Below are 54775 nucleotides of genomic sequence, written 5' to 3'. Positions count from 1 at the left end.
GGGGCAACCTGACCTTCCGGCTCAGTGGCCGGAACTTCAACCCGGTGATGGCGACGGCGGCGGACCTGACCATCGTGCAGGCCAACCGGATCGTCGATCTTGGTGGCATCCCGCCGGAGACCGTCGTGACCCCCGGCATCTTCGTCAACCGCGTCATCGAAGTCCCGGTCGATGGCGCCAGCGTGCAGGAGAAGGCGGCATGAACGACCTGTCCTTCCAGACCATGTCCCGCAAGCAGATGGCCGAGCGGCTGGCGCGCGACATCCCCGAGGGGTGGTACGTCAATTTGGGCATCGGCCTGCCAACTTTGGTGGCTGACTTCGTGCCGCAGGAGCGGGAGGTGATCTTCCATTCCGAGAACGGCCTGCTGGGCATGGGCCCTGCCCCGACGCCGGAACAGGCCGACCCCTGGCTGATCAATGCCGGCAAGCAGCAGGTGACGCTGCGCCCCGGCGGCAGCTTCTTCCACCACGCGGACAGCTTCTCCATCATCCGCGGCGGCCATCTGGACCTCTGCGTCCTGGGCGCCTTCGAGGTGGCACAAAACGGCGACATCGCGAACTGGGCGACCTCGGCCGCTGACAATGCCCCGGCTGTTGGCGGCGCCATGGACCTTTCCGCCGGCGCCAAGCGCCTCTGGGTGCTGATGGAGCACACCACCAAGGACGGCCAGCCCAAGCTGGTCGAGACCTGCTCCTACCCGCTGACGGCGCTGGGGGCGGTATCCCGCATCTATACCAACCTGGCGGTGATCGAGGTGACGGACCGCGGCTTCATCGTGCTGGAAATGGTGCCCGGCCTGACGCTGGAGGCCCTGCAGGCCCAGACCGGCGCCAAGCTGCACCTGCCGGGTTGAGCTGAACCGGCACCTCCGGGTGCAGACCCGCTACGCATGGACAGACGGTAGGCGTGGGATACAGCCAAGTGCAAAGGCCCCGCTGCCGGACGAGGAAACGACATGACCGAAGCTTTCATCTGCGATGCCATCCGTACCCCGATCGGCCGCTATGCCGGCAGCCTGGCGCCGGTCCGCGCCGATGATCTGGGCGCCATCCCCATGAAGGCGCTGATGGCGCGCAACCCCGGCCTGGACTGGGCCGCGCTGGACGACGTCATCTATGGCTGCGCCAACCAGGCGGGCGAGGACAACCGCAACGTGGCGCGGATGTCCGCCCTGCTGGCCGGCATTCCGGAGAGCGTCGGCGGCACCACCATCAACCGCCTCTGCGGTTCCGGCCTCGATGCCACCGGCACCGCCGCCCGCGCCATCAAGTCCGGCGAGGCCGAGCTGATGCTGGCCGGCGGGGTCGAGAGCATGACCCGCGCGCCCTTCGTGCAGGGCAAGAGCGCCGAGGCTTTCGGCCGTGCCGCGGAAATCTACGATACCACCATCGGCTGGCGTTTTATCAATCCGCTGATGAAGGCGCAGTACGGCGTCGACTCCATGCCGGAGACTGGCGAGAACGTGGCGCAGGATTTCCAGATCTCCCGCCAGGATCAGGACCTGTTCGCCTTCCGCAGCCAGCAGCGGGCCAAGGCGGCACAGGAATCCGGCCGCTTTGCCGAAGAGATCGTCCCCGTCGAGATCAAGCGCCGCAAGGGCGACCCGATCGTCTTTTCGCAGGACGAGCACCCGCGCCCGGAGACGACGCTGGAAGCCCTGGCGAAGCTGGGCACGCCGTTCCGCAAGGAAGGCGGCAGCGTCACCGCCGGCAACGCCTCCGGCGTCAATGATGGTGCCTGCGCCCTGATCGTCGCCAGCGAGGCCGCGGCCGGCCGCTACGGCCTGACCCCACGCGCCCGCGTCGTGGCGATGGCGACCGCCGGCGTGCCACCCCGCATCATGGGCTTCGGCCCCTCCCCGGCCTCCAAGAAAGTGCTGGAGAAGGCGGGGCTGACGCTCAGCGACATCGACGTCATCGAGCTGAACGAGGCGTTCGCCTCCCAGGCCCTAGCGGTGATGCGCGACCTCGGCCTGCCGGACGACGCCGAGCATGTGAACCCCAACGGCGGCGCCATCGCCCTGGGCCACCCGCTCGGCATGTCTGGCGCCCGCATCGCCATGACGGCGGTGGCCGAGCTGCACCGGCGCAAGGCGCGCTACGCCCTGGTGACGATGTGCATTGGCGTGGGCCAGGGCATCGCGATGGTGCTGGAGCGGGTCTGATCCTTCACGCCGAAGGCTAAGAAAGAAGGCCGGGGAAGGAATTTCCCGGGCCCCTTCTTTTTTCGACAAGTTTCTGGCGCAACGACTGCCCGGGGACGCCTGAGTGGGATTATTCGAAAGCGCGTTCGAGAGAAACCACCTCAAGCGCCGAATTTGGCCCGCAACGCCTACTCTCGGCGCTTATCCATCGGCCTGCAGCGCAACACCAAACTCGCAAACAAAAGATGGGGTTCGGGGAATTCCTTCCCCGACCTTCCTTCTCCTGCTGCTGCCTGTGACCTTCGCCAGATGGCCCGCTCAATGCACCCAATGCGGCGCGGCGGCGATGATCCGGCCGGCGGGCAGCACCAGAGCATGCCGACGCACCGCGGCCTCGGCCTCCGGCAGGTACTGGCCGGCCTCGTTGAGCGCGGCCATGAGGCGGGAGACGCTGCTGCGGGCGGCCAGGGCGGCCCCGGGTGTCACCATGCCACCCAGCAGGTTCAGTGCTTCGTCCGCCTGCCCTTCCTGCTGCAAGGCAAAGACATCCAGCAAGGCGCGCTCATCGGCGCTGACGGTGCCGCAGCAGACGCAATTGACTTCCAGCATCCGGCTGGCGCCCTGGCTGAGCGCCCACATGAAGCCATCCAGATACCCCGTGGCCGTCGGCGCACCGAGATCGGCGTAAAGGGCGCCGATCCGGCCGGCGACATCGGCGCCTTTGCACAGCCCTACCACCCAGGCCTGCATCGACCACAGCAGGGCATTGTCCAGCACCGGCAAGGCCGCGCGCGGGGTGTCGTCATTGGCGGCGAAGATCATCGTGCTCCTCTTCAGGCCGGCGCGGGTGCGCCGGTCCATTCGCTGAGATGCTCGTCGAGGGCAGGACGACGCGGGGTTGGGCGGGGCTCGGCCGGGGTGCCGATGTAGAGAAAGCCAGCGAGCTGGTCGTCAGGCGAAAGGCCCAACGCGGCGACCAGCGCGGGGTCGTAGCTGTTAGCGCCGCTGACCCAGATACCGCCGAAGCCCAGCGCGTGCAGGGCGTTCAGCATGTTCATGGCAGCGGCACCCACCGTGAGGATCTGCTCGATCTCCGGGATCTTGTGGCCCTTCTTCACCTTCACGCCGAGCGCGACGATGAGCGGGATACTGTTGATGCGGGCGCGTCGGCGCTCCACCAGGCCCGACGGTGTCTCCGGGTCCCGCGCCAGAGTGGCGGCGGCAACCTTGTCCGCCCAGGCGGCACGGGCGGCGCCGCGGATCAGCACGAAATGCCAGGGGCGCAGATGCCCATGGTCCGGCGCGCGCAGGCCGGTTTCCAGCACCTGCCGCAGGACGTCACCTTCCGGGGCAGGCTCCTGCAGCACGGAAGCGGAGGCGCGGGAGAGCAGGGCGTCGATCGTATCCATCAGTTCGCTCCAGCGGCCCTTGGTCACCGGGATGACCTAGGCGCAAGTAAGTGCAATTGCAAGTCATTTGCATCTAAGCGGAGAAGCAAGGCGGGCAGAAGCCGAGGCCCCTGCCCGCCTGTGCAGCCTAATGCCTACCTGCCCAAGGGCGAAATCCGCAGCGGCGGAAGGTAGGTGCCGGCCAGACCGACCCTTCAGGGCACGATCTGGCCGATGGCGCTACTTGAAGGTCACTGGCGCGTCATTATCCGGGATGTCGGACATCGGGATCTCGATACGCACGGTGCTGGGGTCCACTCCGGTACCGCCGTCGAGCCAGTAGGTAACGCTCTGCGGCCAGAGAATGACGATAGCCACCAGAATGAGCTGTATGCACACCCAGGGGATCGCGCCCAGGTAGATGTCCTTGGTCAGCACGGTCTTTGGCGCCACGCCGCGCAGGTAGAACAGCGCGAACCCAAATGGCGGATGCATGAAGCTGGTCTGCAGGTTCACGCAAAGCAGCACGCCAAACCAAACGAGGTTGATGTCCAGCTTCGCCGCTGCCGGCGCCAGCAGCGGAACGACGATGAAGACGATCTCGAAGAAATCGAGAAAGAAGGCCAGGAAGAAGACGAAGATATTGACGAAAATCAGGAAGCCCGTTTGGCCGCCAGGCAAGTGGGAAAGCAGATGCTCGATCCAGAGGCTGCCATCGACGCCCTGAAATACCAGGGAGAAGACGGTGGAACCGACGAGGATAAAGATCACCATCGCCGTCAGCCGCATGGTGTTCTGCGTGGCCTGCTTCAGCAGCGACCAAGTGAGCCGGCGATTGATCAGCGCCAGCACCAGCGCACCAACCGCGCCCATGGCTCCCGCTTCAGTCGGCGTCGCGAGGCCGAGGAAGATCGTCCCCAGCACCAGGAAGATCAGCACGATCGAAGGCACCATGCCCTTGGCGACGCGCCAGTAGAGCGGCCAGCCGCGTGGTCCCAGCGCCTCGGGCGGCAGCGGCGGCACACGGTGCGGTTGCAGGATGGCCACGCCGGCAATGAACATGATGAACAGGGCCAGCTGCATCAGCGACGGGCCGATGGCGCCGGCATACATGTCGCCCACGCTCTTCCCAAGCTGATCGCCCAGCAGGATCAGCACCAGCGACGGCGGGATCAGCTGGGCGATGGTGCCTGATGCCGCGATGACGCCGGTCGCGATCCGCATGTCATAGCCATAGCGCAGCATGACCGGCAGGCTGATCATGCCCATGGCGATGACCGAGGCGGCAACGGTTCCGGTGATGGCGCCAAGAACCGCGCCCACAAGGATCACCGCGATGGCCAGGCCACCTGGAACCTTGCCGAAGAGCTGACCGGTTCCCTCCAACAGGTCCTCGGCCAGCCCGCAACGTTCCAGGATGGCGCCCATCAAGGTGAAGAACGGAATGGAGAGCAACAGCTCGTTCGACATGATGCCGAACACGCGTAGCGGCAGGTTGCCCAGATACGCCGCGGTGAAGAAGCCGAGTTCGATCGACAGGAAGCCGAAGAACAGCCCGACAGCGGCAAGAGAGAAAGCGACCGGAAACCCGATCAGCAGGAATACGACGAGGCCGCCGAACATCAGCGGCGGCATCACCTCAAGGGAGAGCATGGACAGAACGCTTCCTGATCTGCGGGTTCACTGTTCGTGGCGGACGTATTCGACCACCACCTCGCCGGATGGCTGAATGCCACGCAGCAGGGCAATGCGCTTGATGAGTTCCGCCAACCCTTGCAGGGTCAGCAGGAGAAAACCGACCGGCAGCAGCAGCTTGATCGGCCAGCGGAGCAGCCCGCCAGCATTGGAAGACTGCTCATTGCGCAGGAAAGCGTCGAGGAAGAAGGGCCAGGTCATCCACGTCAACAGGACCATGGCCGGCATCAGGAAGCAGATGATGCCGAAGACATCGACCCAGAGCTTTCCGCGCGTCCCCAGGTTGCCATAGACCAGATCCACGCGGACATGCTCGTTGCGAACAAGGGTATAGGACGCGCCCAACATGACGATGCCGGCGAACAGGTACCACTGCACTTCCAGCCAGGCGTTGGAGCTGTAGTTGAAGGTATAGCGTATCGTGGCATTGCCTGCGCTGATCAGGCAGGCCAGCAACACACAGGCATCGGCCACCCAGCCGAAAGTACCGCTCACCTTATCCATGACGCGGCTGAAGGCCAGAAACGGACCCATCTCCTGGGTTCCTCCCTCTATCGTCTCATTCCAGTATGGGCCTCGCGCCCAGCAACCCTCCCAGCTGGGCCGCAGGCGCGCGCCGCTTTAGCGCCTTGGGGGCTGCTGCTGCAATTCCTGCCCATACATGAAATAAACGAACTGGTCGAAGCTGTATTCCGTCACCCGGAACCAGCCATACTGGGTCTCCCGGAAGGCCCTCCAGTGCTCGTAGACCTTCTTGAAGTTGGGATTCTGGTCCGCGATCTGGTCGTACAGTTCGAAGGCGGCCTTGTAGCAAGCCTGCATCACCTCGCGCGGAAACGGCCGCAGCTGGGTGCCGGCAGCCACCAGCCGGCGCAGCGCCGCTGGATTCTGCACGTCGTACTTGGCGATCGTCTCGATCGTGGAGTCGCGGCAGGCGCTCTCCAGCACCTCCCGGTACAGGGGCGGCAGCTCCTCCATCTTCGCCTTGTTGACGTAGAAGGAGAGGTTGAGCGAGCCTTCCCAGAACCCTGGGTAATAATAGAAGGGCGCGACACGGTTGAAGCCCAGCTTCTCGTCGTCATACGGCCCGACCCACTCGGCCGCGTCGATCGTGCCCTTCTCCAGCGAGGGATAGATGTCGCCGCCGGCGATCTGCTGCGGAATGACGCCCAGCTTCTGCATGACGCTGCCGGCGATGCCGGCGATGCGGAACTTCAGCCCCTCCAGGTCCTTGACGGTCTTGATCTCCTTGCGAAACCAGCCGCCCATCTGGGCGCCGGTATTGCCGGCGGGGATGGAGACGATGTTATAGCCGGCGAAGAACTCCTTCATCACGTCGCGGCCGCCACCCTGCGTCAGCCAGGCGTTGTTCTGCCGCATGTTCAGGCCGAACGGCACGGCGCCGTCGAAGGCGAAGGTCGGGTCCTTGCCGGTGAAGTAGTAGGAGGCGGTGTGGGCGCATTCCACGGTCCCCGCCTGCACCGCATCCGCCACCTGCAGCCCCGGCACGAGCTCACCGGCCGGGAAGGCTCGGATCTGGAACTTGCCGTCGGTGAGGACGCCTACGCGCTTCGCGACGTACTCGCCGGCACCGTAGATGGTGTCCAGCGAGCGCGGGAAGCTGCTGGCCATGCGCCAGCGGATTTCGGGGGCGGTCTGGGCGATCGCGGGGGCAGCCAGCGCGGCGGTGGTACCCGCCACGGCTGTCCCCGCCAGGAAACGGCGACTGATCATTCCTGTACTGTTCCTCTTGGAGTCCCGGCGGCTTGGATGCCGTCTCGGCGCCAATTCTGACGGGGAACAGGGCGGCTTGTCACCGTTTCTTACATCGGGTGGTTAACGAAGTGCGGCCGCGAAGCCAGGTTTGTCGAGGATGCGATCGATCGCCTGGCTCATCGTGGAGAGCGCGATGGCCCTCAGCTCATCGAGCGAGCCGAACACGCCGGCCGAGAGGGTCAGGACGCTGCCGGCGATCTGGTTGGCCAGCTCCCGGTCCTGCAGCACCGGGGCGCCGCCGGCTGCCGGGGTCAGCGTCACCTGGAACTCCACGGTGGCCTCCCGCCGGCCAACCTGGTCCGACTTGAACTGGATGATGTCGATCGAAAGCAGGTAGCGCGGGGCCCCGGTGGCCAGCATGCCGCGGGCCGCCAGCGCATCGCTGAAGGCCTGGCGCACCACCTCGGATACCGGCACCGGCGCCTCCAGCCGCTTCAGCGGATTGCCGAAGCCGCCGCGTACCGTGCCGATCCAGTTGGGGTCTTCCCGCCCCTCCTCCCGCCGGTCCGTCACCGTGCCGAGTGCCACGACCGGACGGCCGACGGACACCGGCTGGGCCGCCGGTGAATAGGGCATGGACATCTGCGTGGTACCACAGGCGGCCAGGGCGAGGCCCAGCATCGAAAGCAGCAGGAAGCGGCGCATCGGTCTCTCCGTGAAGATCTGGCGGAAGCGATTCGAACGGAATCGGAATGTTCCGCTTTCTCGCTACGCCGACTCCTTCACGAAGCCGGAATCACATCCTTGCGGGTCCCGGCGTCAGGCGAGCCCGCCATTGATGGAGATGGTCTGGCCGGTGATGTACCCGGCCCGCTCCGACGCCAGGAACCCGACCAGATCGGCCACTTCCTCCGGCCGCCCGGCACGCCGCGCCGGTACCATCTTGGCGATCTGCTCCTTCGTCATGACCGCTGACACGGCCGGCGTATCGATCACCCCGGGCGCCACGACATTCGCCGTCACGCCCCGCGGCGCGCATTCCAGGCTGAGCGAGCGGATGGCGCCGGACAGACCCGCCTTCGCCGCCGCGTAATTGGCCTGCCCCCGATTGCCCATGATGGCGGAGACGGAGGAGATGGCGATGATTCGCCCCCACCGCGTGCCGATCATCGGCAGTAGCAGCGGCTGCGTGACGTGGAAGAAGCCGTTCAAGGAGATGTCGACCACGTCATGCCATTGCGGCACCGTCATCGCTGCCATCGGTGCATCGGCATGCGTGCCGGCATTGTGCACCAGCACCTGCAAGGGGCCGGACTCCAGCAGGGCATTGACCGCCGCCATGCTGATCTCCGGGTCCGCCAGGTCGAAGCCGGCGGCCTCGGCGCTATGGCCGGCCTCGCGCAACTCATGGGCCAGCGCCCGCGCCCGCTCGATACCAGCATGGGCATGCAGGATCACGTGCAATCCGTCCTCAGCCAGCCGGCGGCCAATGGCGGCGCCGATCGGGCTGGCGCCGCCAGTGATGAGGGCGCGCTTCACGCGCCCGGCTCCGGCGGCAGGATAATGGCCGCCTGGCCCGACAACAGCGCTGCGCCATCCGCCGTCACCCGGAACGCATAGACGAAGGAACGCGCCTCCCGCGCCAGGGCCGTGGCCTCCACAAGCAGGTCCGCCGTCACGTCGTCCAGCCGCTCCGCACCCAGGTCCAGGTTGCGCAGGCTGGCCAGGTAGCCAGCCGCTTGTGGGCCGTCCTGTGCGGTCAGCGCACCGTGCAGCGCCATGGCCTGCAGCGCGTATTCCACGCCGCACACCGCCGGCAGCACGCCGCCCCGCCGCAGCGGGTTCGCCACATCGCGGTGGGAAACGGCGCCGCAGGTGATGCTGTCCGCATTCCAGGCGAGAGTATGGTCGAGCAGGCACATGCTGCCGGCATGCGGCACCAGCGCGGCGATGCCGGCGTGGTCCAGTTGGTGCGTCACGGCGTCACCTCGATCTCCAGCCGCGCGCCATCCAGCAGCGGCAAGGTCAACTGGGCCGGCCGGCCGGCGGCCAGGGCCGCCAGCAGCGGCAAGGCGCGCGCCGCCGGATTGCCTCGTTCCAGCACCTGCCAGGGAGAAGCCGCAGGGGCTGCCTCGCCCACGCAATAGCGCAGCGTCAGCCGGGCACGCGTTGCGGCGGTCGGTTCGGGCGTCACCACGCAGGCCATGGCGAAGGGAAACTCGGTCGGCTGCAGCTCGGCCAACGGGTTTGGCAGTGGTGCGTCATAGGCACAGAACAGCACCGGCACCTGCCGGGCCGCCGCATGCAGCAGGCCCAGCGGGAAACTGTCCAGATGGCAGCCGATACTGATCGAGGGCTGCGTCGAATGCGCGCCGATGCCCCAGTAGCCCGCCGCGGCGTTGTGCACCGAGTTGTGGAACTGCGTCGGCGAGACCTCGCCCCCCGGCGTCGCCAGCGTTTCCAGGATGGCGCCGACGACCGCGCCATCGCCATTGGAGCTGGCGAACACCGTCTCCAGCGTATCCGGCGCCAGGCCCGACGCCTCCGCCGCCTCGGTGGACGCGGCCAGGGCCAGGCGGACCACCAGGCTGGTGCGGCGGCGTTCCGTCGGTGCCAGCATGGCGGGTGGCGGGACGACGATGGGTGCATCCTGCCAGGGCTGTTCCCCCAGCAGCACGGCCTGGCTGGCGGCCCAGCCCGGTAGCCCCGGGCCCAGCAGCGCCAGGCCGCCGATATGGCATGTCACGCCGCTCATGCGCCGGCCTCCTGCCGCCCCAGCACAAGACTGCAATTGCTGCCGCCGAAGCCGAAGGAGTTGCTGAGCACACGCTGCAACGGCATCCGCCGGTTCTCTGTCACCACATCCGAGCGGAAATCGGGGTCCACCTGCTCCACGCCGAGGCAGCCGGGTACCAAGCCGTCCTGGATGCACAACGCGGCGATGATGGCTTCCAGCGCGCCGGAAGCCCCAAGCGTGTGGCCCGTCCAGCCCTTGGTCGAGGAACAAGGCGTGCCGGCGCCGAAGACATGCGTGACCGCCCTGTCCTCCATCGCGTCATTGGCGCGCGTGCCGGTGCCGTGCAGGTTGATGTAGCCGATCTCCTCCGGCCGCAGCCCGGCCGAATCCAGCGCCGCCCGCATGGCGGTGACCGCCCCCAACCCTTCCGGGTGGGGCGACGACATGTGGTGGCCGTCGCTGCTGGCGCCGGCGCCCAGCACCAGCACCGTGCCCGGCGCCGCATCCTCCGCCCGCACCAGCAGCGCGAGGCCGGCGGCCTCCCCCACCGTGATGCCGTCGCGGTCCGCCGCGCAAGGGCGAGTCGGGCCTTGGGAAAGCAGCGCCAGCGAGCCGAATCCCTGCAACGTCATCCGGCACAGCGTATCGACGCCGCCGACGACGGCGGCATCGCACAGCCCGGCACGGATCAGCACCTCAGCCTCCATGAAGGAGCGCGCGCCGGAGGTGCAGGCAGTGGAGATGGTCAGCGCCGGCCCCGACAGGCCGAGCCGTGCCCGCAGATAGCGCGACAGGGAGAACAGGTCGTGCGTGGCGGCGAAGTCGAAATCGACCGGCAGGGTCGTCTGGCCTTCGGCCCGGCGCCGGTAGGCCGCCTCCGTCTCCGCGATGCCGGAAGTGCTGGTGCCGAGGATGACGGCAATCCGCTCCGCCCCATAGCGCGTCTTGGCCGCCGCGACGCCATCAGCGAACCCGTCCTGCCGCAGCGCCAGCTCCGCCAGCCGGTTGTTGCGGCAATCGTAGCGCGCGAGCTCGGGCGGCAGGTTGACCGACGTGGCTTCCGGCACGCGGCCAACCCAGTGGGCGGGATGATCCTCCGCATCTGCTGGTCGCAGGCCCCCGGTGCGGTCCTGCAAGGATTGGCGGGTGGCAGCGAGGCCGGTGCCCATTGCACTGACGGCCGAGACAGCCGCCAGCGCCAGTGGAGAGAAAGCTGATTGCATGTTCGGTTTCAGTTGGGGGCCTTTTCGCCGGCTGCCAGGGGTGAAGCCGGCCTGGGCGACAACGCCAGTGCCAGCAGGAAGGCCGACAGCACGCCGACCGCGACGGTAAGACCGATGCCGCGCAGCACCGGCGTGGCGCAGAATGCCAGCAGACCGAAGGTCAGCAGTGTGGTGACGGTGCAGTTGAGGATGGCGCCCATCGTCCGCTCCGCTTCCACTTCGCCCTGCCGGGCCGTGGTGCCGAAGAACAGGGCGTAGTCCATCCCCACCCCCGCCGCCAGCAGCAGCGCCACCATATGGAAGGGCGTCAGGCGCTGCCCCATGGCCATCAGGGCCGCCAGCGTCACCAGCATCGCTCCCAGGATCGGCGCGGCGGTCCAGAGCGCGGCGAGCAACCCGCCATGCCAAGCTTGGCCGGGCCGCCGGCCCAAGCCAATGGCCAGCAGCACCAGCACTCCTAGCCCGCCCAGGCCGCACCACAGCAAAGCCTGGCGCGTGGCCACGCCGACGATGCCCTCCATCTCCGCCTTGATATCGACCCAGAGGAGATCGGGCAGGCCCAGCCCGGCCAGCGCTTGCTGGAATGCCGCCTTGTCGCGCAATTCCTGCGGGATGATCAGTCCCTGCCAGCCGTCACCGTGGGGGGAAAGCAGCGGGCCGAGCCGGGCGGCCAGCGTAGGCAAACGGGGCAGGTCAGCTACGGCCAGGGGTGGCAGGGCGCGGCTGTCCTCCAGGCCTTGCAGGAAGCGCTGGAAGGCATCCGGGCGGAAGGGCAAACCGGCAGCCGCCTGCTCAAGGCGCGGCGGCATCGCATCCGCCGCCGGCAGGCTGGCTTGCCGCGCCTGCTGGACGGCAGCGCTGGGCAGGTAGCGGGCGGGGCTGTCGAAGCCGTTCAGCGCACCGCGTGCCATCAGCGGGGCCAACGCATCGCCGACGCGTTCAGCTTGCTGCAGCACGGTCTCGGTCCGCGGCGCGGCCAGCACCACAACGCCGCCGACATCGGCTGCGCCGAGTTGGTGGCGCAGCTCCTTGTCCAGGTCCCGCTGCGCCTGCGGCACCGGGCTGAGGCGGGCCAGGTCGTCCTCCCACCGTACGCCGCCGCCGAACAGCAGGACCAGCAACGCGACCGGCACCGCCAGCGCCACGGCCCGACGGCCCCGCAGCAGCGTCAGGGCTTGGGAGACGAAGCCCGGTAAAGGCCGGGGCATCAGCACCGCATCGCGCAGCAGCCAGGGCAGCACCCAGGCGGTGACCATCACCCCCACCAGCAGCCCGGCCGCGCCGAACAGGCCCAGTTGCGCCAGCAGCGGGAAGCCGGAGGCCATCATTCCGGTCAGGCCCAGCGCGGCGGCACCGGCCGCCAGCCGCAGCGTCGGCCAGATGCGGCGCGCGGTCTGCCGCAGGGTTTCCTCCGGCCGCCGCTGCGTGATCAGCAGCAGCGGGTAGTCCACCACCACGCCCAGCATGGTCATGCCGAAGCCGAGCGCCGCCGCATGCACCGTGCCAAACACCAGCCCGACCGCCGCGACGCCGCTGAGGGAGGCCGCCAGCAACGGCACCGCCACCACCAGCAACATCAGCAGCGAACGGTACCGCAGCCACAGGAAGCCCAGGATCAGCACACCGGACAGCACCGAGATCATCTCGACATCCGCGCGCACGGCGGCGGCCGCCTCGGCACCGAACACGCCAGGCCCGCTGAGCAGCAACCGGGCCGGGCCGGAATCGGCAGCGGCGAAGGCCTGCTGGAAAATCCGCATGGCGGCGGCCTGGGCATCGGTATCCAGCCCGGACGCCTTGCTGCGCGCCACGATCAGCGCACGCGGCGTGGCACTCTCCCCAGCGAACCAGACGCCGGAGCGCAACTGCACTTGGCTCTGCCCCAGCCAGCCACGCAACAGGTCGAAGAACGCACCGGTCGGGTCGGCGAAGCCATAGCGGGCCAGCAGCGGCGAGGCCGAGGAGCGCAGACCCTCGATCAGCCCAGCGAGCCTGGTCTTCAGCGGCTCAGCTTCAAACAGTGCCGGTGCGGTGGAGGGAGACAGGAGGTATCGGTAGCGAAAAATCAGCTCGCGTTCTTCGTCAGACATATCGAGCGACCCGTTGCCTATAAAGGAAAACTGCCCGGACGCCCGCAGCCCGTCCCCCACGGCGCGACTGATCCGGGCCAGCTCGGCCTCCGGCGCGCCCTCGATGCCCGCCAGCAGCACCGTCGTCGCGGCGCCGGAGCGCAGTTCGCGCAGCAGAAACTCCGCGGCAGGAGTCTGGCCCGGGGGCAGCAGATCGCTCATCTCCGTGCGGATCGGCACTGCGCGGAACAGCACCAGACCCAGCAGTGCCAGCAATAGCAACGCCATGACGGCCCTGCTCGCGGCCTGGATCGGGAGCGGCAGCCTCACGGGCTCGGGGTAATCCGCAGCCGCGTCGTACCGTCGCTTCCGCGCGTTTCCACCCGCAGGACCTGGGCGCCCTCTCCATGCAGATCAACCAGTTGCAGAGCGGCTCGAATCCGGATGGAGAGCGGCGTCAACCGCATGCGCCAGCCATTGCCTTCCGGCGCGAAGCTGACCTCGAAGTACTTCCGCAGAGTCGGCAGGTCACCGGCCAGAGTTGAGCGGATGGCTTCCACGAACGGGCGGATATCCGGCGATTGGTCGAGGCTGAGCTCCTGCCGGATGTTCTGGCCGGGCCGCTGCAGCAGCAGCCGGTCGCCTTCGATGCGCAGGATCTCTTCGCTCGGCCAGGTCGTGTGCTTTTCCAGCCGATTGGGGGCGACCCAGGTCAGCGTGCCCGTGCTGGGCAGCGGCGCGCTGAGCTCGGGGATCGCCTTGTCCTCGCTGAAGGTGGCGTGGGCTTCCCGGATGGCGGCCAGGGCCTGCATGGTGCCTTCCAACGTCGTCTCGGCCGATACGGGCCGGCAGAGGGCCAGCGCGACCAGCAGGGCAGCCACGAAGCGAAGCATCATCCTGTGCCGAACTCTTCCCAAAAATCGTAGAAATTGAACCAGTTATAGGGGAATTTTCGAGCGATATCCTCAAAGCGCGACGCATAATCCCGGACGATAACGTCCAGCGCTGCCTGTCGGTCTCGCCGGTCGATGGTAATTCGATCGGCGAAAGGCTGGAAATGCACCTCGTAGCTTCGTGGGCCGGTCCATACCCCGAAGGCGATCATCACCGGGGCGTCCAGCACCCCGGCCAGGATATGCGGCCCCAGGGGGAACGCAGCGTCGGTGCCGAGGAATGGCACACGGGTCACCTTGCCGGTGCCCGGCGTCCGGTCCGCCAGGATGCCGACCAGCCCGTTGCGCTCCAGGCATTCCTTGGCGCGGAGCATGGCGTCCGGCCGGCCCAGGGGAATAACCGCGGCGGCCTGGCGTGGCCCCCACTCCGCGAAAAAGCTGGCGACGTTCGCCGCGTTCTCCTGGTGCATCAGCGCGACGACCTCGACCGGGCAGCCGGTATCGGCCACGGCGCGCATCGCTTCGAAGCTGCCCAGATGGGCGCCGAGCAGGATGCACCCCTGCCCCCGCGCGATCCGTTCGTTCAGCAGGTCCAGCCCGACGACCCGCAACTCGTAGCCGTGCCGCTTGCCATCCACCAGAAACAGGCGGTCCAGCAACGTGGCGGAGAAGACGAAGAAGGAACGAAACACCTCGCGCCGCGTCGGCTCCCGCCCCAGGGCTCGCCGCTGGAAGCGCCGCACTGCTTGCCGCTGCAAGGGCGAGGAGAGGAAGAAGTAGGTGGCGATCGGGTAGAGCAGCGCGTAGCCGATGCGGTACCCCAGCCGGGTGACGATCCAGGCCATCAACCGCAGGGCCGCGAGGCTGCCGCGTTCCTTCTGACGGGTCCAGGTCACAGCGAGACGGCCACTTCCACTTCACCGGCCAGGACGAGCGCCCCGCCGCATTCGCACCGGAAGCCGATGCGGTGGGCGGCGAGCGGTTGCAGGATGATGTCCATCGCCACGTCCGGCCCCACTGGCGCGCGGAACTTGGCATGGCGCAGGCGGCTGACAGTGCCATAACCGGCCTCGGCCACCGCCAGGAACACGGCGTCCAGCAGCAGCACGCCCGGCACCAGCGGGCGGCCGGGGAAATGGCCTTCGAAGCAGGGATGCCCGGCCGGTAGGGAAAAGACGCTCATCCGGCGTCCTGTGCGGGCTGGCGCCCCAGCGTGGCCAGGGCCTGCCGCGTGAGTTTGCCGATCTCGTTGCGGGGCAGCGAAGGCACCAGCACCACGCGGCGTGGCAGGAACACCGGCTCCACCTGCCGCCGCAGAGCGGAGAGGATCTCGCCCGCGCTGCGCTGCGGCGCCACGGCGTAGACCATCAGCCGCGCGGCCGGGTTGCTGTCCAGGTCTTCAGGTGCGACGAACACGCCGTCCTCGACGCCTTCCACCTGCATCAGCAGCCGGTTCAGGCTGGAGAGCGAGGCACGCTTGCCGCCCAGCTTGACCATGTCGGTCCGCCGCCCCAGCAGGCGGAAGCCACCATCAGGCAGGAAGGCCACGGCATCCGCCAACGGCACCAGCTCCGGCATGCCGGGCACGCCGACATGCACGTTCTCCTCCGCATCCCGCTCCAGCACGATGCCGTCATACAAGGTCCAGGCATCGCCGGCGGTGGTGCGGCGGCTGGCGATAGAGCCGATTTCCGTGGCGCCGTAGATCTCCAGCACCGGGGTCTTCCAGGCCTGCTCGGCCTCGTTCGCCAGCTCCGGTGCCAGGGGGGCCGTGGCGGAGATGACGCTCATCAACGGCGGCAGCGCCTCGCGCGACCCCAGCAGGGCCCGCATCTGCAACGGCGTCGTCACCAGCACGCGTGGCGCCGGCACCTCGCGCAGCGCCTCGGCGATCTCGACGGGGTAGAAATGCGGGCCGGTATGGCTGGCGGTCGCGGCATGCAACGGCATCGCCATCGTCGTCTCGAACCCATACATGTGCTGCGGCGGCACCGTGGCGACGAGCGTCGTGGTCCCCGGCCCCGTCAGGCCGAACCGCGCGGCGGCCGCGCGGGTGGCGCCCACCAGGGCACCCCAGGGCTTCGGGTGCGCCGCAGGCTCGCCCGTGCTGCCGGAGGTGAAGCCGATGATGGCGACGCGCGCGGCTGGAATCTCGGGGTTGGGCCCGCCTTCGCCCTGGCCCTCGGCCGTGACGAACAGGGCGTCGGCGGGCGGCTGCCAGCCGCTGGCATGTGCCACGGCGTCCGCATCCGTCAGCACGTACAGGTCCGGATAGCCGGCGGCGATCTCATCCACCCGCCGCTCCGTGCGGTCGGCCGACAGCAGCATGACATGGCTACGGCTGACGGCGGCGGCGAGGCCGAGCAAGGCATGGTAGCGGTCCAGGCACAGGTTCAGCGCGTAGGCGCGCTGTGGCAGCCTGGATGCCAGCGCCGCCACATCGGCCAGGAACCGACCGACCGTGATGGCTTCCGCCCCGCGATAGAACATGATGTCGCCGGAGGCACGGTCGGTCAGCGGAAACGTGTCAGGCATGGGCGGCCATGGTGGCGGCAAGGACGGCGCGCAACGTGCGCAGCGGCGTCGCGATGCCGAAATGGGGAAAGCGCAGCGTGCGGACCACATGCTCCCCCAGGAACAGTGCCAGCATCAGCAAGGCACTGAGGGTGAAGAGCAGCCCGCCATCCACATTGCGCAGCGGCGGCAGGCCAAGCAACGCCAGTGCGTAAAGCGGCGCCAGCGCCAGGAAGAGCAGCGTCCACAGCCAGGTCAGCGTGCGGGTATAGCCAGCGGATTCGTCCACGCAGACGCCGGGGTCATGCCGCGTGTAGCGGGTGATCAGCGCTTCCCGGCCCGGCAGCAGCGTAATGCCGAAATGCGAGGCCATCAGCAGCATGCCGAGGGAAGGCAGCAACCGCACCAGCAGCCCCATGGCATCCGGGCTCGACCACAGGACCATCGCGACGCCAGCCAGCGCGACCCCGAGCCCGAGCCGCGCCACACGGCCCAGATGCCTGCCGATATAAAGCGAGATCCCGCCCAACCCGACCACCGCGGCGGCAGCCGGTTGCCCTAGCCAGCGCAGCGCCAACGCACCCGTGGCCAGGCCGACCAGCGGCACCGACCGCACCAGCATCGGCCCGAGCAGCGGGCGCGACAGCGCCCCGGCCTGCCTCACTGAACGCGATTCTTCTCGATATGCGCCGCCAGGTTCCGCAGGGAGGCGAAGATCTGGCCGTTCCGCTCATCGTCCGAACGCAGTTGGAAGCCATAGCGGCGAGACACGGCCAGGGCGATTTCCAACGCATCGATGGAATCCAGGCCCAGGCCTTCCCCGAATAGCGGGGCGTCAGGGGCAATGTCTTCCGGCGCCATTTCCAGATGCAGGGCTTCGACGATCAAGGCAGCCACCTCGGATTCCATGGCTATCGCAGAACTCAAGATCATCCTCCCTGGGCCGGTCCGGCCAACGCTGAGGGTGGTTTAGCCCGTCGCAACCCCTGGAACCATTCAAAAAAAGCCGCTGGCTGGCCCGTTTCGCTCTCGCCAGTGTTCCGTTGCATTGGGCGTCGTCTCCAATGCTGAAGACGTTTCGCTGCCGGTACTCTGCGGCAGCTTGGTCTCGGCACGGGCTGTGCTTGCGCCGCCCCCAGCCCTACTGGACCGGCGGGAGGGCGCAGCCGCATCAGTCGAACGGGCTGGAGGTGGAATTCACCCGGGCCTCGGAGCGATAGAGCGACCAGGAGAAGCCCAAGGCCACGCTGGTGTTCCATTCGTTCCGGAACAGCGGGCTGTCGTCATTGGCGGCGCCATGGAAGGACTCGATGCGGCCTCCCGCGACCACGGAGAGCCGCTCGGTCAACGGCATCCGGTAGGAGAATTGCAGCTTGGTGCCGAGATACCCTGCCTGTGCGTCATAAGCCGGCCGGTCCGGGCGGGCGTATTCGGGGTCGACCCGGTAGAAGTAGTCCATCAGCCGCCCCGTCGCGAAGACCGGCCCCAGCCCTACACGCAAGCGGGAACCCGTGCGGCCGAGGCCAAGCCGCTCGTAGGCCAGCTCGGGCGACGCCGTGAGGCCGCGGTAATGGACCGAGGACAGGTCGGTGGAGAACACCGCCCGCACCGGCAGCTCCAGGTTCAGCCGCTGCGGTATCTCCTGGTCCCGCCACAGCGTCAGCCGGAAGGATGGGCCGACCTCGCCCTGCCAATCCAGGTCCGGCATGCCCTGCCGCGCCCGGTTGTTGTCCGAGGACGAGGGAAATGCGCCGGAGAAGCTGAGATCCAGCCCGATACTATCGGAATTGTAGAAGCGGCCACGCACGCCCTGATCGTCGCTGCGCAGGATCTCGCCGCGATAGATCACGTAGGGCACTACCAGGCCGCGCAGATGGTTCTGCCCGGCAGCGGGATAGTCGGGCAGCCAGCCACCGCCGCCGCCCAGCCCAGCCTCGAATTTCGGCAGGGTCGTTTGCTCCTGCGCCATCGCCGTGACAGGCAACGCGGCGAGGCAAAGGCCGAGGACGTAGGCGGGCGAGCGGTTCATGACGTGCCTCGTTGGCCAGCGGCCTGCTGTGGAAGGGGGCGGTGACGCTTCTGCCGGCGTCAGCCGGGGCGTGGCTGCGAGCGTTGGTATCGGCACGAATCGTCCTGGGCAGCGGTGGCAGGGCTGTCGTTCCATAGCCGTGCCGAAGCCGGTTCGCCAGGGTCCGCGCGAGGCTCGGCGGCGGCTGGGCCGGGACCACTCAAGCCGGGGAATTCTGCCTGCGCGGCGCATCGGCCGGCCAAGGGTCCGGCAATGGCACCGCCCGCAGGCCCTGGGCGCGCAGCCGCTGGAGCAAAGCGGGCAGTACCGTCAGCAGGGGTGGGCGCCCCCCAGGGTCCGGGCGCCAGGTGCCATCGTGCAGCAGCAGCACCTCCCCCGCCGCGACGCCGTCGAGGCGCCGGAGGATGCGCACCGGATCCGCCAGCCAGCCATCGGCGCCCCGGCGGCTCCAGGAGGCATGGTGCAGGCCGAGCCCCGCCAGCACCGGGTCCAGCAGCGGATTGCGCAGCCCCACCGGCGGGCGGAAGTAGCGCGGCTGCCCCCCAGCCGCCTGGATGGCCTGCTGGGCACGCAGGATCTGCCGCCGCTGCGCCGCCATGCCGAAGGTGGAGAAATGCAGCGGGTGGGTATGCGTATGGTTTTCCACCGTGTGGCCGCCGGCCAGGATGGCGCGGACGAGGCCAGGATGCCGCTGCGCCCGCTCGCCGATCAGGAAGAAGGAGGCGCGTGCGCCGTGCTCGGCCAGCAGCGCCAGTGTCTGTGGGGTCAGGTCGGGGTGCGGGCCGTCATCCAGGGTCAGTGCCACCTCGTTTCGTAGCGCGTGGGATGCCGGCAGGCGGGTGAGGTTTGGCCCCAGCAGCCGGCAGGACGGCACCATCCCGGCGGCCGTCAGCGCCAGGTGGTTCAGCCCGACCGCCCCCAGCGCCCATGGCCAGGCACCCGGCAGCAGCAGCGCAGCCGCCGCCCCCGCATGCAGCCCGGCCGACAGCCGCACCATGGCGGAAGGGCGCCAGCGCCGCGGCGAAGGCGCCTCAGCGGTGGGCGATATAGGAGCGGAAGATCCCAAGGGTGGTCTCGCACTCGACCCGGGCAAAGCCGGCCGCGCGCAGGTGCTGCAGGATGGTCTCTGCCGGCACGCAGGCCTCGATCGTGTCCCAGTAATACTGCATCAGCGTGCCGGAACGGGCACGCGGCGCGGCGACGCGGCACAAGGCCGGCACCACCTTGCCCAGATACGCCTTGGCCAAAGCATGAGCGACCCGCCCTTCCGGCCGGCCGATCTCCAGCAGCAGCACCGTGCCGCCGGGCTTCAGCACGCGGTGGAACTCGGCAAAGGGCGCCGCCAGGTCGGCGACGTGCCGCAACGCGTAGCCCATGGTGATGAAGTCCAGGCTGGCATCACCCAGCGGCAGCGTCTCCGCCCTGCCCAGCATGAAGGGGCCGCCCAGTTGCCGCCGCGCCTCGGACAGCATGCCGGCGCTGGGGTCCAGCCCCATCACCCGACCGGCAGGCCCGGCGAGGTAGCGGGCTTCCCGCGTCACCAGCCCGGTACCGCAGGCCACATCCAGCACCTGGGCGCCGGGGCGCAGGCCGGCGCGGCGCATGGCCTGCCGGCGGTACCAGGCCCCGGTGCCGAGCGAGAACACAGCATTGATCCGGTCGTAGTGCACCGCGGTATCGTCGAAGAGGCGCCGCACGAAGCCAGCCCGCGCCGCTGTCTCCCCGTAATAGCTGGGCAGGGTGGGGTGCGGTGCCTGCGCGCTGGCGGAGGATGCGGCGCTATGCTCTTGGGATGGCAGGCCGTTCAAAGGCGAATCCTCGGCATTTCCGACACCGCAGCGATAGACCGCTTCCATGCCTCTCGGCTAGGGTCGGTACTGGCAGAAGAAGCCCAAAACCGCCATTCATGCCGTACCAGCACCGTCCACTCATCACGCATGCGAGCGCCACGCCGACGCCAGACACCCCTGCCCCGGCATCCCAACGGAGCGTGGGCGGAGCATTCCAGGCGTTCTTGTTCTATCTGCTGCTGCTGGCATTTGCGGTTATCTGCCTGGTCTGGAGCCTGCCGGCCGGGCTGCTGGCGTGGCTGTTGCCACCGTCGGTGGGACGTCCGCTTGGCCAACGCGCCATCTCAGCTGGGTTTCGGCTGTATATCGGCATGCTGAAGGGCAGCGGGCTGCTGCGCTGCGATATGTCGGCGCTGGACACGTTGCGGGATGAGCAGGGCATCGTCATCGCCGCCAACCACCCTTCCCTGTTGGACGCGGTGTTGTTGGTCTCCCGCCTTCCCCACGCCGTTTGCATCGCCAAGGCATCCATTGGACGGAACATCCTGCTGGGCGGCGGCATGCGGTTGGCCGGCTACGTACTGAACGACGCGCCCCTGCCGATGATCCGCAATGCGGCGGAGGCGGTGCGCGCCGGCCGGCAACTCGTCATCTTTCCGGAAGGCACGCGCACGCCGAAGGATGCGGTGGACCTGTGCCCAGGGCCGTTCAGCCGCTCCTTCGCCGTCATGGCGTTGCAGGCGCAGGCGCCGATACAGACCATCCTGATCGAGTGCGAATCGGACTACCTGCGCAAGGGCGTCTCGCTGTTTCGCAAGCCCAAGCTGCCGCTACGCTACAAGCTGCGGCTTGGCCGGCGCTTTCCCGCTGCCGGGGACGCCCAGGCGTTGAGCCGGGAGGTCGAGGTGTATCTGCGAAGCCATCTTTCGCGCCCCGCATCGCCGTGATGAAGCTTGGGGAGTACGCAGCCTGCGAGGGTTGCCCTAAAACCGGTCGGGCATGATGACTTTCTCCCGGACGCATTTCGTCCTGATCCCTTCCTATAATAGCGGCCCGCTGGTGCTGGAGACGGTGCGGTCGGCCAGGGCGTGCTGGAACCCGGTCTGGGTCGTGGTGGATGGCAGCACCGATGGCACCGCGGCGCAGCTGCAGGCCATGGCGGCCAGTGATAGTGGCCTGCGCGTGCTGGTCTTGCCCCGCAACCAGGGCAAGGGTGCCGCCGTATTGCACGGCCTGGAAGCCGCCGCTGCCGAAGGCTTCACCCACGCGCTGGCGATGGACGCGGACGGGCAGCATCCGCCGGACAGCATCCAGCATTTCATGGCGCTTTCCGCGGCCGAGCCGGAAGCACTGATCCTCGGCGAGCCCATCTTCGGCCCGGAGGCACCGCTGGTGCGGGTGCGCGGCCGCCGACTCTCCAACGCCTGCGCCAATGTCGAGACGCTATGGCACGGCATCGGTGATTCGCTGTTCGGCTTCCGCGTCTATCCGGTGGAGCCGCTGATCGAGATCATGCGCGCCAGCCGGTGGATGCGCCGCTACGATTTCGATGCCGAGGCCGCGGTCCGGCTGTGCTGGAAGGGCGTACCGGCCCGCAATGTCCGGGTGCCGGTACGATACCTGCGCGCGGATGAGGGCGGCGTCTCCCATTTCCGCTATGGGCGCGACAACGTGGTGCTGAGCTGGATGCACCTGCGCCTCGGTGCTGGTTTCCTGCTGCGGCTGCCCATGCTGCTGCTGCGAAAGGCCCGCCCGGCGCCGGGCGGTCGGGAAGAGCTTACGCCCCGCTGAAGCGCGGCTCCCGCTTCTCATGCCAGGCGGCCCGGCCTTCGGCGAAATCGGCGGAACGGGCGACGGCGGCGGCACGGGTGGCGATCTCGGCATCATCCGCATCGCCGCGCGCGATGTCGTTCAGCGCCTTCTTCATGCCCTGCACCGCCAGCGGGGCACCGGCGGCCAGGCGCTGCGCCAAGGCCTGCACCCGGGTCTCCAGCTGCGCTGCCGGCAGGGCCTCGTCCAGGTAGCCGACCGCCAGCAGGGCGGCGGTGTCCAGTGGCTCGGCGGTCAGGAACAGCTTCTTGGCGACGGCGAGCCCGAGGCGGCTAACGTAACGGCGCATGCCACTGGGGTAGTAGTGCAGCCCCAGCCGGCAGGCCGGCATCACCAGCCGCATCCCCTCGACGCCGATGCGGAAGTCGCAGGCCAGTGCGAGGTCGGTGGCACCACCATAGACGCTGCCATTGAGGGCACAGATGGTCGGGACGGCCAGCCGTTCCAGCACCTCGATCACCGCTTCCAGGCTGGGGTCGGGCTCACCCTGGCCAAAGGCGCCAATGTGGAAGCCAGCGCTGAAGGACTTGCCCGTGGCGGTGAGGATCAGGACCCGGAGATCCGGCTGAGCCTCGACGCTGTGGAAGATGTCCATCAGCGCCGCCAGATCAGTTGGTTCCAGCCGGTTGTGGTGGCGCGGCCGGCGGAGCGTGATGGTGGCGACAGGCCCGTCCACACGCAGCAGGGGTACCTGCCCGGGTTCGTCTGGCTGCTGCATGGATCGGTGCTTCCCCTTCGTCGCTGCGGCCAGGATTGCCGCCGGCTACCGCGCTGGCAAGGCGGGGGCATGCCAGCGACGCCGCCACGTGGCAGGATGGCGGCATGAGCCAAGATCTCAGCGCCATCACTCCCCGCACCGAAGCCCTGCCGCCGCCTGGCCCTGGCGACCACCTGGCGCTGGCGAAGGCCCTGTTGCGGGAGGCCCTGACCGCGTCATTGGCCAGCCTGGACCCGGCGGGCGGCCATCCTTTCGTCTCGCTGATCGCCATGGCGACGGATTTCGACGGTACGCCCGTCCTGCTCGCATCCAGGCTGGCGCTGCATGATCGCAACATGCGCGGCGACGCCCGCGTCTCGTTGCTGGTGCGCCGCGCGGGGAAAGGCGACCCGCTGGCGCATCCGCGCCTCACCCTTTCCGGCACCGCGCGCCCGGCCACGGCGCCGCATCTGCGCGGCCGCTTCCTGGAGCGGCATCCGAAGGCGGCGCTGTATATCGATTTCCCGGATTTCGGCTTCTGGACGATCACGCCGGAGGCCGCGCATCTGGTGGCCGGGTTTGGGCGCGCGCCGGACCTTCCCGGCGCCGACCTGCTGACGCCGCTGGCCGGTGCCGAATCGCTGCTGGCGGGCGAGGCGGACGCCATCGCGCACATGAATGCCGACCACGCGGATGCGATCGGCCTCTACGCGACCCGGCTGGCGCGGGCCGAGGCCGGGCCCTGGCGCGTGACGGGCTTCGACCCGGAGGGAATGGATCTGGTGCTGGAAGATCGTGGCCTGCGCATCCCATTCCCCGCACGGGTGGCGGACGCGGCAGGCCTGCGCGCGACCCTGGCCCAGATGGCGCGAACGGCGCGCGAGAGGGGTCTAGCGCCAGATCAATGAAGCGAAAGGGGAATGGAGCGGGCGATGGGAATTGAACCCACGACATTCAGCTTGGGAAGCTGACGTTCTACCTCTGAACTACGCCCGCAGCGGGAGCACTCTTAGCCTGCCCTTGTGCGGTCGGCAAGCCGGGCGTAAGGTCCGACCCACTTCCCGGAAGGGGGTGCTCGCGATTTGTCCGGCCAGCTTGCGGCGAGCATAAAGAACCGCGCTAAACGGCCGAGGCGGACTGCGCGTGGAATCGCGTGCAATGCCGCCCCGACCGGGCCGGGTGCCTTCAAGCCCCGAGAGTTGCCGCCCGATGGCCAAGCCCGCACCCACCAGACCGCTTCGCCCCGCCACCCTGCTGGTGCGCGGCGGGCAGATGCGCAGCAACCTCGATGAGACGTCCGAGGCGCTCTACCTGACCTCCGGCTTCGTCTATGACAGCGCCAGCCAGGCCGAGAAGACTTTCACCGGCGAAGTCAGCCACTACCAGTATTCCCGCTTCGGCAATCCAACGATCGAGATGCTGGAAGCGCGGCTGGCGCAGTTGGAGGGGGCCGAGGCCTGCCGCGCCACTGCCACGGGCATGGCCGCCGTCAGCTCTGCCATGCTGTCGCATCTGAAGACCGGTGACCGGGTGGTGGCCAGCCGGGCATTGTTCGGCTCCTGCCACTGGATCGTTTCCACCCTGCTGCCGCGCTACGGCATCCAGACTGAGTTCGTCGATGGCGGCGACCTGGAGCAGTGGAAGGCGGCCTTCAAGCGCCCATGCCAGCTGGTGCTGCTGGAGACCCCGTCCAACCCGATGCTGGAACTGGTGGACCTGGCGACGGTGTGCGAGCTGGCGCATGAGGCCGGCGCCATCGTCGTGGTGGATAACGTCTTCGCCACGCCGCTGCTGCAACGGCCGATGAAGTTCGGCGCCGACGTCGTGGTCTATTCCGCCACCAAGCATTTCGACGGCCAGGGCCGCGTCCTGGGCGGCGCCGTGCTGGGCAACAAGAAGTGGGTTGAGGAAGTGTTGCAGCCCTTCGTGCGCAACACTGGCCCCGCCATCTCCGCCTTCAATGCCTGGACCATCCTGAAGGGTCTGGAGACGCTGCACCTGCGCGTGCCCGCCATGTGCCGCAGCGCCGCCGCCATCGCGCAGATGCTGGAGGAGCGCGCGGAGGTCGAGCGCGTGCACTACCCGTTCCTGGCCAGCCACCCACAATACGGCCTGGCCAAGCAGCAGATGGCCGCCGGCGGCACGCTGGTGACCTTCGACATCAAGGGCGGCAAGGAAGCGACCTTCCGCTTCCTGGATGCGCTGCGGGTGATCGATATCTCCAACAACCTTGGCGACGCCAAGAGCCTCATCACCCACCCGGCGACAACCACTCACATGCGGGTGCCGGCGGAGGAGCGGGCGCGGCTGGGGATCTCAGAAGGATCGGTGCGCCTGTCCGTCGGCCTGGAAGATGTCGCCGACCTGATCGAGGATATCGCGGCCGCACTGGATGCGGCCGCCGTGACGCCGGCGGCGCCCCGCGCCAAGTCGGCTGGGAAGCAGGTGGTCGAGGACTCAGCCCCGGTGCCGCCGCCGGCCCCGGCGAAGCCACGTGGCAAAAAGGCGGAAGCGCCTGCCCCGGCCGCCAAGCCGGCTGCGCCGGACCTGTTCGTCACGGCGATGCAGGACCTGTTCCGCGAGCCTGATGCCGAACCGGCGCCGAAGCCCGCCAAGCGCCGCCAGAAAGCCTGAGCCCCCGGCCGGCGGGAGGGATGCTTCCCTTCCGCCGCGCCGCTGGCGCAGGAGCGCGGTCTGTTCGGCCGCGTAACTCGCGCCTTCCGGTGCTTCCACCTCAGGCCATCACGCTCTAGACGTGTTGCCCGCCATTGATGTGGATTTCCGCACCGTTGATGTAGGAGGAGCGGGCGGAGCAGAGGAACAGGATCGTCTCCGCCACCTCGCTCGCATCGCCCAGGCGGCGCATCGGGATCTGCCGCTGAATGATGTCCTCGGTGCCCGGGGAGAGGATGGCGGTGTCGATCTCGCCCGGGGCAATGGCGTTGACCCGGATGCCGTGGCCGCCGAATTCATGCGCCATCTCCCGTGTCAGCGCCGCCAGCCCGGCCTTCGAGCACGCATAGGCCGCGCCCGCGAAGGGATGCACGCGGGAGCCGACGATGGAGGTTACGTTGACGATCGCCCCTTGGGCGGCCTTCAGCGGCCCGAACAACCCGCGCGCCAGGGTGGCCGTGGCGAACAGGTTGACGTTGAACACGTTCATCCAGGTGGCGTAATCGGTATCCATCAGGCCCATGCGCCCGCCACCCTGGACCTTGGGCGATATGCCAGCGTTGTTGACCAGAGCTTGCAACTTTCCATCCGGCAGGCGGCTTTTCACATCCTCGATCAATGGCCCGAAGGCGGCGGGGTCGGAGAGATCCGCCTGGATGTGGCTCTCTCGCGCTTCGGGCCAGCGGCACTCTTCGGAGAAGGGTTGGCGGGAGACGGTGAGGATCCGCCAGCCCTCCGCCTGGAAGCGCTTCACCGTCGCGTGCCCGATGCCGCGGCTGGCACCGGTCAACAACATGATGGGACGAGTAGGCGCCATGGAGGCGGTCTCCGAAGTCTCGGCTGGGGATGCTGGGCGCGGCGCGACATGAGCCGCGCGCCAAGGCCCCTGTGTTCGCATGATTCGCGCGTCTTGGCGATTCCAGCGCCTTCCTGCTCTACCAGACCCTTAAACGCAGCGCGGGCGCGGCATCTCCCGGCGCCGCGCCCTTTATGATGCCGCCCCCGCGGCACCGCCCGGAAACGGCCGGGCTTCAGTTCAGCGACATCAGCCCTTCGCGAATGGTGGTGAACAGCCGGTCGATCTCGTCCGGAGTGATGATCAACGGCGGGGAAAGCACCAGCGTGTCCCCGGCGGTGCGCACCAGCACGCCCTTGTCGAAACAGTGCTGCATAACGCTGGCCGCGCGCGTGCCGCCGGCGCCGGCCCGCGGTGCCAGCTCGATCGCCGCGAGCAGGCCGATATTGCGGATGTCCACCACATGCGGCGCATCCTTCAGCGCGTGCGCGGCATCTTCCCACACGGATGCGGTCTTGGGCGTGTTCTCGAAGATGCCGTCCTGCTCATAGGTATCCAGCGCGGCGATGCCGGCGGCGCAGGCCAGGGGGTGGCCCGAATAGGTGTAGCCGTGCATCAGTTCCGGCGCTTCCGCCGGACCGTCCATGAACGTGTCGAAGACCTGCCGGTTCACCAGCACGCCGCCCATGGGGACCGCCCCGTTGGTCATGCCCTTGGCGCAGGTGATGATATCCGGCGTGACGCCGAGGACCTGCGCGCCGAACGGGGCGCCGATGCGGCCGAAGCCGGTGATGACCTCATCGAAGATCAGCAGGATGCCGTGGCGGTCGCAGATCTTCCGCAGCCGCTCCAGATAGCCGACCGGGGGCGGCAGCACGCCGCCGGAGCCGGTCACCGGCTCGACAATCACCGCAGCGATGGTGGAAGGGTCCTGGATGGCGCAGATCGCCTCCAGCTCATCCGCCAGATGCGCCCCCCAGGCGGGCAAGCCGCGGGAGAAGGCGTTGTGCTCCGGGTGGTGCGTGTGCGGCAGGTGGTCGACCTCGCCCAGCAGGGGTCCGAAATCGCGCTTATGGCGGGATATCCCGGCAACGGACAGGCCGCCGAAGCCCATGCCATGATAGCCCTTTGCCCGGCCGACCAGGCGAATGCGGCGGCCATCGCCCCGTGCCTGGTGATAGGCCCTGGCGATCTTCAGCGCCGTATCCACTGCCTCGGACCCCGAGTTCACGAAGAAGACGTGGTCCAGCCCCTCCGGCGCCACGGCGGCGATGCGGCGGGCCAGCTCGAAGGCAAGCGGATGGCTCATGCCGAAGGAGGAGACGTAGTCCAGCTTCCCGGCCTGCTCGCGGATGGCGGCGGCGATGCGCGGGGCGTTGTGCCCGGCATTGACGCACCAGAGCCCGGCCATGCCGTCCAGAATCCGGCGCCCGTCGGGCGTGAAGTAGTACATTCCATCGGCGCCGGAGAAGATCTTGGGCTGCGCCTTGAAGGCACGGTTGGCCGTGAAGGGCAACCAGTAGGCCTCCATCGCCTCGGCGCTGGGGGCATCGGTCATGGCATCCTTCATCGGCCTCTCCTCACGGGTTATGTCGGCGCGAGTTCAGCACTTTGAACTGAGAAAAAGCAAGAAGCCTTATTCGGGTGGGCGCGGGCCGATCGGCGGCAGGGCACTGGTCCGCTCCAGGTGCCGCCGCATGAGCAAGGATGCCACCTCGCGCTCACCACGCTCCAACTGCTCCAGGATCTCCAGATGCTGCCGGCAGGACGCGACGACCCCTGCCCGGCCCCAGGACCAGTCGTAATTGCTGAAGCGGCGCAGGCGGGTCTGCTGCTGGATCGCCTGGGCCAGGTGCCGGTTGCCGGATGCGGCGGCGAGGCCGTCATGGAACGAGGCATTCATCTCGAACAACGCGATGGCGCTGGTCTCGGTCCAGGGCGCGGCCAGCATGGCCTGGTGGCGGGCCTGCATCTCCGCCAGCCATCCGGGCGGCAGGGCGAAGCTCGGCATCAGGATGCCCGCGGGCTCCAGCACCAGCCGGAAGCGATAGCTCTCCGCCCGCGCCGCCGGGTCCGTCAGGGTCTGGGTGAACGTCCAACCATGCCCTGGCTTCCGGTCCACCATCGAGATCTCGGACAGGCTGCCCAACACGCGCAGCAGGATCGGCCGGCTGATGCCGTAGCGGCGCATCAGGTCGGCTTCCGAGACCTCGTGCGGCAGGATGCCGGCGACCCGGTCCCGCGCGATCCGCAGGCAGAGCAGCTCGATATCATCCAGTACCGGCGCATGCGCAGCCTCAGGCGTCGGCAAGGCCAGCGTGCGCAGGACATAGCCGCCGGAAGGTCGCCGCTCCGCCACGCCCTGCCGCTCCAATTCCTCCAGCACCGCGCGCACCGGGGTACGGGACACCCGCAGCGCCTTGGCCAGGGCCTGCTCCGTCAGGCGGGCGCCAGGCTCCAGCTGCTCGCGGCGGATCCATTCCAGCACCGGCGTCAGGAGATCGCGTGCCAACCGGCTGAGGTGAAGCGAGGCAGAGGACGCGATTTTCTGTTCCATGTCACACCGAAGTACATTAACGTTTTGCTTCATTCCACCGGAGACACCCGATGCCGCAAGCGGAATGTTGTCAGCCAGCACCACTTCCGGCCTCGATCCAGGCATGACGGTGCCGCTGTGGAGCCTGGGTGCCACCGAAGCCGCCGCGTTGATCCGCAGCGGTGTGCTGTCCAGCCGTGAACTGACGGCCGCGACGCTGCAGCGGCTGGAACAGGTCAATCCCCAGATCAACGCGGTGGTGCGGCGGATGGACGCAGAGGCCCTGGCGGCGGCGGAACAGGCGGACAAGGCCCGCGCCTCCGGCCAGGCACTTGGTGCGCTGCACGGCGTGCCAGTCACCATCAAGGTGAATATCGACCAGGCCGGCCATCCCACAGATGGCGGCGTGGTAGCTTATCGCGACGTCATGGCAACGGAAGACAGCCCGGTCGTGGCGAATTTCCGCAAGGCCGGCGCGGTGATCGTCGGCCGCACCAATACCCCCTGCTACTCCATGCGCTGGTTCACCGACAACGAGTTGCATGGCGCGACCCTGAACCCGTGGGATGCCGGCATCACTTGCGGCGGTTCCTCCGGCGGGGCGGGCGCGGCCGTGGCGGCGGGGATCGGCGCCATTGCCCATGGCAACGACATCGCCGGCTCCGTCCGTTACCCGGCCTATTGCTGCGGCCTGGTGGGCATGCGGCCCAGCTACGGCCGGGTGGCGTCCTTCAACGCCTCCGCCGGGGGCGCTGCGCCGATCTCGTCGCAGCTCATGGCCGTGCAGGGCCCGCTGACCCGCAGCGTGCGGGACAATCGCCTGGCGCTGGAGGTGATGGCGGGCCCGGACCCGCGCGACCCGCGCCACGTAGTGACGGGAGACCTGCCACCGCCGCGCCGACCACGCCACGCCGCCCTGGTGCCCGAGATGGGCGTGACCGACCCCGTCATCGCTGCCGCGGTGCGCGAAGCCGGCTGGCGCCTCCAGGCTGCCGGTTGGACGGTGGAAGAGGTCGCACCCCCACAGCTGCATGAAGCGGCGGCGCTGTGGCCGGCCATGGGCATGCCCGATGTCATTGCCGGGCTGGTGCCGCTGGTCGAGCGCCATGGTGATGCGGCGATCCGCCGGGCGCTAGCGCTGTGGCGGGAGAGCTGGCCGCAGGTGGATGCCAGCACCTGCCTGGCCGCGCTGGCACAGCGCAACGCCATACTGCGCCAGTGGCAATTATTCCTGGAAGACTGGCCCATTCTGGTAATGCCGGTCTCCTGCGCTCTTCCCTATCCGGTGGATGAGGACTTGCGGGACGCCGAGACTACCGCGCGGATGCTGCGGGAACAGGCGCCGATGCTGGCCGTCTCGGCGCTCGGCCTGCCGGGCCTGTCCGTGCCGGTAGGCGGCGGGGCGGGCTGGCCCGTCGGCGTGCAGCTCGTCGCCGGACGGTTCCGCGAAGCCCTCTGCTACGAGGCCGCCGAAATCATCGAGGCGCACCGGCCGCCGATCCTTCCCATCGATCCGCGAGGAGCGCAGTAATGGTCCGCAAGATTCCAGGCCATGGCACGCGGCTGAGCTATTACGATTTCGGCCGCACGACGGTGCAGGCGTGCCAGAGCGACCCCCGTTTCTCCTACTGCGCCTATGTGCCGGAGAGCTATGAGGAGGAGGGTACCCAGTCCTACCCCCTGCTCGTCATCCTGCACGGTACCCTGCGGGACAACGCGGCCTACCGGGAGGCCTTCATCAACCTGGCCGAGCGGTGCCAGCTGATCCTGCTGGCACCGCTGTTTCCCGCCGGCATCACCGCGCCGGGCGAGCTGAACAGCTACAAGTTCCTGCGCGCCGGCGACCTGCGCTACGACGAGATCCTGCTGGATATGGCGGCGGAGATGCGGGCGAAGTACCGCATCAGCGGCCCACGCATGTCCCTGTTCGGCTTCTCAGGCGGTGGGCATTTCGCGCATCGCTTCCTCTACGCGCAGCCGGAAGCGCTGGAGGCTGTATCGATCGGCGCGCCCGGCATCGTCACGCTGCTGGATGACAGCTACGATTTCTGGGCCGGCACGCGGGATTTCGCGAAGCATTTCGGCAAGCCGCTGAACGTCCCCGCCATGCGCGACGTGGCGGTGCAGACCGTCGTCGGCGGCGATGACACGGAAACCTGGGAAATCGCTGTGCCGCGCGAAAGCCGGCTGTGGATGCCGGGCGCCGATGCCATGGGTGCCAACCGCATCGACCGCATCAAGGCCCTTGGCCGCAGCCTGGAGGCACAGCGGATCGCGGTTCGCTGCGATGTCGTACCCGGGGTCGCGCATGACTATGCGCGGGTGGCGCCAGCCGTCGAAGACTTTTTCACCCACCATTTCACACGCTCCCGACGCGGGACCGTAGCCGAGACGGAGATGCAGCCATGACCCCGTTCCGCACTGCCGCGCTGGCTGCCTGCGTGGCCGCGCTGGCCACGACGTTCTGCCAGGATGCGCGGGCGCAGGCGCCGCAGCGCGGTGGCCGGGCTGCCATCTGGCTGAACGCCGATATCCGCAGCCTGGAGCCTGGCATCAACCGGGATGCCAATACCGACGGCATCGTCCACCAGATCTACGAAGGGCTGGTCGGCTACCAGACCGACCTGGGCGTCGGCCCAGCCCTGGCGGATAGCTGGACCTCCAGCGAGGATGGCCGGGTCTGGACCTTCAAGCTGCGCGACAATGCGGTGTTCCACAACGGGGCCCGGCTGACATCGGCCGACGTGAAGGCGGCGTGGGACCGGCAGTGGAACAACCAGGCCTGGCCCTGCCGGCGCATCTTCGACCAGTCGGGTGGCCTGCAGGTGCAGTCGGTGGAGGCGCCGGACGCGTCCACCATCGTCTACCGCATCGCCAATCCCAGCGCGTTGTTCCTGCCCTGGATGGCCAGCGTGCAGTGCGGCGTCGTCGTAGCGCACCAGGACAGCTTCGGGGCGGACGGCAAGTTCCAGGCGCCCATCGGCACCGGCCCCTGGAAGCTGGGCGAATGGCGCCGCGGCGAGCTGGTCACCCTGCAGCGCTTCGAGCAGTACGGCGCAAGCTCCGCGCCCGCCAGCGGCTATTCCGGCCGCCGGGACGTGATGCTGGACCAGGTGATCTACCGGGTGATTCCGGACCAGAGCGCGGCCGAGGCAGCGTTGCAGACCGGCGCCATCGACCTGATGCCGGATGCGGATATCGAGCGCGCCGATGCATTGCGGGCACAGGGGTTACGCGTCCAGTCGGCGCCCGGCCTGTCCTGGAGCACCTTGCTGATCCAGACGAACGACCCGGTGCTGAAGGATCCGCGCATCCGCCGCGCCATGGCGCATGCGATCGACCTGAGCCAATTGGCCGAAATCCGCACCATGGGGCTGGCGGAGCCCAGCCCATCCCCGGTCAGCCCGTCCATGAGCTTCTTCGACGAGAGCTTCCGCGCGTGGCCGGCCTACGACCCGGCACGGGCGCGTGCCCTGCTGCGGGAAGCCGGGTATCGCAACCAGGTCATCAAGCTGCAGACCAACCGCCGCTACAACGGAATGTACGACAATTCCGTCGCGACCCAGGCCATGCTGACGGCGGCCGGCTTCCGTGTGGAATTGGAAGTGCTCGACTGGGCTACGCAGCTTTCCAACTATACCACCGGCAACTTCCAGCTGCAGTCCTTCTCGTTCTCGCCGCGCCTGGACACCGGCCTGGCCTTCAGCTCCCTGGTGGGCGAGAAGGCGCGGGGTGCTTCGGCGCAGTGGGAGAACCCGGAAGTGATCCGCCTGCTGACGGAAAGCTCGGCCACCAGCGACATGACGCGGCGTGCCGAGCTGTTCCGGCAGATGCACGCGTTGATGGCGCAGGACGTGCCCTCCATTGGTCTCTATTTCATGCCTCAGATCGTCGCCAGCCGGCAGGATCTGCAGGGCGTCACTCCCTGGCCGGCCGGGCGCCCGGTCACCTGGGGCATCTGGCGGCAGCGCTGAGGATATCTGGTCATGGTTGAAGCATTCCCCCTGATTGAATTGCACGGCACGCCGGAAGCGCGCGGCCGCCTCTACGGCCAGCAGGCCGCCGAGCGCATTCGCCGCAGCATCGGCCACTACGCCGCGCAGCTTTCTGCCGCCGGCCATGGTGCCGAGCGCGTGCGTGGCTGGGCGCGGGACTTCGTGCCGAGCATCGAGGCCTTCGAACCCAGCTTCGTCGCCGAGATGCGCGGCATTTCCGAAGGCGCCAACGTGCCCTTCGAGGATATCGTGCTAATCAACGCACGAACTGAGGTGCTGCAGCTCGGCAAACGTAGCGCCGCGGCGGCGGTGCCCTCGCCCAAGGCGGACCCGGATGGTTGCACCGGCGTGATTCTGCTGCCGGAGGCCACGCAGGACGGCTTGCTGGTCCATGGACAGAACTGGGACTGGAAGTCCGAATGCGCTGAGACCGGCGTGGTGCTGCGCATCCGTGAAGAGAACGGCCCGGATATCCTCACCTTCGTCGAGGCCGGCGGGCTGGCACGGGCAGGCTTGAATTCGGCCGGCGTTGCCGTCACGGCGAACTACCTGGAAAGCGACCGCGACTACCGCGAGCTGGGCGTGCCGCTGGCCCTGCTCCGCCGGAAGTTCCTGCAGTCGGAGCATCTGGCGATGGCGATGCGCACTGCCTACGTCACGAAGAAATCCGGCTCCAACAACATCATGCTGAGCCATGCCGATGGCGTGGCGCTGAACTTCGAATGCGCGCCGGACGAGACCTTCCTGGTGCATCCGCAGAACGGCATGCTGGTGCACGCCAACCACTGGCAGAGCCCCGTGGCGCTGGGCAAGTTGAAGGATACCGGCATCGCCAACACGCCGGACACGCTGTACCGGGACATGCGGGTCCGCTCGCTGCTGGAAGCGAAGCAGGGGCGGCTGGACATGGCGGCGGTCCGGGACGCGCTGTTCGACGATTTCCAGCACCCGTGGGCGGTGTGCCGCCCGCCGCGCCTCTCGCTGGCCGGCAACCTCTCGGCGACCGTGGCGATGCTGTTGATGCAGCCCAAGCTCGGCGTGCTGGAAATCGCCCCGCTGCCGGCCATCAACAAGACTTTCACCCGCTACACGCTGGATGGAGGCGCCGCGCAGGCGGTCGCCGCCTGATGCGAGCGGCGCTGGGTCGCACGGTCTTCCTGGGTTGTCTCTGGGCCGCCCAGCCTGCCCTGGCGCAAACGCCTGGGGACTATACTATCCGCGCCTCCCTCAACTCGGATATCCGCGGCACCCAGCCAGGCGGCAACCGGGATGCGAATACCGACGTGGTGATGATGCACGTCCTGGAAGGGCTTGTGGCGTATCGGGAGGACACCTCCGTCGGCCCGATGCTGGCCGAGAGCTGGAGCCTTTCGGAAGACGGCCGCACCTATACTTTCAAGCTGCGCCAGGGCGTCACCTTCCACAACGGCGCGACGATGACCGCCGCCGATGTGGTCTGGAGCTGGCGGCGCTACCTGAACCCGGCCACGCAGTGGCGGTGCCTGCCGGATCTGGATGGCCGTGGCCTCTCCAAGGTCGTCTCGGTCGAGGCGGTCGATGCGCAGACCGTGGCTGTCACGCTGGACAAGCCGTCCGCCATCTTCCTCAGCATCATCGCCCGCGCCGATTGCGGCCAGACCGCCATCCTGCACCCGGACTCCGTCGGGGCCGATGGCCAGTGGCGCGAGCCGATTGGCACCGGCCCCTACCGCATCGGCGAATGGAAACGCGGCCAGTCGATCGAGCTGACGCGCTTCGACCGGTATGCCTCCCGCCAAGGCGAGATGGATGGCTTCACCGGCGGGAAGGTTGCCTACGCGGCGCGCCTGCGCTTCGTGGTCATCCCCGACGCCTCCGCCGCCCGCGCGGCCCTGCTCGGCAACTCGGTCGATGTACTGACGGATGTGCCGATGGCGGAAGCCACCGATCTCCGCACCCGCCCCGGCGTCACGCTGCTGCACACCCCCACCATGGGCGTGACCGCCTTCCTGTTGCAGACGCGGGACCCGGTGCTGCGCGACCCACGCATCCGCCAGGCCTTCGCCCTTTCGCTCGATGTGCAGCAGATCGTCGAGGGGACGATGGAGGGCATGGCGCAGCAGAATCCCTCCATCGTGCCGATCCGCAGCCGCTGGCATGACGAGGCGCAGTCGCAGCGCCCGGCACGTAACGTGGCCGCCGCGCGCAGGCTGCTGGCCGAAGCTGGCTATCGTGGCCAGCCGATCCGCATGCAGGTGAACCGGCGCTACGCCAACACCTACGACGCCGCAGTGGCGGCCCAGGCCATGGCCGAGGAAGCCGGGCTCAAGATCGAACTGGAGGTGCTGGACTGGGCCACGCAGCTGGACCGGTACACGCGTGGCGATTACCAGATGCAGTCCTTTATCTACTCCGCCCGGCTCGATCCCTCCCTCTCCTATGAGATGATCGCCGGGCCGAAGGAGACGCAGCCCCGCAAGGTGTGGGACAACCCGGCCGCGCAGGCGCTGGTCCAGCGCAGCATGCAAGTGACCGACGATGCCGAGCGGCAGGCCATCCTGGCCGAGCTGTTCAAGCTGTTCTCCCAGGATGTGCCGATGGTCATCCTCTACAACCAGCCGGACTTCCTGGCTGGCCGGGACGCGATCCAGGGGCTGCGCGCATGGCCATCCGGCCATACCCGCCTCTGGAACGTTTGGGTCCGCTAAACCATGCTGCGATATGCGCTGAACCGGCTCATCCTCTCGGTCCCCACGCTCATCCTGGTATCGGCGGCCGTCTTCCTGTTGATGCGGCTGGTGCCGGGCGACCCCGTGGTGCTGATGCTGGGGGATCAGGCCGATCCACAGCAGGCGGCCGACATGCGCGCGGCCATGGGGCTCGACCGCTCGGTGTTCGTGCAGTACGGCCTGTGGCTGCTGCATGCCGTCAATGGTGACCTTGGCCGCTCCACCACCAACGACCTGCCGGTGCTTCCGCTAGCGCTCTCCCGCTTTCAGGTCACGGCCACCATCGTCTTCGCCGCGGTGGCCATCGCGGCGGTCGTCGCCATTCCGCTGGGCACGGTGGCCGCGTGGCGGCAGAACACCAAGGCGGATTTCGCCATCGTCTCCGGCGCCACGCTGCTGCTGTCCATTCCCAGCTTTTGGCTCGGCCTGTTGATGCTGCTGTTCTTTGGGCTGAAGCTCGGCTGGGTACCGGTGGTCGGCTACGTCTCCTTCTCCGAGGACGCGTTCAAGGCCGCGCTCTACATTGTCCTGCCCGTCGCCACCCTGACGCTCATCGAGATCGGTATCCTGACCCGCATGGCGCGGGCGGCGGCCATCGATGTGCTGCGGCTGGAATACGTGGCCCATGCCCGTGCCAAGGGCTTGCGCGAAAGCCGCGTTCTGCGCCGCCATGTCCTGCCGAATGCTTTCGCGCCGACCCTGACGCTCATCGGCATCGTACTGGGCAACCTCCTCGGCGGCGTGGCGGTCATCGAGACCGTGTTTACCCTGCCCGGCCTGGGGCGCCTGCTGGTCGACGGCATCTATGCCCGGGACTATCCCGTGGTGCAGGGCTGCATGCTGTTCATCGCAACCATCTATGTGGTGGTAAACCTGCTCGTGGACCTGGCCTATCCCTTCTTCGATCCGCGCGTGACAGCTTCCTGATGCCGCGCATCCGCCTGAGGGCCAATGCCCTGATCGGTAGCATCCTGGTGGGCGCGACGCTGCTGCTGGCAGCCGCATCCATCGTCTGGACGCCCCGCAACCCCCTGGCCGTCGCGTTGCGGCAGCGCCTGAAGCCGCCCTCGGCGGAGTTCTGGCTCGGCACCGACGAAGTCGGCCGCGACGTGTTCAGCCGGATCATGACCGGTGCGGGTACCTCGGTCATGGTCGCCGGTCTCGCGGTGCTGGCCGCCGTGCTGCTCGGCTCGCTGCTCGGCCTAGTGGCAGGCTTTCTGCGCGGCTGGGTGGACCGCGTGCTGATGGGCATCAACGATGCGCTGCTGGCCTTCCCCGGCATCCTGCTGGCGCTGGGGCTGATGGCCGTTATCGGCGCCAGCCAGTGGGGCATCATCCTGGCGCTCGGCCTCGCCTATGCGCCGACCGTGGCGCGGGTGGTCCGCGGTGCCGTGCTCTCCATCCGCGAGCGGGAGTTTGTCGAGGCATCCCGCTCGATCGGCAATTCGGAGGGCTACACGATGTGGCGCCACGTCATGCCCAACACCGCGTCACCCCTGATCGTGCTGGCCACCAGCATGTTCGGCTGGGCGATCCTGGCGGAAAGCGCGCTGAGCTTCCTCGGCCTCGGCGTGCCGCCGCCGGCACCGACCTGGGGCAACATGCTGGCGGCCGCTCGGCCGTACATGGAATCCGCCATCTGGCTCAGCCTGGCGCCGGGCCTGTGCATCGCCCTGACCCTGCTGGGCGTGAACCTGTTGGGCGATGCTTTGCGTGACCGACTGGACCCGAGGAGCGCCGAGCGATGAGCCCTTCCCTGCTGGAAGTTGATGCGCTGCGCATCACCGCCGCCGGCGGCAAGCTGGTGGCCGTCGACGGCATCTCCTTCCATGTCGAGGCCGGTGAGATCCTGGCTGTCGTCGGCGAATCCGGCAGCGGCAAGACGGCGACAGGCCGGGCCGTGATCGGCCTGCTGCCGCCGGGGCTGACCTGCTCGGGCGGCGCCGTCCGCTTCAAGGGCGAGGACCTGCTGACCGTCAGCGCGGATCGGCTGCGCGATCTCCGTGGCGCCGCCATTGGCATGGTGTTCCAGGAACCGATGGTATCGCTGAACCCGGCCCTGACCATCGGTGCACAGATGGAGGAAGGCATGGCGCTGCATACCTCCCTCTCCAAGGCCGAGATCCGCGCCGCCTGTATCGCGATGCTCAAGCGCGTGCAGATCCGCGACCCGGAGCAATGCTTGGCCGCCTATCCGCATGAGTTCTCCGGCGGGATGCGGCAGAGAATCATGCTGGCCTCGGTAATGATGCTGAAGCCGGCATTGCTGATCGCCGACGAGCCGACCACGGCGCTCGATACCCTGTCGCAGCGCGAGATCCTGGACCTGATGGTCGGGCTGGCGCGGCATGAAGGCACGGCGGTGCTGTTGATCACGCACAATCTCGGCCTCGTCGCCCGCTATGCGGACCGCGCCATTGTCATGCAGCGCGGGCGCATCGTCGAACAAGGCGGCGCCCGCGCGCTGCTGTCCTCGCCCCGTGAGGCCTATACAAAGGCTCTCGTCGACGCGTTGCCCCGCCGTGTGCCGCGCACGGGTTCCAGGCCGGAACGGGCTTCGCCGGTGCTGGAGGCGCGGGGCCTGCAGGTCCATTACCAGGGCCGGCAGCGGCTGTTCCGCCGCACGCCGGCGGTGAAGGCCGTGGATGGCGTGGACCTTGCCCTGTATCCGGGCGAGACGGTGGCCCTGGTCGGCGGCAGCGGCTCGGGCAAGACCACGCTGGGGCGCGCCATGTTGCGGCTGGTGCAGCCGACGGGCGGCCAGTTGTTCTTCCGCGGCAAGGAAGTCACCCAACAGCGCGACGACGATTACCGGCGCTTCCGCCTGTCCTGCCAGATCGTGTTCCAGGACCCATACTCATCGCTCGACCCCCGCCAGCGGATCGGCTCGATCGTGATGGAGCCGTTGCGGCATGAACCGGGCCTGTCGCCGCAGCAGAAGCGGGAACGGGTGTTGAAGACGTTCGAGGATGTCGGCCTGCCGGGCTTCGAGGAACGCTTCCCCCATCAGCTCTCCGGCGGTCAGCGCCAGCGCGTGGCCATCGCTCGCGCCATCGTGCGGCACCCAGCCCTGGTCGTGGCGGATGAGCCTGTCAGTGCGCTGGACATGACGGTCCAGAAGCAGATCCTAACCTTATTCCGCAAGTTGCAACAGGAACGCGGCTTCGCCTGCCTGTTCGTCTCGCATGACCTTGCCGCGGTCGAGGAAATCGCCGACCGCGTCGTCGTCATGCAGCATGGCAAGCTGGTGGAGGAAGGCGACCGGGACAGCATCTTCGATGCCCCTGTCCATCCCTACACCCAGGCCCTGCTGGAAGCGGCCCCCAGGCTGGAAGCCGTATCCTAGCAGCCTCGCTGTGCCTCCTGTCCGGAGGCACAGCGAATGCCAGTTCCCTTAGCGGGACGGGCCCGTGCTGGGCGTCGTGTTCATGATCGGCGTGCCCGGCGGCGGCGGTGCGGTCGGGCGCGGCTCGGCCGGCCGGCCACCTTCGCGGACAACCTGCCCCGAGGCGGGCGCGGCATAGTTGCTGCCATCCGGTGCACAGGCACCGAGCAGCAGGCCGAGGCCGAGCATTCCAAATCCAAGATTCCGCATCTGTAACCTCCGTTCTACCTGCGTCTGCGCAGTGCAGGATGCGGGGGTAACGCATCAATCGCCATTCCGTTGACCCGCCACGCACCAGCCTGCCGCCACCGGCCAAACGGCGTGCGGATCGGCAAGGCGGCGCTTGGCGCCACGCCGTGATCCGCGTTACTGAACCTGACCGCATGGGAGGCGCAGGGCGCACCTCCATGACTTCCGGATAGGGTTTTGCAGAGTGCCGAGGCGCCCAGGCGACAGGTTCATCGGCGGCGGTACCCCACGTAATCCCGGGGCGGATCTCGCGCGCCTGCCGCTGGGCCTCGACCTCAGCGCGCTCAGCATGGCCGAAGGCATCCGCGCCGCGCTGGCCTGCGCAGTGGTCATCCTGGCGAACGAATGGCTGGGCTGGCCGCCCCTGGTCTACATGGCGTTGGCCTCCTTCTTCACATGCCTGTGCGACGCGGGCGGGCCAATCCGCTTCCGCGTACCGGCACTGCTGGCCTTCACCGTGCTGGGCGCGGCGACCTGGATGGGCTTTGGCCTGCTGCGGAATGCGGGGGTGGCCGTGGCCATCCCCATCGCCTGCGCCACCCTGTTCCTGTTCAGCTTCGCGCGCATCTGGGGCACCAGCGCCACCTCAGTGGGCAACATCCTGTCCATCGTATTGATCCTGTCGCTGAACCAGCCGCTGGCGTTACACCAGGCGCTGGAGGTCGGGGCGATGTTCGTGGCCGGCGGCCTGTGGGCCACCGTGCTGACCATGGGCATCTGGCGCGTGCACCTGTATCGCCCGGCACGGACGGCGGTGTCCGAATGCTGGCGGCGGCTGGCCGCCCTGGCGGAAGGCCTGCGCCAACTGATCCTGGCTGGCGGCGAGGACAGTGCGGCTTTCGATGCCCACGGCCGCGCCCATCGCCGTGCGGTGCGCGAGGAAATCGAGTACGCCCGTGGCCTGGTGATGGAACTGGCCGGCAAGCGCGGCCGCCTCTCGCTGCGCGGCTCCCAATCCCTGTTGCGGCTGGAGGCCTGCGACCAGGTCTTCGGCAGCCTGATCGCGCTCGCGGGCGTGGTGGAAGGCAGCAAGGACACCGCCCGCCTGCAGGCGGCAGAGACCTTGCTCCGGCTGTTGCGGCCCATGCTGGTCGTGCTCTCCCGCTCCATGCTGGACGATACGCCGCTGCGCCTGCCGGCGCTGACGCGGGCTGGCGAGCGGGCCCTGGCCGCCACGGCGCACGACCCGGTGCTCCGCCCCCTGACGGAAGCGATTCTCGACCGGCTGCGGATCGCGGCGCTGCTCAGCACGCCGGGCGGCTACCTGCCCGGCGGCGGCGCCGGCGTCGCCCCCTCTCAACCCTGGCGGGACCGGGTGCTGGCGCCATTGCTGTCCAACCTCAACTGGCATTCGGCCATCCTGCGGCATGCCGTGCGGGTGCCCGCAGTCGCCACACCGGCCCTGGTGCTGACGCTGCCCTATGGCCAGCAATTCGCCTACTGGCTGACCATCACCGCCGTCGTCACTCTGCAGCCCTTCTACGCCACCACCTGGCAGCGGGCGCTGGAGCGGGTGGGTGGCACGGTGCTGGGCGGGCTGGTCGGTGCCCTGCTGGCTTACTTGCCCAGCACGCCGCTGCAGATGGCCATGCTGCTGTTCCCGCTTTGCGCCGTTGCCTTCGCCGCCCGGCAGGTCAGCTTCGTCGCCTGGATCGCGGGCGTGACACCCATCGTCGTCGTGCTGATGGAGCTGGTGCACCCGGGCCATAGCTCCTGGGAAGTGGCGGAGCTGCGCGCGCTGTTCACCGTCGCGGGCGGGCTGATCGCCGTCGCCGGCGCTTGGCTGCTCTGGCCGAGCTGGGAGCCGGTGCGGCTGGGGCAGGAGCAGCGCCAGGCCATCACCGCCCACGCGGCCTATGCCAAGGCGGTGATGTCGGACCTGCTGGGGGAGCCGAATGCCGGCAGCTTCGATGCCGCCCGGCGCGCCGCAGGCGTCACCACCAACAACCTGGAGACGTCGCTCTCCCGCGCCTTGCAGGAACCGGGCGGCAGCCGTTCTCCCGCCGTGGCGCAGGCCACGCTGGTGGATGCGACGCTGCGGCGGATCGCTGGCCGCCTCTCCGCCCTCTGGTACGATACGGCGGCGCGGGAGAGCCTGGACCCCGCGCATGGCGAGGCCTGGCGGAACTGGCTCAGCCAGTCCCTGGGCGCCCTGACCACGGGCAACACCCCCATCGCGCCACGGCCGGAATTGCCGCCCGGCGATGCACTGGCCAATCCGCTCAGCCGGATCGCCCGGCAGATCGAGCTGCTGGAAGGCGCCCTGCGGCGGGGCCATGAGCATGGGCCGGCCGAGGCCACCGGAATGGCGCCGCAGCGGTAGCGCTGCCCTTCAGGCCAGGACCTGCCGCTCACGCAAGCGCGTCAGGCCAAAACACTTGTCCGGACCGCCGAACAGGCGCAGGAACCGGACATGCTCTCGCGCCCCCGTCCCCTGCCTCTCCGGTATGCGGCCGCCTGCATCGGCTTGCTGTTGCCCACCCTGGCCTTCGCGGCGGATGGAGACCCGCCGGCGGAAGCGCCCCCGGCGGCCACGGCTCCGCCTGCCACGACCCAACCCCCGGTGGACCCGCCCCCGGCTTCTGCCACACCACCGGTCGCTGCCCCCACCACGCCGCCACAGGCAGAAGTGCCCCCGGCGGCGCGAGAGACGCTGGAGGCCCGCGCGGCCTTCCGCACCATGGGGCAGGACGTGAAGGGCCCGTCCGGCATCGTCGTCGCGCAGCTGGTGAATATCCTGGTGAACACCGAGGGCCAGCCGGTCGCGGCCATCCTGGATTACGGCGGGTTCCTGGGTGTTGGTAAGCGGCGCATCGCTGTGGCGTGGCGTGCCTTGCAGTTTACTCCCGACGGAATCGGGCTCGGCCTGAGCCGTGAGCAACTTCGTGGTCTGCCAGAGTTTAAGGACGGCGAGCCGGCCGTGCTTGCGGTACCCCCGGCCGCGCCGGGGACGGCGGAGGCGCCTGCGAACCGGTGAAGGTCACAACATGCTGAGGCGGCGTAGCGAGCGTTCGCTCGACTGGTTGAACTTTTTCGTCGCCAATGTGCAGACCGGCTTCGGGCCCTTTGTCGCTGTCTACCTGACCGCCCAGGCCTGGACGGATGTCGAGATCGGCGTCGCCCTCAGCGTCGGCACCGCAACGATGATGCTGGCCCAGGTGCCCGCCGGCCTGCTGGTGGATGCCACGCCCCGCAAGCGCCTGCTGGCAATGATCGCGATGATCGGCGTTGCCCTCAGCGCGGTTCTGCTGGCGGCGTGGCCGGCGCGGCTGCCGATCCTGGCTTCCGAAGTGCTGCATGGCGTGGCCAGTTGCATCCTGGCGCCCGCCATCGCCGCCATCAGCCTCGCCCTCGTCGGGCGCGCGCGGTTGGGGGAGCGGCTGGGGCGCAACGCGCGCTATGCCTCGCTGGGCAATGGCGTCGCAGCAGCAGCCATGGGCAGTGCCGGCGCCTGGTTCTCCGGTGCCTCGGTCTTCTGGCTGACCGCCTTCATGATGATTCCGGCGATGGTCACGCTGACCTTCATCCGCCAGTCGGAGCTGCATCCGCCGCCGCCGCCCACGCCGGTGCAGGATGCCGCCGGGCGGGGCGAGATCCGCGGCCTGCTGACCAACCGCAGCGTGCTGGTCTTCGCCGCGTGCTGCCTGCTGTTCACCCTGGCCAACGCCGCCATGCTGCCCCTGGTGGGCGCCGAGATCACCCGCGTCGCCGGTGATGAGGCCAACCTCGTCATCGCCGCCTGCATCGTCGTACCGCAATTCGTCGTGGCGCTGATCTCGCCCTGGGTCGGGCGGATGGCGCAGTCGCGGGGACGGCGCTCCATGCTGATGCTGGGCTTCGCCGCCCTGCCCGTGCGCGGCCTGTTGCTGAGCGTGGTGTCAGACCCGCTGGGCCTGGCGGCGGTGCAGATGCTCGATGGCATCAGCGCCGCCGTGCTGGGCGTGCTGCTGCCGCTGCTGGCGGCGGACCTGACGAAGGGCAACAACCGCTTCAACCTCTGCATGGCGCTGTTCGGCCTCGCTGTCGGCATCGGCGCTACCATCAGTACTACCCTGGCGGGTGCCATCTCCAGCTGGTTCGGCGCCGGCGCGGCCTTCGGTGTGCTGGCGGGCAGCGGCTTCCTGGCCTTCCTGCTCGTCGTCTTCCTAATGCCCGAGACGCGGGGCGAGGAAGACGAGGCTGAGAGCGTGACCGCCTGAGGTAGCTTCACGGAAAGACGCGAAGCACGCTTCACTAGCGGGCTGTCGGCGCGGCTCCGCGCCGTGCCGTCAGTCCACGATGGCCTGGTAGGTCAGCACCCGAAGCTCCCGCCGCAGCGGATAGGTGGAGGACGGCATCAGCTGCGTCAGCAGGATCACCGCCATGTCCTCTTGCGGGTCGACCCAGAAGGCGGTGCTGGCGGCGCCGCCCCAGGCGCATTCGCCCGGCGTGCCCACAATCTGCGCCCGCGCCGGGTCCAGCATCACCGAGAAGCCCAGCCCGAAGCCCACGCCCTCATAGGTGGATTCCGAAAAGCGGGGCTGCCCCATGGCGGCCATGTCGCCCCGCAGGTGGTTGGACATCATCAGCTCGACCGTCTTGCGGCCTAGCAGCCGGGCGCCATCCAACGCGCCCTTGTTCAGCAGGAAGCGGCAGAACCGCGTGTAGTCCCCCACCGTGGATACCAGCCCGCCGCCGCCCGAGGCGATGGCACGCGGCGCGTTGAAGCGGCTGTCGCGTGGGTCATCGATCAACGCGAGGCGGCCATCCTCTCCCTTGCGGTAATTGGCGGCGAACCTCGCCAGCTTCTCCGCCGGCACATGGAAGCCGGTATCGATCATGCCGAGCGGCGCGATCACGCGGTCCCGCAGGAAGCTGGCGAAGTCCTGGCCGGAAATGACGGCCACCAGATGCCCGAGCACGTCGGTCGCGATGGAGTAGTTCCATTCCCGCCCCGGCTGCGCCAGCAGCGGCAGGCTGGCGGCGGTCTCCACCACCTCGGCCAGGCTGCCTGGCGAGGTCTGGAAGTCGACGCCGTTATCCCGGTACATGGCGTCGACCATGTTGGCGTGCATCATGCCGTAGGTCAGGCCGGCGGTATGGGTCAGCAGGTCGCGGAAGGTGATCTCGCGCTCCGCCGGCACCGTCTCGTAGCTGCCGCGGCTGCCGCTGGTGAACACCCGCATGTCCTTGAAGCAGGGCAGGAAGCGGGTGATGGGATCATCGAGCTGGAAGCGGCCTTCCTCATACAGCATCATGATGGCCACGCTCGTCAGCGGCTTGGTCATCGAATAAATGCGCAGGATGCTTTCGGGCGTCATGGGTACGCCGCGTTCGAGATCGGCGTGGCCCGAGCAGCCGAGATGCGCCACCTGCCCACGCCGCATCACCAGCGTCATCGCGCCAGCCAGTCTGCCGCTTTTCACCCAGGCCTCGCGCCACGCATCCACCCGCGCCAGGCGCGCGCTGGAGAGACCCACATCCTCGGGGCGCTTGATGGCGATGTCGGGCATGGCGGGCTCCAGGGCAAAGGGTTGGCCCTGGCAGCATGCCGCCCTGGCCAGGCGCTGGCCAGGGGGGGGCCAGCTACTGCGGGTGGATCAGCGGCGCGGCCTCGGCCACCGCCGGTGCCCGCACCTTTTCCCGCACGAAGGTGATGAGGCCGGAGGCGATGATCAGCGCGACGCCCACCGCCATCGGCCAATCCAGCCTGTCGCCAAACACGAAGTAGCCGAGGATGATGGCCCACAGCATCTGGCTGTACTGCGGCGGCGCCACCAGCGTGGCGGGCGCGCGGGCTGAGGCCATCATCACCAGGGCATTGCCCACCGCCGCCAGCAGGCCGTAGCCCGCCAGCCAGATCCACTGCTCGATGCTCGGCCAGCGGAAATACGGCACCATCAGCACGCCGCTGACCAGGATCAGCCCGACCAGCCCCGCCCCGTAGAGCGAGATCCGGCGCTCCTTCCCGCCCATCGCCCGCATCAGCACGATGGTCATGGCACCGGAAAAGCCGCCGACCACCGCGCCGGCATGGCCGATATTCAGCTCCCGGAACCCAGGCCGCAGCACGATCAGCACGCCGACAAAGCCCAGGATCACCGCCGTCCAGCGCCGCCAGCCAACGTCCTCCTTCAGGAAAACGACCGACATGACGGTGACGAAGGCTGGCATCAGGAACAGCAGCGAGAAGGCCTCGGCCATCGACAGATAGGTGAAGGCGGTGATGCTGCCGAGGGCGCCGGTGACAGCGGCGATGGCCCGTAGCACCCACATGCGCCGGTTGCGGCTTCGGAACGCGTAGTGCCACCGCTCGCCAGGGCTGAGGAGGAAGGGTATGGCGGCGATGCCGAACACGCCGCCGAAAAAGGCGGATTGCAGCGGATGGATGCCGCCTTCCAGCAGCTTCACCGAGGCGTCGCTGAGCGCGTAAGCGAAATAGGCGACGAAAGCGAGGCAGACGCCCCGCATCACGCTGCGGTCCATGAGCACATCCGGCGGGCAGGAGAGGAAGGAAGCGGCGTGGGCAAAGCCCGCGGCGCAGTACACGCCTACTGGAACAGGCGCCAGAGGACAGGCAGCCACAGCGCCGTGGCCACGGCGTTCAGCCCCATGGCCAGGCCGCTGAACACCCCCGCCGTCATGTTGACGGACAGCGCGCGGGCGGTGCCGATGCCATGCGCGGCGGTGCCCATGGCCAGGCCACGCGCCCGCCAATCCGTCACCCGGGCCCAATTTAGCACCAGCGGCCCCACGGCAGCCCCCACGACGCCGGAGCACAGCACCACCACTGCGGTCAGGGACGGCAACCCACCCAGGCGCTCGGCAATGCCCATGGCCACCGGTGTGGTGACGGAGCGCGGCGCGAGCGAGGCAGTGACATCGGCCGGCGCCCCCAGCAGCAGGGCGAAGCCCACGCCCATCGCCGCGGCAAAGATGCCGCCCAACAGGATGGCGACGGCCGCCGGTAGCATGGCGGCGCGCATGGTGCTCCACTGCCGGTGCAGCGGTACCGCCAGGGCCACGGTCGCCGGGCCCAGCAGGAAATGGACGAACTGCGCGCCCTGGAAATAGCTGCGGTAATCCACGCCGGTCACCAACAGCCCGATGGCGAGGATCGCCACGGCCAGCAATACCGGGTTGGCCAGCGCGTGGCGGCGGCACAAGCGCTGCAGGCGCAACGCGGCCAGCCAGGCCAGCAGGGTCATGGTCAGGGCGGAAAGCGGTTCCCGCGCCAGATAGACCCAGATTTCGGTCAGGTCAGGGGCCATCGGCGGCGCCTCAGCCCAGCCGCCGCAGCAGGGCCTGTGCCAGCCGCCCGGTGAAGGCGATGCCCAGCAGCGTGCCGCCGCCGACTGCAAGGGCCAGCGGCAGCCAGTTCGCCGCCAGTGTGTGCAGCAGGACCACGACGCCCACGCCGGCCGGGACGAACAACAGGCCCAGATGGGCCAAAAGCGTGTCGGCCACCTGGGTCAACGCCGCCGGAGGCTCCTCGCCCTCCCCATGCCGGATCAACAGCAGGACGAACAGCAGCACCATTCCGATGACAGGCCCCGGCACCGGCAGATGCAGCGCGCGCGCCAGCAATTCCCCGGCCAGCTGGCAGACCAGCAGGGTGGTGATGGCGCCTGTCATGCGCGGAATGCCGGGGGCAAGCTGGACATGGTGGAAGTCCTCCGAAGGCGTGTGGCCCCGGACGCTTCCCCATGCATTGTGAGTGGCCGCGGCACAGCAAAGCCCGAAGCGCCTCCCTCTGTGCGCCAGCGATGCCGGCAGATCAAGTCATACCAGCATCCGGGAACGATCCTGGCATATCCAGGAGGAGTCCCGACTGCGGGACCCCTCCTCTCCCGCCAGTGTCAGGCGGCGTAGGTCACGGTCACTTCACCGACACCCTCGCAGGTGCCGTGCAGCGTGTCGCCCGGCTTCACCGCGCTGACGCCGGCGGGCGTGCCGGTCATGATCAGGTCGCCCGGCAGTAGCTCGACGAAGCGGGACAGGTAGGCGATGGATTCCGGCACGGACCAGATCATCTGGTTCATGTCGCCGGTCTGCTGCACCTTGCCGTTCACCGTGATCTCGATCTTGCCCTGCGTCGGGTGGCCGATGCGCGTGGCCGGGACGATCGGGCTGATCGGGCAGGACTGGTCGAAGCCCTTCGACAATTCCCAGGGCCGGCCGAGCTTCTTGGCTTCCGCCTGGATGTCCCGGCGCGTCATGTCCAGGCCGATGGCGTAGCCGTACACATGCTCCAGCGCCTGCTCGGCCGGGATATCGCGGCCACCCTTGCCGACGGCCACCACCAACTCGACCTCATGGTGGAGGTCCTTGGTCTGGCCGGGGAACGGCAGCGTTCCGCCCGCGACGGCGGCGTTGGCGGGCTTGGAGAAGAAGAAAGGCGGCTCCCGGTCCGGGTCATGCCCCATCTCGCGCGCATGGTCCGCGTAGTTGCGGCCGACGCACCAGATGCGGCGGACGGGGAACACGCTGTCCTCGCCGGCGACGGGAACGGTGGTCTCGGGCGGCGGCTGAATGGCGTAGGCCATGGCGGATCTCCAAACCAATGTGCCGGATTGGTTACGCCTGCCCCAAGCGGTCGTCAAGCGCCCACGCTGGCCCTGGCGCCCTGGGGCTGGAGCGTTCTATGCCGAGGGCATGGATACCGACACCGCCCCGGTCCTGACCTTGCTGCAGGCCTATCTGGCGACCACCACCCTGCCCGCCTCCGGCCGGCTGCCGCCGGAACGCGAGCTGGCGGAGGCGCTTGGCGTCTCCCGTGCCGAATTGCGCAAGGCCCTGGCGGCGCTGGAGGCCGAGGGGCAGCTGTGGCGGCATGTGGGCAAAGGCACCTTCCTGGGCCCGCGCCCGCTGGCCGCCATCGGCGACGTCGCGCAACTGGCGCAGGAAGCGAGGGATGGCGACATGGTGCAGGCGCGGCTGACGCTGGAACCGCAACTGGCCGCCCTGGCCGCGCGCCACGCCACGCCGGCCCAGCTGGCGACGATGCGGGATGCCATGATGGCGTCCTGCCGCCCGGGCCAATCCTGGCGGGGTTACGAGGGGCAGGATGCCAGGCTGCACCGGGAGATTGCCCTGGCGGCCAGCAATCCGCTGCTGCTGCATCTGTTCGACCAGCTGGCAGCCATCCGCCGGGTGCTGACCTGGAACCGCCCCCGCGCCCGGCCGGATGGGCCGCAGGCGGACCACCCTTCCTTCGCCGAACATGCCGCCATCGTCGGCGCCATCGAACAGGGCGAGGCATCACTGGCGGCGGAGCGGATGCATCATCACATCGCCGCCGTGCACCGGTTGATCGAAAAGCCTTCGCGGCAGGGCTGACATGTTGGCGGCCCGGCCCCCGCGGCGTCAGAAGCGGTAGCGCACGCCGACGCCGATGATCCACGGGTCGAGATCCGCCCGCGCGCCGATGGCGCCGCTATTCACCGAGACATCGGGCCGCAGGAACAGCTTCTTCACATCGATATTCGCGGCCCAGTGCGGGGACAACTCATAGTCGACGCCGGCATTCAGCGCCCAGCCCCAGCTATCCTCCACATCCACTTTGCTGATGGCGGCGCTGCGTGAACCGCCCTCGTTGTAAGCCACGGTGTAATTGATGCCGGCGCCGACATACGGGCTGATGCGCGATTGCGGCAGTGGATGGTACTGCAAGGTCAAGGTCGGCGGCAGCAGCCAGACCCGGCCGAGATCCACATCCCCCAAGGCGGAGCCACGCACCGTCACGTCATGCCGCGTGGTGGCGGCGATCAGGTTAAGCGACAGGTTGGGCGTCGCGAACCAGGTTACGTCCAGCTGCGGCGTCACGCTGTTGCTGGGGTCGGGCTTGCCGCCGATGGCATCGACGCGGCCACCGCTCTGCGGCAACACACCCAGCACACTGAAGCCCAGCACGATGTCGCCCGCCTGCTTGCCGCGCAGTTCTTCCTGTGCCGTGGCGGGCATTGCCATCACGCAGGCCATGGCGGCGATCACGGGCAGCTTCCAGTTCATCTTGTTCACAGCGTCTCTCACTTTCCAGCGGCAATGCCACCGCCTGACGCCAAATTTAGGCAAACGCCTCTGCTGCCGCCTTGATCTGCATCATATCGCCATGGAATGGCGCTGCGCGCCCGCCTCAAAATACGCGTCGAAGCATACCGCAATCTGGCGCACGAAGCGGCGCCCCTCCGGTGCGACGAGGAGATTGCCGTTCTGTATGTCCACCAGCCGGGCCTCGACCAACTGTTGCAGTCTCTCCAGAGCCGGGCTCACGATATCCATAGGGACAGCCCGCAGGTCGAGCGCGAAGTCGCACATCAGCCGCTCGATCAGCAGGGCGCGTGCACGATCCTCATGCGTGGTGGCAATGCCGCGCCGGATCGGCAGCCGGCCAGCGGCGACACTGGCAATGTACTGCCGCTCATCCGCCTCGTTCTGCGCGAAGCCTGACGGCAAGGCACCGATCGAGGATGCTCCCAGCCCGATCAGCGCCGGAGCGTCATCGATCGTGTAGCCCTGGAAGTTCCGGCGCAGCCTGCCGGCCCGCGCCGCCTGCGCCATCGTGTCATCCGGCAAGGCAAAGTGGTCCAGCCCCAAAGCCACGTAGCCGGAGGCGCGCAACACGGCCTCCGCGGCTTCCGCCTGCTCCAAGCGTTCGACCACGTCGGGCAGGGTTGCCTCGTCGATGGCCTTCTGGTGCGGCCTCATCCACGCGACATGCGCGTAGCCGAACACCGCGATCCGGTCGACCCGCAAGGAAGCGGCGAAGCGGGCGCTGGCCTCGACATGCGCGACCGCCTGCCCCGGCAGGCCGTACATCAGGTCCAGGTTGATGCCGGCGATCCCAGCCTGGCGCAGCCTCTCCACGCCCAGTTGCACCAGTTCGGCCGGCTGCGGGCGGCCGATGCGGGCCTGGATGTCGGGCGCGATGTCCTGCACGCCCAGGCTGGCGCGGGTGACGCCCATCTCGCCCAACGCGTCCACCAGCGCCACATCCATGAGGCGCGGATCCAGCTCGATCGCGACCTCCGCGCCGGGACGCAGGCCGAACAGGCCACGCAGCCGCGCCATCAGCCGCCGCAAGCCATCCGCCCCCAGAATGGACGGCGTACCACCCCCAAAATGCAGGTGCGACACGCCGGCATGCGCCGGCAAGGCCGCATCCAGCAGCGCCATTTCGGCCATCAGTGCGTCCGTATAGGCCGAGAGCCGCGCCTCGGAGCGTGTCGGCCGCGTATGGCAGGCGCAGTACCAGCACAGATCCCGGCAGAACGGCACATGCAGATAAAGGGAGAGCGGGGCCGCCGGGCGGATGCCCTGTGCCAGCCAGGCGCGGTACTGCGCTTCGCCCAGCGGACCAAACTGCGCCGCAGTAGGATAGCTGGTGTAGCGGGGCACCTTGGCCTCGGCGAGGGCCAACAGGGCGCGGGGCGGCATGGCGGGCTGGGTCATGCCCGTATCCTGGACTCCGTAAAGCAGCCGCGCCTTGAGATGGATCAAGGCGCGAACGCGTCAAGACCGGCAGAAGCACCGGCATGCTCGCCGATTGTCTGCACGCCTTCGCCCCCTGCCAGCACCCGAGCCTCTGCCCCGCTGCTTGCAGCGCTGCTGTCGGCAGGGCTGGCCGGCGGCATGCAGGCCGGCAGGACGACCGGCTACGCGGCACTGGGCGGCATAGCCGAAGCAGCGACCGCCTGATGGTGTTCGGCGACGCCTTCGGCCTATCGCTCATCAAGTGCGGCTTCGACGAAGCCGAGCAGGATTTGCGCTGACCCATGCCGGTATCAGGCGCCTTCGCAGAGCGATTCCAGTGCTGCCCGCCGCGTCAGGTGGACCTCGCTGGTACCGTTCAGGCGGATCATGCCCTCGGTGCGCAGTTGCGTCAGGACGCGGCTAACCGTCTCAGTCGTCAGGCCGAGATAATCGGCGATGTCGGTACGGCCCATGGGCAGTTGCACCGGGTCCGCCACCCGTCCCAGGCGCACGGCGCGGCGCGAGAGGCTGAGCAGGAAGCTGGCGACGCGTTCACGCGCGGCCTTGCGGCCCAACAGCAGCATCTGCTCCCGCGCCGCCTCCAGTTCATCGGCGGTGCGGTCCAGCAGCGCATGCTCCAGCGCCGGCAGGCGGCTCAGCACAGCGCGGAAGGACGTCCGCTCGAACCGGCAGAGGCTCAGCGGCGTCATCGCCTCCGCGCTGATGCCGTAGGGGCCGCGCGTGGCGGTGCCCAGGAAGTCCCCGGTGAACAGGAAGCCGATCACCTGCCGGCGGCCATCCGGCAACAGCTTGTAGATCTTGGCCGAGCCCGCCGTGATGTTGAAGCAATGGTCCGCCGGGTCGCCCTCATGCACGAAGGTCGCGCCAGCAGGCAGGTGCAGGGTGGTGCTGAAGCGGTCCAGCTCCGCCAACTCGGCCGTGCTCAGGGGCGCGCAGATGCTGAAGGGGCGTGCCTCGCACACCGCGCAGGCCTCGGCCGTGGGCAGGCAATGCGGGTCATGCGCCGGCTGGGCGCCGGGCACGCCCATACGCCTTGGTTCGATTCCACGGGCCGACATCGCGTATCCTGATCCTAGAGCGTGATGGCTGGAGGTGGACTCACCGAAAGCCTGAATCACGCGAGCAACAAAGGCCTGGAGCATGGCGGGTGAACAAATCACGCTCTAAGGCGCAGTTCTGGCTGGCAGCATAGCGACAACGGGCGCGCCCTGTCAGGGCACCGCTCAGGCAGGCACCACGCGCATTGTGCATGGCAAGAGGCACGACCCTTGCCATAGGCGGCACGGAGCCAGATCTGTAAGGCATGATGCTATACGCGCTGAAGATCGCCCTTGGGCTGTTCGTCCTGTTGTTTCTCCTCCCCCTCGGCATCTCGGCCGGTCTCTATGCCAGTAGTGGCTCAGGGGCCGGCTGGCGCACGGCCGACCGCTCCAGCGCCGGCCTGCTACCGGCACCCTCCACGCACCAGCCCGCCGTCCTGCGTGTCTTCGCGGCGCAGACGGTGCGATGGCGCGGCATCTTCGCCGTCCATTGCTGGATCGTCTTCAAGGAGGAAGGCGCCTCCAGCTACACGCGCTATGACTATACCGCCTGGGGTAACCCGATCCGGATGAATGGGTTCGAGCCGGATGGCCGCTGGTTCGGCCAGGTGCCGGAAACCGTTTTCGCCGTGGATGGCGCCACGGCCGAGGCGCTGATCCCCCGTGTGCGCACCGCCATCGCCGACTATGCCTGGCAGAACCAGGGCGACTACCGCGCCTGGCCCGGGCCCAACTCCAACACCTTCGTCGCCGCCGTGCTGGATGGCATGCCCGAGATCCAGCTTGCCCTGCCGCCCAACGCCATCGGCAAGGACTTCCCGTATGACGGCCGCTGGCTACGTGCCACGCCATCCGGCACCGGCTTCCGCCTCAGCTTCGGTGGCTATGGCGGGCTGACGGTCGCCTGGGTCGAGGGCTTCGAGGTCAACATTCTGGGCGCCGTTGCCGGTCTCGATCTACGCCGGCCGGCCATCAAGTTGCCGGGGCTCGGCCGGTTGGGGATGGCTTAACGTCCATCTTGCGGGCGGCGCCGGGCATCTGCTATTGCAGTTTTGAATGGCAATGACACTGGCCCCTTCCGCGCTGCGGCCCCTGGCAACGGACGATATCCGCCCGTTGGCGGACAGCGTGTATGAGCGGCTGGTCGGCGGCATCGTCGATGGCAGCCTGCCACCCGGCGGCAAACTGTCCGAGCGCAGCATCGCGGCCGCCCTCGGCACCTCGGCCCAGCCGGTGCGGGAAGCGCTGCGGCGGCTGGAGGGCGAGGGTCTGGTCGAGACCCGTCCCCGCAGCGGTTCCTCCGTCGCGCTGATGGATACGCGCCGGTTGGCGGAGATGGGGCGGATCCGCGCGGTGCTGGAAGGCGCGGCGGCCGACCTCGCGGCCCGCCACGCGACGCCGGAGGATCTGCAACGGCTGGAACAGCGCCTGGACGCGATGCGGGATGCCACCGAGTATGGCGACACCGCGACGCTGCGGCTGGCCAACGAGGCCTTCCACACCGCCCTGCACGCAATCGGCGACAATCCCTTCCTGATCCGTGGGCTGCAGGCGCTGCGGGCCTACGACCATATCGGCCGTGCCCGGGTGCTGGCGAGCGACGACCAGCCGCGGCAGGCCCTGGCGGAACACGCCGCCATCCTGGCCGCCATCGCCGCGCGTGACCCGGAAGCCGCCGAGCGCCAGATGCGCGCGCACACCTTCCGGTCCCTGTCCGTGGCCTTTCCGGAGGAGACGCGCGGCTGAGGGAGACGATCCCGGCAGCGCCGCTGCCGGCGGGGCAACCAAGACGACACCAAGCCCCCAGACGACACCAAGAATGACCAAACAGCAGGCCAGCAAGGCACTGCTCAGGAGGACCAGAATGATCAAGTACCTCACGCGCCGTTCCCTGGCCGCTGCCACCGCGCTGCTCTCGGTGGCCGCGCTGTCCGCCAGCCCGGCCGCCGCCCAGGGCCGTGCCTACCCGAACCAGCCCATCCGCGTCATCGTGCCGTTCTCCGCCGGGACGTCCGACACCGTCGCCCGCCTGGTCGGTCAGCAGATGAGCCAGACGCTCGGCCAGCCTCTGGTCGTCGAAAGCCGCCCCGGCGCCGGCGGCAATATCGGCAGCGAGGCCTGCGCCCGCGCCACGCCCGACGGCTACACCATCTGCCTGGGCACCATCAGCAGCCACGCCATCAACCCCTCCATCTTCACCCGCATGCCCTACGACAACCTGCGGGACTTCGCGCCGATCACCCAGCTGGCCTCCCAGCCCAACGCGCTGGCGGTGACCAACGACCTGCCGGCCCGCAATGTGCAGGAGCTGATCACGCTGCTGCGCTCCAAGCCAGGGCAGTTCAATTACGGCTCCTCGGGCGTCGGCACCTCCATCCACCTGGCGGGCGCGCTGTTCTCCCAGCTGACCGGCGCGGAGATGGAGCACGTGCCCTATCGCGGCAGCGGCCAGATCATGACCGCGCTGCTGACCGGCGAACTGCCGCTAGCGTTCGACAATTTTTCCTCCGCCTGGCCCTTCGCGCGTGAAGGCAAGATCCGCGTCCTCGGCGTCGGCTCGCTGCAGCGCAGCCCCACGGCTCCGGACGTGCCGACCATCGCCGAGACCGTTCCGGGCTTCGAGAGCCTGTCCTGGCACGGCTTCTTTGCGCCGGCCGGCACGCCGCCGGAGATCGTGGCCCGCCTGAACAAGGAAGCCGTCGCGGCCCTGCAGTCGGAGACCGTTGCGGCGCGCTTCCGCGAACTGGGCATCACGCCGGTCGGCAACACGCCGGATGAGTTCCGCGCCTTCGTGGCCAGCGAGACGCAGCGCTGGGGCGAGGTTGCCCGCAAAGCCAATATCCGCGTCGAGTAAGCGGGGCTATCGCCCCCGCCAGTCGATACTGGCGGGGGCATCTGGCTCGAGGCCTGGTTGGCTGCCTTTTGCCTACTGCGGCGACCACCGGGTTTCCCCCGGTCGGCGCCGCCTTTAACGCCGCCCGGCGCCGGAGGCGCGGCCGGCCAGGGCCTTGCAGCCGCTATCCTCGTCCGTCCCGAACTGGATGGTTGGCAGGATGGCCAACAGCGGGTTGATCAAGGCCAGCCCGACCGCCGCGCCACCGCGTGCGCCCAGCTCGAGCGGTTCCGGCAACACACTCGGGCTGCGGAAGCTGCCATTGATGCGGATATCGGTGGACAGCGCGCCGATGGTGAAG

At 68.6% G+C, this 54775-nt stretch carries 56 protein-coding genes, 1 tRNA gene, 1 pseudogene and 1 riboswitch (2 of these 59 cut by a window edge); of the genes and pseudogenes, 23 read left to right on the top strand and 35 right to left on the bottom strand.

The window, feature by feature from the left end; all coding sequences use genetic code 11:
• From IBL26_RS01715 to pcaF, 3 genes are all read left to right on the top strand, one after another.
• Nucleotides 1-203: the 3' end of a 3-oxoacid CoA-transferase subunit A gene (locus IBL26_RS01715; protein WP_187782710.1), read on the top strand. It extends 493 nt beyond the left edge of the window; 203 of the gene's 696 nt are visible here — the last part of the coding sequence; the start codon falls outside the window, past its left edge; the stop codon is at nt 201-203.
• Entirely contained in the window at nt 200-856 is a 657-nt protein-coding gene (locus IBL26_RS01710; protein WP_277817273.1) for a 3-oxoacid CoA-transferase subunit B, read from the top strand. Before IBL26_RS01715 ends, IBL26_RS01710 begins: the two co-directional genes overlap by 4 nt.
• A gap of 102 nt (nt 857-958) precedes the next feature.
• Nucleotides 959-2167 carry a 3-oxoadipyl-CoA thiolase gene (pcaF, locus tag IBL26_RS01705; protein ID WP_187782709.1) on the top strand — a complete coding sequence of 403 codons (1209 nt, stop codon included), beginning with the start codon at nt 959-961 and terminating at the stop codon, nt 2165-2167.
• Between the two features lie 297 nt (nt 2168-2464).
• On the opposite strand, the gene IBL26_RS01700 is transcribed toward pcaF, so the two are convergent.
• The 20 genes from IBL26_RS01700 to IBL26_RS01605 form a co-directional block, all read right to left on the bottom strand.
• Nucleotides 2465-3007 (bottom strand): hypothetical protein, encoded by a 543-nt coding sequence (locus IBL26_RS01700; RefSeq protein ID WP_187782708.1) that lies wholly within the window; start codon nt 3005-3007, stop codon nt 2465-2467.
• Nucleotides 2980-3555 (bottom strand): nitroreductase family protein, encoded by a 576-nt coding sequence (locus IBL26_RS01695; RefSeq protein ID WP_187782707.1) that lies wholly within the window; start codon nt 3553-3555, stop codon nt 2980-2982. The genes IBL26_RS01700 and IBL26_RS01695 overlap by 28 nt, the downstream gene beginning before the upstream one ends.
• Before the next feature lie 219 nt (nt 3556-3774).
• Entirely contained in the window at nt 3775-5187 is a 1413-nt protein-coding gene (locus IBL26_RS01690) for a TRAP transporter large permease (protein ID WP_187782706.1), read from the bottom strand.
• Between the two features lie 27 nt (nt 5188-5214).
• Nucleotides 5215-5763, bottom strand: coding sequence for a TRAP transporter small permease subunit (locus IBL26_RS01685; RefSeq protein ID WP_187782705.1), 549 nt, complete (start codon nt 5761-5763; stop codon nt 5215-5217).
• An 87-nt stretch (nt 5764-5850) separates the two neighbouring features.
• Nucleotides 5851-6963, bottom strand: a complete 1113-nt coding sequence (locus IBL26_RS01680; protein WP_187782704.1) for a TRAP transporter substrate-binding protein — start codon at nt 6961-6963, stop codon at nt 5851-5853.
• 102 nt (nt 6964-7065) lie between these two features.
• Entirely contained in the window at nt 7066-7650 is a 585-nt protein-coding gene (locus tag IBL26_RS01675) for a YajG family lipoprotein (protein WP_187782703.1), read from the bottom strand.
• Nucleotides 7651-7764: 114 nt separating this feature from the next.
• The gene (gene fabG, locus IBL26_RS25855; protein WP_187782702.1) at nt 7765-8484 is read right to left on the bottom strand and encodes a 3-oxoacyl-ACP reductase FabG; all 720 of its coding nucleotides are present in this window, start codon (nt 8482-8484) and stop codon (nt 7765-7767) included.
• A complete protein-coding gene (locus IBL26_RS26045) occupies nt 8481-8924 on the bottom strand; it encodes a hydroxymyristoyl-ACP dehydratase (RefSeq protein ID WP_187782701.1) in 444 nt (147 codons plus the stop codon). Before IBL26_RS26045 ends, fabG begins: the two co-directional genes overlap by 4 nt.
• Entirely contained in the window at nt 8921-9700 is a 780-nt protein-coding gene (locus tag IBL26_RS01660) for a beta-ketoacyl synthase chain length factor (RefSeq protein WP_187782700.1), read from the bottom strand. The genes IBL26_RS26045 and IBL26_RS01660 overlap by 4 nt, the downstream gene beginning before the upstream one ends.
• Nucleotides 9697-10905 carry a beta-ketoacyl-[acyl-carrier-protein] synthase family protein gene (locus IBL26_RS01655; RefSeq protein ID WP_187782699.1) on the bottom strand — a complete coding sequence of 403 codons (1209 nt, stop codon included), beginning with the start codon at nt 10903-10905 and terminating at the stop codon, nt 9697-9699. The genes IBL26_RS01660 and IBL26_RS01655 overlap by 4 nt, the downstream gene beginning before the upstream one ends.
• 8 nt (nt 10906-10913) lie before the next feature.
• On the bottom strand, nt 10914-13262 hold the full coding sequence (locus IBL26_RS01650; RefSeq protein ID WP_187782698.1) for an MMPL family transporter: 2349 nt from the start codon (nt 13260-13262) through the stop codon (nt 10914-10916).
• Between the two features lie 38 nt (nt 13263-13300).
• Nucleotides 13301-13870 (bottom strand): LolA family protein, encoded by a 570-nt coding sequence (locus tag IBL26_RS01645; RefSeq protein WP_187782697.1) that lies wholly within the window; start codon nt 13868-13870, stop codon nt 13301-13303.
• Nucleotides 13867-14763, bottom strand: coding sequence for an LpxL/LpxP family acyltransferase (locus IBL26_RS01640; RefSeq protein WP_187782696.1), 897 nt, complete (start codon nt 14761-14763; stop codon nt 13867-13869). Before IBL26_RS01640 ends, IBL26_RS01645 begins: the two co-directional genes overlap by 4 nt.
• Nucleotides 14760-15050, bottom strand: coding sequence for a hypothetical protein (locus IBL26_RS01635; protein WP_187782695.1), 291 nt, complete (start codon nt 15048-15050; stop codon nt 14760-14762). Before IBL26_RS01635 ends, IBL26_RS01640 begins: the two co-directional genes overlap by 4 nt.
• Nucleotides 15047-16402 carry an AMP-binding protein gene (locus IBL26_RS01630; protein ID WP_187782694.1) on the bottom strand — a complete coding sequence of 452 codons (1356 nt, stop codon included), beginning with the start codon at nt 16400-16402 and terminating at the stop codon, nt 15047-15049. Before IBL26_RS01630 ends, IBL26_RS01635 begins: the two co-directional genes overlap by 4 nt.
• Entirely contained in the window at nt 16395-17045 is a 651-nt protein-coding gene (locus tag IBL26_RS01625; RefSeq protein WP_187782693.1) for a hypothetical protein, read from the bottom strand. Before IBL26_RS01625 ends, IBL26_RS01630 begins: the two co-directional genes overlap by 8 nt.
• The gene (locus IBL26_RS01620; RefSeq protein WP_206684119.1) at nt 17042-17314 is read right to left on the bottom strand and encodes a phosphopantetheine-binding protein; all 273 of its coding nucleotides are present in this window, start codon (nt 17312-17314) and stop codon (nt 17042-17044) included. Before IBL26_RS01620 ends, IBL26_RS01625 begins: the two co-directional genes overlap by 4 nt.
• Before the next feature lie 238 nt (nt 17315-17552).
• Nucleotides 17553-18410, bottom strand: a complete 858-nt coding sequence (locus IBL26_RS01615) for a MipA/OmpV family protein (RefSeq protein WP_187782692.1) — start codon at nt 18408-18410, stop codon at nt 17553-17555.
• Nucleotides 18411-18609: 199 nt separating this feature from the next.
• Nucleotides 18610-19407 carry a polysaccharide deacetylase family protein gene (locus tag IBL26_RS01610; protein ID WP_187782691.1) on the bottom strand — a complete coding sequence of 266 codons (798 nt, stop codon included), beginning with the start codon at nt 19405-19407 and terminating at the stop codon, nt 18610-18612.
• 34 nt (nt 19408-19441) lie between these two features.
• Complete coding sequence (locus IBL26_RS01605; RefSeq protein WP_206684118.1) at nt 19442-20218, bottom strand: class I SAM-dependent methyltransferase; 777 nt, start codon at nt 20216-20218, stop codon at nt 19442-19444.
• A 206-nt stretch (nt 20219-20424) separates the two neighbouring features.
• Here IBL26_RS01605 and IBL26_RS01600 point away from each other — a divergent pair, with 206 nt between their 5' ends.
• Nucleotides 20425-21147 carry a lysophospholipid acyltransferase family protein gene (locus IBL26_RS01600; RefSeq protein WP_187782689.1) on the top strand — a complete coding sequence of 241 codons (723 nt, stop codon included), beginning with the start codon at nt 20425-20427 and terminating at the stop codon, nt 21145-21147.
• 52 nt (nt 21148-21199) lie between these two features.
• Nucleotides 21200-21991, top strand: a complete 792-nt coding sequence (locus tag IBL26_RS01595) for a glycosyltransferase family 2 protein (protein WP_187782688.1) — start codon at nt 21200-21202, stop codon at nt 21989-21991.
• Here IBL26_RS01595 and IBL26_RS01590 read toward each other — a convergent pair.
• Entirely contained in the window at nt 21978-22748 is a 771-nt protein-coding gene (locus IBL26_RS01590) for an enoyl-CoA hydratase/isomerase family protein (protein ID WP_187782687.1), read from the bottom strand. The two genes, IBL26_RS01595 and IBL26_RS01590, sit on opposite strands and share 14 nt — an antisense overlap.
• 104 nt (nt 22749-22852) lie before the next feature.
• On the opposite strand from IBL26_RS01590, the gene IBL26_RS01585 reads away from it, so the two are divergent.
• Nucleotides 22853-23635 (top strand): HugZ family pyridoxamine 5'-phosphate oxidase, encoded by a 783-nt coding sequence (locus IBL26_RS01585; protein ID WP_187782686.1) that lies wholly within the window; start codon nt 22853-22855, stop codon nt 23633-23635.
• A gap of 13 nt (nt 23636-23648) precedes the next feature.
• Here IBL26_RS01585 and IBL26_RS01580 read toward each other — a convergent pair.
• Nucleotides 23649-23723, bottom strand: a tRNA-Gly gene (locus tag IBL26_RS01580).
• Nucleotides 23724-23791: 68 nt separating this feature from the next.
• Nucleotides 23792-23870, top strand: a riboswitch (SAM riboswitch).
• A gap of 66 nt (nt 23871-23936) precedes the next feature.
• On the opposite strand from IBL26_RS01580, the pseudogene metZ reads away from it, so the two are divergent.
• Nucleotides 23937-25124, top strand: a pseudogene (gene metZ, locus IBL26_RS01575) (O-succinylhomoserine sulfhydrylase); the annotation flags it as partial.
• Nucleotides 25125-25476: 352 nt separating this feature from the next.
• On the opposite strand, the gene IBL26_RS01570 reads toward metZ, so the two are convergent.
• The 3 genes from IBL26_RS01570 to IBL26_RS01560 form a co-directional block, all read right to left on the bottom strand.
• Complete coding sequence (locus IBL26_RS01570; protein ID WP_187782684.1) at nt 25477-26217, bottom strand: SDR family NAD(P)-dependent oxidoreductase; 741 nt, start codon at nt 26215-26217, stop codon at nt 25477-25479.
• Between the two features lie 214 nt (nt 26218-26431).
• Complete coding sequence (locus IBL26_RS01565) at nt 26432-27766, bottom strand: aspartate aminotransferase family protein (RefSeq protein WP_187782683.1); 1335 nt, start codon at nt 27764-27766, stop codon at nt 26432-26434.
• A 66-nt stretch (nt 27767-27832) separates the two neighbouring features.
• Complete coding sequence (locus tag IBL26_RS01560; RefSeq protein ID WP_187782682.1) at nt 27833-28753, bottom strand: GntR family transcriptional regulator; 921 nt, start codon at nt 28751-28753, stop codon at nt 27833-27835.
• A 64-nt stretch (nt 28754-28817) separates the two neighbouring features.
• Between IBL26_RS01560 and IBL26_RS01555 the strand changes: the two genes are divergently transcribed.
• The 8 genes from IBL26_RS01555 to IBL26_RS01520 are packed head-to-tail and all read left to right on the top strand — an operon-like array spanning nt 28818 to nt 38781.
• Nucleotides 28818-30263, top strand: a complete 1446-nt coding sequence (locus tag IBL26_RS01555; RefSeq protein WP_241748867.1) for an amidase — start codon at nt 28818-28820, stop codon at nt 30261-30263.
• Nucleotides 30263-31141 (top strand): alpha/beta hydrolase, encoded by an 879-nt coding sequence (locus tag IBL26_RS01550; RefSeq protein ID WP_187782681.1) that lies wholly within the window; start codon nt 30263-30265, stop codon nt 31139-31141. The genes IBL26_RS01555 and IBL26_RS01550 overlap by 1 nt, the downstream gene beginning before the upstream one ends.
• Complete coding sequence (locus IBL26_RS01545) at nt 31138-32706, top strand: ABC transporter substrate-binding protein (protein ID WP_187782680.1); 1569 nt, start codon at nt 31138-31140, stop codon at nt 32704-32706. Before IBL26_RS01550 ends, IBL26_RS01545 begins: the two co-directional genes overlap by 4 nt.
• 12 nt (nt 32707-32718) lie before the next feature.
• The gene (locus IBL26_RS01540; protein WP_187782679.1) at nt 32719-33855 is read left to right on the top strand and encodes a C45 family autoproteolytic acyltransferase/hydolase; all 1137 of its coding nucleotides are present in this window, start codon (nt 32719-32721) and stop codon (nt 33853-33855) included.
• The gene (locus tag IBL26_RS01535) at nt 33855-35414 is read left to right on the top strand and encodes an ABC transporter substrate-binding protein (protein ID WP_187782678.1); all 1560 of its coding nucleotides are present in this window, start codon (nt 33855-33857) and stop codon (nt 35412-35414) included. The genes IBL26_RS01540 and IBL26_RS01535 overlap by 1 nt, the downstream gene beginning before the upstream one ends.
• A gap of 3 nt (nt 35415-35417) precedes the next feature.
• Nucleotides 35418-36362, top strand: a complete 945-nt coding sequence (locus IBL26_RS01530) for an ABC transporter permease (protein WP_187782677.1) — start codon at nt 35418-35420, stop codon at nt 36360-36362.
• On the top strand, nt 36362-37183 hold the full coding sequence (locus IBL26_RS01525) for an ABC transporter permease (RefSeq protein ID WP_187782676.1): 822 nt from the start codon (nt 36362-36364) through the stop codon (nt 37181-37183). The genes IBL26_RS01530 and IBL26_RS01525 overlap by 1 nt, the downstream gene beginning before the upstream one ends.
• A complete protein-coding gene (locus IBL26_RS01520) occupies nt 37180-38781 on the top strand; it encodes an ABC transporter ATP-binding protein (RefSeq protein ID WP_187782675.1) in 1602 nt (533 codons plus the stop codon). Before IBL26_RS01525 ends, IBL26_RS01520 begins: the two co-directional genes overlap by 4 nt.
• A 48-nt stretch (nt 38782-38829) precedes the next feature.
• Here the strand turns inward: IBL26_RS01520 and IBL26_RS01515 are convergent, their stop codons facing one another.
• Nucleotides 38830-39030 (bottom strand): hypothetical protein, encoded by a 201-nt coding sequence (locus tag IBL26_RS01515; RefSeq protein ID WP_187782674.1) that lies wholly within the window; start codon nt 39028-39030, stop codon nt 38830-38832.
• Nucleotides 39031-39253: 223 nt separating this feature from the next.
• On the opposite strand from IBL26_RS01515, the gene IBL26_RS01510 reads away from it, so the two are divergent.
• The 3 genes from IBL26_RS01510 (at nt 39254) to IBL26_RS01500 (ending at nt 43268) form a co-directional block, all read left to right on the top strand.
• The gene (locus IBL26_RS01510; protein ID WP_367615344.1) at nt 39254-41392 is read left to right on the top strand and encodes an FUSC family protein; all 2139 of its coding nucleotides are present in this window, start codon (nt 39254-39256) and stop codon (nt 41390-41392) included.
• 90 nt (nt 41393-41482) lie between these two features.
• Nucleotides 41483-42046 (top strand): PRC-barrel domain containing protein, encoded by a 564-nt coding sequence (locus tag IBL26_RS01505; RefSeq protein WP_187782673.1) that lies wholly within the window; start codon nt 41483-41485, stop codon nt 42044-42046.
• A 10-nt stretch (nt 42047-42056) separates the two neighbouring features.
• Complete coding sequence (locus tag IBL26_RS01500) at nt 42057-43268, top strand: MFS transporter (RefSeq protein ID WP_187782672.1); 1212 nt, start codon at nt 42057-42059, stop codon at nt 43266-43268.
• Nucleotides 43269-43337: 69 nt separating this feature from the next.
• Here IBL26_RS01500 and IBL26_RS01495 read toward each other — a convergent pair whose 3' ends face one another.
• From IBL26_RS01495 to IBL26_RS01475, 5 genes are all read right to left on the bottom strand, one after another.
• Nucleotides 43338-44561: a serine hydrolase domain-containing protein gene (locus IBL26_RS01495; RefSeq protein ID WP_187782671.1), complete on the bottom strand. Its 1224-nt coding sequence runs from the start codon at nt 44559-44561 to the stop codon at nt 43338-43340.
• Between the two features lie 73 nt (nt 44562-44634).
• Nucleotides 44635-45534, bottom strand: coding sequence for a DMT family transporter (locus IBL26_RS01490; protein WP_187782670.1), 900 nt, complete (start codon nt 45532-45534; stop codon nt 44635-44637).
• Nucleotides 45535-45599: 65 nt separating this feature from the next.
• Nucleotides 45600-46319, bottom strand: coding sequence for an LrgB family protein (locus tag IBL26_RS01485; protein WP_187782669.1), 720 nt, complete (start codon nt 46317-46319; stop codon nt 45600-45602).
• Between the two features lie 10 nt (nt 46320-46329).
• Nucleotides 46330-46683 (bottom strand): CidA/LrgA family protein, encoded by a 354-nt coding sequence (locus IBL26_RS01480; RefSeq protein ID WP_187782668.1) that lies wholly within the window; start codon nt 46681-46683, stop codon nt 46330-46332.
• A 224-nt stretch (nt 46684-46907) separates the two neighbouring features.
• Complete coding sequence (locus IBL26_RS01475; RefSeq protein WP_187782667.1) at nt 46908-47594, bottom strand: fumarylacetoacetate hydrolase family protein; 687 nt, start codon at nt 47592-47594, stop codon at nt 46908-46910.
• Nucleotides 47595-47703: 109 nt separating this feature from the next.
• Between IBL26_RS01475 and IBL26_RS01470 the strand changes: the two genes are divergently transcribed.
• Nucleotides 47704-48387, top strand: a complete 684-nt coding sequence (locus IBL26_RS01470) for a FadR/GntR family transcriptional regulator (RefSeq protein ID WP_187782666.1) — start codon at nt 47704-47706, stop codon at nt 48385-48387.
• 27 nt (nt 48388-48414) lie between these two features.
• Here the strand turns inward: IBL26_RS01470 and IBL26_RS01465 are convergent, their stop codons facing one another.
• A complete protein-coding gene (locus tag IBL26_RS01465; RefSeq protein ID WP_187782849.1) occupies nt 48415-49059 on the bottom strand; it encodes an OmpW/AlkL family protein in 645 nt (214 codons plus the stop codon).
• Between the two features lie 90 nt (nt 49060-49149).
• Nucleotides 49150-50499: an oxygen-independent coproporphyrinogen III oxidase gene (gene hemN / locus IBL26_RS01460; RefSeq protein WP_187782665.1), complete on the bottom strand. Its 1350-nt coding sequence runs from the start codon at nt 50497-50499 to the stop codon at nt 49150-49152.
• A gap of 83 nt (nt 50500-50582) precedes the next feature.
• Between hemN and IBL26_RS01455 the strand changes: the two genes are divergently transcribed.
• Complete coding sequence (locus tag IBL26_RS01455) at nt 50583-50819, top strand: hypothetical protein (protein WP_187782664.1); 237 nt, start codon at nt 50583-50585, stop codon at nt 50817-50819.
• Between the two features lie 12 nt (nt 50820-50831).
• Here IBL26_RS01455 and IBL26_RS01450 read toward each other — a convergent pair whose 3' ends face one another.
• On the bottom strand, nt 50832-51599 hold the full coding sequence (locus IBL26_RS01450; protein ID WP_241748865.1) for a Crp/Fnr family transcriptional regulator: 768 nt from the start codon (nt 51597-51599) through the stop codon (nt 50832-50834).
• Between the two features lie 245 nt (nt 51600-51844).
• On the opposite strand from IBL26_RS01450, the gene IBL26_RS01445 reads away from it, so the two are divergent.
• From IBL26_RS01445 to IBL26_RS01435, 3 genes are all read left to right on the top strand, one after another.
• Nucleotides 51845-52591, top strand: a complete 747-nt coding sequence (locus tag IBL26_RS01445) for a DUF3750 domain-containing protein (RefSeq protein ID WP_241748864.1) — start codon at nt 51845-51847, stop codon at nt 52589-52591.
• Nucleotides 52592-52637: 46 nt separating this feature from the next.
• Nucleotides 52638-53327 (top strand): GntR family transcriptional regulator, encoded by a 690-nt coding sequence (locus IBL26_RS01440; protein ID WP_187782663.1) that lies wholly within the window; start codon nt 52638-52640, stop codon nt 53325-53327.
• 118 nt (nt 53328-53445) lie between these two features.
• The gene (locus IBL26_RS01435; protein ID WP_187782662.1) at nt 53446-54435 is read left to right on the top strand and encodes a Bug family tripartite tricarboxylate transporter substrate binding protein; all 990 of its coding nucleotides are present in this window, start codon (nt 53446-53448) and stop codon (nt 54433-54435) included.
• A 114-nt stretch (nt 54436-54549) separates the two neighbouring features.
• Here IBL26_RS01435 and IBL26_RS01430 read toward each other — a convergent pair whose 3' ends face one another.
• Nucleotides 54550-54775 carry the 3' portion of an AsmA family protein gene (locus tag IBL26_RS01430; protein WP_187782661.1) on the bottom strand. It continues 1697 nt past the right edge of the window, so 226 of the gene's 1923 nt are visible here — the last part of the coding sequence; the start codon falls outside the window, past its right edge; its stop codon occupies nt 54550-54552.

It is taken from the genome of Teichococcus aerophilus, from assembly GCF_014490485.1.
Lineage (GTDB): Bacteria > Pseudomonadota > Alphaproteobacteria > Acetobacterales > Acetobacteraceae > Pseudoroseomonas > Pseudoroseomonas aerophila.
Note: the sequence above shows the minus strand (reverse complement) of the source record. Positions and strands in the feature narration are given on the sequence as shown.

What these genes read in the sequence shown, in the direction of transcription:
- IBL26_RS01710 (WP_277817273.1), top strand. Translation starts at nt 200, where the DNA reads ATGAACGACCTGTCCTTCCAGACCATGTCCCGCAAGCAGATGGCCGAG.
- pcaF (WP_187782709.1), top strand. Translation starts at nt 959, where the DNA reads ATGACCGAAGCTTTCATCTGCGATGCCATCCGTACCCCGATCGGCCGC.
- IBL26_RS01700 (WP_187782708.1), bottom strand. Translation starts at nt 3,007, where the DNA reads ATGGACCGGCGCACCCGCGCCGGCCTGAAGAGGAGCACGATGATCTTC.
- IBL26_RS01695 (WP_187782707.1), bottom strand. Translation starts at nt 3,555, where the DNA reads ATGGATACGATCGACGCCCTGCTCTCCCGCGCCTCCGCTTCCGTGCTG.
- IBL26_RS01690 (WP_187782706.1), bottom strand. Translation starts at nt 5,187, where the DNA reads ATGCTCTCCCTTGAGGTGATGCCGCCGCTGATGTTCGGCGGCCTCGTC.
- IBL26_RS01685 (WP_187782705.1), bottom strand. Translation starts at nt 5,763, where the DNA reads ATGGGTCCGTTTCTGGCCTTCAGCCGCGTCATGGATAAGGTGAGCGGT.
- IBL26_RS01680 (WP_187782704.1), bottom strand. Translation starts at nt 6,963, where the DNA reads ATGATCAGTCGCCGTTTCCTGGCGGGGACAGCCGTGGCGGGTACCACC.
- IBL26_RS01675 (WP_187782703.1), bottom strand. Translation starts at nt 7,650, where the DNA reads ATGCGCCGCTTCCTGCTGCTTTCGATGCTGGGCCTCGCCCTGGCCGCC.
- IBL26_RS01660 (WP_187782700.1), bottom strand. Translation starts at nt 9,700, where the DNA reads ATGAGCGGCGTGACATGCCATATCGGCGGCCTGGCGCTGCTGGGCCCG.
- IBL26_RS01655 (WP_187782699.1), bottom strand. Translation starts at nt 10,905, where the DNA reads ATGCAATCAGCTTTCTCTCCACTGGCGCTGGCGGCTGTCTCGGCCGTC.
- IBL26_RS01650 (WP_187782698.1), bottom strand. Translation starts at nt 13,262, where the DNA reads ATGGCGTTGCTATTGCTGGCACTGCTGGGTCTGGTGCTGTTCCGCGCA.
- IBL26_RS01645 (WP_187782697.1), bottom strand. Translation starts at nt 13,870, where the DNA reads ATGATGCTTCGCTTCGTGGCTGCCCTGCTGGTCGCGCTGGCCCTCTGC.
- IBL26_RS01635 (WP_187782695.1), bottom strand. Translation starts at nt 15,050, where the DNA reads ATGAGCGTCTTTTCCCTACCGGCCGGGCATCCCTGCTTCGAAGGCCAT.
- IBL26_RS01630 (WP_187782694.1), bottom strand. Translation starts at nt 16,402, where the DNA reads ATGCCTGACACGTTTCCGCTGACCGACCGTGCCTCCGGCGACATCATG.
- IBL26_RS01620 (WP_206684119.1), bottom strand. Translation starts at nt 17,314, where the DNA reads ATGATCTTGAGTTCTGCGATAGCCATGGAATCCGAGGTGGCTGCCTTG.
- IBL26_RS01615 (WP_187782692.1), bottom strand. Translation starts at nt 18,410, where the DNA reads ATGAACCGCTCGCCCGCCTACGTCCTCGGCCTTTGCCTCGCCGCGTTG.
- IBL26_RS01610 (WP_187782691.1), bottom strand. Translation starts at nt 19,407, where the DNA reads ATGGTGCGGCTGTCGGCCGGGCTGCATGCGGGGGCGGCGGCTGCGCTG.
- IBL26_RS01595 (WP_187782688.1), top strand. Translation starts at nt 21,200, where the DNA reads ATGATGACTTTCTCCCGGACGCATTTCGTCCTGATCCCTTCCTATAAT.
- IBL26_RS01590 (WP_187782687.1), bottom strand. Translation starts at nt 22,748, where the DNA reads ATGCAGCAGCCAGACGAACCCGGGCAGGTACCCCTGCTGCGTGTGGAC.
- IBL26_RS01585 (WP_187782686.1), top strand. Translation starts at nt 22,853, where the DNA reads ATGAGCCAAGATCTCAGCGCCATCACTCCCCGCACCGAAGCCCTGCCG.
- IBL26_RS01570 (WP_187782684.1), bottom strand. Translation starts at nt 26,217, where the DNA reads ATGGCGCCTACTCGTCCCATCATGTTGTTGACCGGTGCCAGCCGCGGC.
- IBL26_RS01565 (WP_187782683.1), bottom strand. Translation starts at nt 27,766, where the DNA reads ATGAAGGATGCCATGACCGATGCCCCCAGCGCCGAGGCGATGGAGGCC.
- IBL26_RS01560 (WP_187782682.1), bottom strand. Translation starts at nt 28,753, where the DNA reads ATGGAACAGAAAATCGCGTCCTCTGCCTCGCTTCACCTCAGCCGGTTG.
- IBL26_RS01555 (WP_241748867.1), top strand. Translation starts at nt 28,818, where the DNA reads ATGTTGTCAGCCAGCACCACTTCCGGCCTCGATCCAGGCATGACGGTG.
- IBL26_RS01550 (WP_187782681.1), top strand. Translation starts at nt 30,263, where the DNA reads ATGGTCCGCAAGATTCCAGGCCATGGCACGCGGCTGAGCTATTACGAT.
- IBL26_RS01545 (WP_187782680.1), top strand. Translation starts at nt 31,138, where the DNA reads ATGACCCCGTTCCGCACTGCCGCGCTGGCTGCCTGCGTGGCCGCGCTG.
- IBL26_RS01540 (WP_187782679.1), top strand. Translation starts at nt 32,719, where the DNA reads ATGGTTGAAGCATTCCCCCTGATTGAATTGCACGGCACGCCGGAAGCG.
- IBL26_RS01535 (WP_187782678.1), top strand. Translation starts at nt 33,855, where the DNA reads ATGCGAGCGGCGCTGGGTCGCACGGTCTTCCTGGGTTGTCTCTGGGCC.
- IBL26_RS01530 (WP_187782677.1), top strand. Translation starts at nt 35,418, where the DNA reads ATGCTGCGATATGCGCTGAACCGGCTCATCCTCTCGGTCCCCACGCTC.
- IBL26_RS01525 (WP_187782676.1), top strand. Translation starts at nt 36,362, where the DNA reads ATGCCGCGCATCCGCCTGAGGGCCAATGCCCTGATCGGTAGCATCCTG.
- IBL26_RS01520 (WP_187782675.1), top strand. Translation starts at nt 37,180, where the DNA reads ATGAGCCCTTCCCTGCTGGAAGTTGATGCGCTGCGCATCACCGCCGCC.
- IBL26_RS01515 (WP_187782674.1), bottom strand. Translation starts at nt 39,030, where the DNA reads ATGCGGAATCTTGGATTTGGAATGCTCGGCCTCGGCCTGCTGCTCGGT.
- IBL26_RS01505 (WP_187782673.1), top strand. Translation starts at nt 41,483, where the DNA reads ATGCTCTCGCGCCCCCGTCCCCTGCCTCTCCGGTATGCGGCCGCCTGC.
- IBL26_RS01500 (WP_187782672.1), top strand. Translation starts at nt 42,057, where the DNA reads ATGCTGAGGCGGCGTAGCGAGCGTTCGCTCGACTGGTTGAACTTTTTC.
- IBL26_RS01495 (WP_187782671.1), bottom strand. Translation starts at nt 44,561, where the DNA reads ATGCCCGACATCGCCATCAAGCGCCCCGAGGATGTGGGTCTCTCCAGC.
- IBL26_RS01490 (WP_187782670.1), bottom strand. Translation starts at nt 45,534, where the DNA reads ATGGACCGCAGCGTGATGCGGGGCGTCTGCCTCGCTTTCGTCGCCTAT.
- IBL26_RS01485 (WP_187782669.1), bottom strand. Translation starts at nt 46,319, where the DNA reads ATGGCCCCTGACCTGACCGAAATCTGGGTCTATCTGGCGCGGGAACCG.
- IBL26_RS01480 (WP_187782668.1), bottom strand. Translation starts at nt 46,683, where the DNA reads ATGACAGGCGCCATCACCACCCTGCTGGTCTGCCAGCTGGCCGGGGAA.
- IBL26_RS01475 (WP_187782667.1), bottom strand. Translation starts at nt 47,594, where the DNA reads ATGGCCTACGCCATTCAGCCGCCGCCCGAGACCACCGTTCCCGTCGCC.
- IBL26_RS01470 (WP_187782666.1), top strand. Translation starts at nt 47,704, where the DNA reads ATGGATACCGACACCGCCCCGGTCCTGACCTTGCTGCAGGCCTATCTG.
- IBL26_RS01465 (WP_187782849.1), bottom strand. Translation starts at nt 49,059, where the DNA reads ATGAACTGGAAGCTGCCCGTGATCGCCGCCATGGCCTGCGTGATGGCA.
- hemN (WP_187782665.1), bottom strand. Translation starts at nt 50,499, where the DNA reads ATGACCCAGCCCGCCATGCCGCCCCGCGCCCTGTTGGCCCTCGCCGAG.
- IBL26_RS01455 (WP_187782664.1), top strand. Translation starts at nt 50,583, where the DNA reads ATGCTCGCCGATTGTCTGCACGCCTTCGCCCCCTGCCAGCACCCGAGC.
- IBL26_RS01450 (WP_241748865.1), bottom strand. Translation starts at nt 51,599, where the DNA reads ATGTCGGCCCGTGGAATCGAACCAAGGCGTATGGGCGTGCCCGGCGCC.
- IBL26_RS01445 (WP_241748864.1), top strand. Translation starts at nt 51,845, where the DNA reads ATGATGCTATACGCGCTGAAGATCGCCCTTGGGCTGTTCGTCCTGTTG.
- IBL26_RS01440 (WP_187782663.1), top strand. Translation starts at nt 52,638, where the DNA reads ATGGCAATGACACTGGCCCCTTCCGCGCTGCGGCCCCTGGCAACGGAC.
- IBL26_RS01435 (WP_187782662.1), top strand. Translation starts at nt 53,446, where the DNA reads ATGATCAAGTACCTCACGCGCCGTTCCCTGGCCGCTGCCACCGCGCTG.